Source organism: Streptomyces sp. NPDC044033, assembly GCF_056434425.1.
In genome coordinates this window covers 1-56,820 of sequence record NZ_JBWKFF010000034.1, presented here as the reverse complement: position 1 = coordinate 56,820, position 56,820 = coordinate 1, and the positions used below count along the sequence as shown (strand labels likewise).

Below are 56,820 nucleotides of genomic sequence, written 5' to 3'. Positions count from 1 at the left end.
CGCCCCCCGATGCGGCCGACGCCGTGCGGCAGGGCGCCGGACTCCAGAAGGACGGTGCCAAATGACCTGGTCCGAGATGCAGCCCCTGCTGTCCGTCGCCTGTCTCGACACCCTCTTCATGGTCCTGTGGGCCACCGTGTGGACCGTCGTCGTCGGGCTGCCGCTCGGCGTCCTGCTGGTCCTCACCGGCCGCGGCGGCCTGTTGCAGAACGTGGTGGCGAACAAGGTCATCGGCGCCGTCGTGAACGTCGGGCGCTCGATACCGTTCATCATCCTGATGGTCGTGCTGATCCCCTTCACCCGCCTCCTCGTCGGCACCTCCATCGGCCCCAGCGCCGCGGTCGTCGCCCTCGCCATCGGCGGCATCCCCTTCTTCGCCCGGCTCGTGGAGACCGCTGTCCGCGAGGTCGACCACGGCCTGATCGAGGCCGTGCAGTCGATGGGCGGCGGCACCGGGACGCTGGTCCTCAAGGTCCTGCTGCCGCAGGCGCTGCCCTCGATCATCGCGGGGCTCACCACCACCGTCATCGCGCTCATCGGCTACTCCGCGATCGCCGGCGCGATCGGCGCGGGCGGCCTCGGCAACCTGGCCATCGTCTACGGCTACCAGCGCTTCGAGACCGGCCTGATGATCGTCACCGTCATCGTGCTGATCGTCATCGTCACCCTCGTGCAGCTCATCGGCGACCTCGTCGCGCGGCAGCTGGCCCCGCGCGGCAGCTCCCGCGCCCAGTCGCCCGTACGGATCCGGCTGCCGTGGCCGGGCCGGACCGCCCAGGAGGCCACGATCTCCAAGTCCTGACCCGTGCGGGCGCCGTCCCGCACCCACGAGCCCGGACCCTTCGCCGGGCGCACCAACTCGTGAGATGAGAAAGAGGCACTCTTCGTGCGCAACACCATCAAGATCTCCGCAGCCGTCGCCGTCGCCGCGGCACTGACCATCGGCCTCAGCGCGTGCAGCGCGCCCTCCGACACCGACTCCGGCGGCAAGAAGGGCGACGCCGACGCGAAGCTCATCGTGGCCGCCAGCCCCACCCCGCACGCCGTCATCCTCGACTACGTCAAGGAGAAGCTGGCGAAGAAGGCCGGGCTCAACCTGGAGGTCAAGGAGTTCAACGACTACAACCTCCCCAACACGTCCACCGAGAACGGCGACGTCGACGCCAACTTCTTCCAGCACAAGCCGTTCCTGGACGAGTTCAACAAGAAGAACAAGACGCACATCGTGCCCGTCGTCAACGTCGAGATCGAGCCGCTGGGCCTCTACTCCAAGAAGGCCGGCAAGCTCTCCGACATCAAGCCCGGCAACAAGATCGCCGTGCCCAACGACGCCACCAACGAGGGCCGCGCCCTCAAGCTGCTCGCCGACCACAAGCTGATCGACCTCAAGGCCGGTGTCGGAGCCAACGCCAAGCTGTCCGACATCACCGACAAGAAGGGCCTGAGCTTCACCGAGCTGGAGGCTCCTCAGATCCCGACCCGGCTCAAGGACGTCGACGCCGCGGTGATCAACGGCAACTTCGCCATCGGCGCGCACCTCAAGCCCTCGAAGGACGCCCTCGCCCTGGAGCAGGCCAAGGACAACCCGTACGCCAACTTCCTCGCCGTGAAGAAGGGCAACGAGCACGACCCGCGCATCGAGAAGCTCGCGAAGCTCCTCAACTCCGACGAGGTCAAGAAGTTCATCGAGAGCAAGTACACCGACGGCTCCGTGCTGCCGGCCTTCGGCCCCGTCAAGAGCTGACACCGGCTCCGGCGCCGCGGCCCCCGCGCCCGTACCGGCGTCCGTACGGACCCGGGCCCCGCACACGCGACCGGCGTGCGCGGGGCCCACGCGCTTGGCACGCCAGTGGGCCCATGCTGCATGCTTGTGCACTCAAGACGGTCCAGATCACCCCGGTCCCCGGCGTTGGAGCAGAGCATGACATCCACCTTTCCGGACATCTCCATCAGCACGGACCGGCTGGTGATGCGCCCGTTCGAGGAAGCGGACGTCCCCGCGCTCACCGAGATGATGAACGACGAACTCATCACGGCCTGGACCGCCGCGCCCCACCCCTACACCACCGCCGACGCCCGCGACTGGGCCGCGCGGCGCGCCCCCGCCGAGCGCACCAGCGGGCGAGGAATCGTCTTTGCGGTCACCGAGTTCCTCACCCAGCGCCTCGTCGGCACCGTCCGGCTGCGCAACACCGACTGGCCGATGCTCGCCACCGAGGTCTCCTACGCCACCGCCCCCTGGGCCCGCGGCGAGGGGTACGCCTGCGAGTCGGTGCTCGCCGTCGCCCAGTGGCTCTTCCGCGACCAGCGCTTCGAGCGCGTCGAACTGCGCACCGCCGCCGACAACGCCGCCGGTCAGCAGGTCGCCCAGAAGATCGGCTGCATCAGCGAAGGCGTGCTCCGCAACGCCTGGATAGCCCGCACCCGCACCGAGGACGGCGGCTGGGCCCGCATCCGCACCGACCTCCTCGTGTGGAGCCTGCTCCCCGAAGACCTCGACGGCGGCCACGACGAGGCGGCCGACGACTCCGGATACGCGGCGGCCTACCCCGACTGGAGCTGACGACGGGCCGGGGGAACGGGCGGAGGCCGCCGGCATCGGTCGCGGCCCGGTCTGGACCAGTCGCGATACGCTCACCGGGTTCGCGCCCCGTGCACGGGCCCGCGCCGCCGCGGGCCCGTCCAGACCTGTCCGCCGATCCACCCGCCGATAGACCTGTCGACCTGCCCGACCCGCGATAAGCCCAGGAGACTGACGACGATGGCCGACCGGGTCACGGTGATCGGTTGGGACGGCTCCCCGCTGACGGATGCGGCCCGTTCCGCCATGGAAGCGGCCACCCTCGTGGCCGGCGCCGCCCACCACCTGGCACTGCCCGAAATCCCGCCCGCCGCCGAACGGATCAGACTCGGCAGCCTGGACCTCGCCGCCCGGCGCATCGCGCAGCACCGCGGCAGCGCCGTCGTCCTCGCCGACGGCGACCCCGGCTTCTTCGGCGTCGTACGCACCCTGCGCGCCCCCGAACACGGGCTGGAGGTCGAGGTGGTACCGGCGGTCTCCGCGGTCGCCGCCGCCTTCGCACGGGCCGGCATGCCCTGGGACGACGCCCAGGTCGTCGTCGCGCACAGCCGCGACCTGCGCCGCGCCGTCAACGTCTGCCGGGCGCACACCAAGGTCGCCGTCCTCACCTCGCCGGGCGCCGGCCCCGCCGAGCTCGCCCTCCTGCTCGGGCCGGTGCACCGTACGTTCGTCATCTGCGAGGAACTGGGCACCGGGCGCGAACAGGTCACCGTCCTGACCTCCGACAAGGTCGCCGACCACTCCTGGCGCGACCCCAACGTCGTCATCGTCATCGGCGGCGCCGGCACCGCCGCCGTACAGGGCAGCGGCTGGCTCGCGGGCCACGAGCCCGGCTACCCGCCGCCCGTACGGGGCTGGGCGCTGCCCTCCGGCGCGTACGGGACCGTCCTGGGCGAGGGCGAGTCCATGGAGCTGCGCGCCGCGCAACTGGCCCGCCTCGGGCCGCGCGTCGGCGACCTCGTCTGGGACATCGGCTCGGGCAGCGGCGCGGCGGCCGTCGAGGCCGCCCGGTTCGGCGCGGCCGTCATAGCCGTCGACCGCGACGCGGAAGCCTGCGGGCGCGCCGCCACCGTCGCCCGCCGCTTCGGCGTGCAGCTCGACGTCGTGCACGGCACCGCGCCCCAGGTGCTCGAAGACCTCCCCGAACCCGACGTCATCCGCGTCGGGGGCGGCGGCGCGGCCGTCGTCGAGGCGTGCGCGGCCCGCCGGCCCGAGCGGATCGTGACGCACGCCTCGACCCGCGACGGGGCCGAAGCCGTGGGCCGGGTCCTCGCGGCGGCGGGGTACGGAGTGGAGTGCGTACTGCTCCAGGCGATGGAGCTGGACACCCGCGTATGGGCGGAGCGCGAGCGCGCCGTGGCCTTCCTGCTGAGCGGCCACCGCGCCCATCCGTGAGCCCGCTCCCGAGCCTGCTCACCAGCCCACCCATGCCCCCGCCGAGCACGGCAAAGGGTAGGCTGGCCGACTGTTGTACCGCCGTCCGGTGTTCGACTTCCCAGTCGCCAATGTCCGGAAAGCACCACCGGCTCGGTGGCGCACGAGGCAGGGTGGTACGGGCGGCATACCGCGTGCAACGTGCCGCGAGGCACGGACGCTCGTTCTTGTCTCAAGGGCGGGAGCGGTTCGAAGGAGCACTACCGATGGGCGAGGGGTACGCATGACCGACACCGGCCAGATCCCGGGCGAGGGACAGCCGGGGAACGCAGGCGCACAGCCCGGACGGCCGCTCCCCGCGGACGCCGCAGCCCCTGCCGACACCGGCTCCACCGACCGGCCGGGCCGCCATGCCCCGGGCCCGTCGACGAACGCCTTCCTCGACGCCCCGAAGGCCGTCGACGGCGACAGCGTCGTCGGCGACCTGGACGGCAGCCTCGACGGCGGGGCCGACGAGGACGATCTGCTGCTGATGCCGGGCGCGCAGGGCGCCTGGGTGGAGCAGCCCCTGACCGGCGTCGGGGCCGTCGGACCGCGCGGCGGCACGCACGAGAGCGGCGGGCGCGACACCGGGTCGGTCGAGTACGGGGGCGTGCGTGACCCGCGGCCCGCGGCCGCCGCGCACCCGGGGCCGCCGCCCGCGGCCGCCACTCCCGCTCCCGCACCGCCTGCCGCTTCCGCGGCGCCCGCCCCGCCGCGGCGCCCGCTGCACATGGGGCCGCCCGTGCCGGACACCTCCGGCGGGGTCGTACGCTCCCTCGCCGACCGCGGCCCCGCCGCGGGCGTCCCGCAGAGCTCGCCGCCCGTACGGCACGCCGGCCCGCCGACCGCGGGCCCCGAGTACCTCGATGTGCCGCGCGACGACACGGAGATGCTCGCGGGGCCGCAGCTCGGCGAGATCCCGCCGCAGGTGGGGACGTGGGACGCACAGCCGCAGGCAGCGGCCGGGCCTGCCGTGCAGGATGCGCCGGGCGGTGCCGTGGCGGATGCCCCGGCTGCCGCGCCGGCTCCTGCCCCTGACACCGCTCCCGCGCCGGTTCCCGAGCCCGCGCCCGTAGCCGCTGAGGCTGTGCCGGAGGCCGCCGAGCCGGAGGCCGAGCCGCAGCCGGAGTCGGAGTCGGAGTCGGAGCCTGAGGAAGCCGTGGCCGCTCAGGCTGTCGAAAGCGCTCCCGAGGCCGCTGCTGCTCCTGCGGCCGAGGTCGCCGAACCGCAGCCGGAGGCCCCCGCTGTCGCTGAGGCTCCCGAGGAGGCCACGGCGGGCGAGGCCGGCCCCGTCGAGGCGGGTCCCGTGGAGCCGGGTCCCGTAGAGCCGGAGGGTGCCGAGCAGGCCGGTGCGCCGGAGCCCGTGGCCGAGGCCGAGGCCGAGGGTACGGCCGCGGGGGAGCCGGAGGCCCCTGCCGCGGAGCCGCCGGCCGCCGCCGAACCGCAGCCGGAGGCCCCTGCCGCCGAACCGCAGCCGGAGGCCGAGCCCGAGGTTTCGGCCGTCGTCGAGCCGACCGTCGTCGAGCCGGCTGCCGCCGATGGCGCCGGAGCGGTGGCTGAGACGGTTGCCGAGGCACAGCCCGAGGCCGTGGCCGTCGCCCCGGACGCACCCGAGCCCGTGTCCGTCGCCCCGGACCCGGCCGTCGAGCCCGCGCCCGAGCCCCCGGCGGCGGAGGTTCCCGCGGCGGCCGAGGCCGCCGACGCCGGGAGCGAGGCTGCCGCCGAAGCGGTCGCGCAGACGCCCGCCGAACCGGTCGATGAAGCGCGACCCGAGGCCGTCGCCGCCGAGAGCGACAGCGAGGCTCCGGCCGAGGAAGCGCCTGCCGAGCTGCCGGCCGCCGAGCCGGAAGCCGCCGAAGCCGCCGAAGCCGCCGCCCCCGAGGCCGCCGCCGAGACCGACGGGCCGGCTGCGGAGCCGGCCGATGAGCCCGAGGCCGCGGCCGCGGCCGCCGCCGAAGGCGACGGGACCGAGGAGCCGGTCGCCGGGGCCGACAGCCCGGAGGCGGCCGACAGCCGGCCCGAGGCCGCCGCCCCGCACGCCGAGGCCCGGGAGGACGCGACCGTGCCGTCGCTGTCCGCGCCCGTATCCGTCGGCAGCGACGGCGTCGCGCACCTCGCCGAGGAGGCCGAGCCCGGCCCGGCACCGGTCGCCCCGGGGCACTCGATAGTCGCCGACGCGGCAGCCGAGACCGCCGTACCGCAGGACGATGCCGCCGCCGACCAGCCCGCGCCCGACGCGGAGGCGGCAGAGGCAGAGACCGCGGCAGCCGACGGCACCGCGGAGGCCCTCGACAGCGCGGAGGCCGACGACGCCGCGGAGACCGCGCGACCGGCTGCCGACGTCCCCGGCACCGCCCCCGCCGCCGGTTACGACGACGCCGAGCGCGCCGCCGTCCACCGCGTGATGCGCGAGCGCCGCGACATCCGCAACGGCTTCCGTACCGACCCGGTCCCGCACGACGTGCTCCTGCGCGTCCTGGAGGCCGCCCACACCGCGCCGAGCGTCGGGCACTCCCAGCCCTGGGACTTCGTCGTCATCCGCTCCGCGGAGACCCGCCGCACCATGCACGACCTGGCCGCGCGCCAACGCGAGGCGTACGCCAAGTCGCTGCCGAAGGCCCGGGCCAAGCAGTTCAAGGAACTGAAGATCGAGGCGATCCTCGACACCCCGGTCAACATCGTCGTCACCGCCGACCCGACCCGCGGCGGCCGCCACACCCTCGGCCGGCACACCCAGCCGCAGATGGCCCCGTACTCCTCCGCGCTCGCCGTCGAGAACCTGTGGCTCGCCGCCCGGGCAGAGGGCCTCGGCGTGGGCTGGGTCAGCTTCTTCGACGAGCGCGAGATGGTCCGCGAACTCGGCCTCCCCGAGCACCTGGAGGTCGTCGCCTACCTGTGCGTCGGGTACGTCGACGAGTTCCCGGAAGACCCGGAGCTGATGCAGGCCGGCTGGTCCAAGCGCCGCCCGCTGTCCTGGGTCGTGCACGAGGAGACGTACGGGCGACGCGCGCTGCCCGGCGAGGAGCCGCACGACCTGCTCACCGAGACCCTCCAGGGCATCCGCCCGCTCGACGCCAAGGCGCTCGGCGAGGCGTGGGAGCGGCAGAAGCGGATGACGAAGCCGTCCGGCGCGCTCGGCATGCTGGAGATCATCTCCGCGCAGCTGAGCGGGCTGTCCCGGCAGTGCCCGCCGCCGATCCCCGAGCCCGCGGCCGTCGCGGTCTTCGCCGGCGACCACGGGGTGCACGCCCAGGGCGTCACGGCCTGGCCGCAGGAGGTGACCATGCAGATGGTCGCCAACTTCCTCGGCGGCGGCGCCGTCTGCAACGCCTTCGCCAACCAGGTCGGCGCCGAGGTGTGCGTGGTCGACGTGGGCGTCGCCGGCGACCTGCCGAACACACCGGGGCTGCTGCCGCGCAAGGTACGGGCCGGGACCGGCGACTTCACGGTCGGACCCGCCATGTCCCGCGAGGAGGCGCTGCGCGCCATCGAGGTCGGCATCGAGACCGCCCGCGACCTGGTCGCGGCCGGCAACAAGGCGCTGCTGACCGGTGAGATGGGCATCGCGAACACGACCGTGTCCGCCGCGCTCATCTCCGTGTACACCGGCACCGACCCGGCCGAGATCACCGGCCGCGGCACCGGCATCAACGACGAGATGCACGCGCGCAAGGTGGACGTCGTACGACGCGCCCTTGAGCTGCACCAGCCGGACCCGGCCGACCCGGTGGGCGTACTGGCCGCGGTCGGCGGGCTGGAGCACGCCGCGCTGGTCGGGCTGCTGCTGGGCGGCGCCTCGCTGCGTACGCCGGTCATCCTCGACGGGGTGAGCGCCGGGGCCGCCGCCCTGGTGGCGCGGGCGATCGCGCCGGAGGCGCTGGCGGCCTGCATCGCGGGGCACCGGAGCGCGGAGCCCGGGCATGTGGCGGCGCTGACGAAGCTGGGGCTGCGGCCCCTGGTCGACCTCGACCTGCGGCTGGGGGAGGGCACGGGGGCGCTGCTGGCGCTGCCCGTGGTGCAGAGCGCCGCCCGGGCCATGCACGAAGTGGCCACGTTCGACGCGGCCGGGGTCACCGAGAAGGCGTGAGCCGTGGCTGCGGGCGGTGCCGAGAGGTTCCGCCCGCGGCCGGTCGTGAGCGGTGCCGAGAGGTTCCGCCCGCAGCCGGCCGTGAGCGGTGCCGACGGGCTCGGTCCGTCCTCCGCGCTCATGCGGTAGCCGTGGGTCCCGGCGTGGCACCGTAAAGTGTTCGCCGGGGGCCGACGCCCCCGTTGACCTGCCGCTCCAGCGCCGAAGCGGCGCCCCGTCGCCGCACCAAGGAGCCGCGAAGACCATGCCCGAGCACGACGAGCACGCCGTGAGCGCTGCCTACCCCGTCGGACTGCGCCTCGCCGGACGCCGCGTCGTCGTGCTCGGCGCCGGGCAGGTCGCTCAGCGGCGGCTGCCCGCGCTGATCGCGGCCGGCGCGGACGTGCTGCTCGTATCGCCGTCGGCCACGCCCTCCGTGGAGGCCATGGCGGAGGCGGGCGAGCTGCGCTGGGAGCGGCGCGGGTACCGGGACGGGGACTTCGCCGACGCCTGGTACGCGCTGATCAGCACCGACGATCCCGAGGTCAACGCCGCCGCGTCGGCGGAGGCCGAGGCGCGCCGGGTGTGGTGTGTGCGCAGCGACGACGCCGAGGCGGCGTCGGCGTGGACGCCCGCCACCGGGCGCAGCGAGGGCGTGACCGTCGCGGTGCTGACCGGCCGGGACCCGCGCCGTTCCGCCGCCGTGCGGGACGCGATCATCGAGGGGCTGCGGGACGGCACGCTGCCCGCGCCGCACCACCGGGCCCGTACGACCGGTGTCGCCCTCGTCGGCGGCGGACCCGGCGACCCGGACCTGATCACCGTGCGCGGGCGGCGGCTGCTGGCCGAGGCCGATGTCGTCATCGCGGACCGGCTCGGCCCGCGCGACCTGCTCGACGAGCTGCCGCCGCACGTCGAGGTGGTCGACGCGGCCAAGATCCCGTACGGCCGTTTCATGGCCCAGGAGGCCATCAACAACGCGCTCATCGAACACGCGAAGGCCGGCAAGGCCGTCGTCCGCCTCAAGGGCGGCGACCCCTTCGTCTTCGGGCGCGGCATGGAGGAGGCCGCGGCGCTGGCGGAGCACGGGATACCGTGCACCGTCGTACCCGGCATCTCCAGCTCCATCAGCGTGCCCGGCGCCGCCGGCATCCCGGTGACGCACCGCGGCGTCGCCCAGGAGTTCACGGTCGTCAGCGGCCATGTCGCGCCCGAGGACGAGCGGTCCACGGTCGACTGGGCCGCGCTCGCCAAGCTGCGCGGCACCCTCGTGGTCCTCATGGGCGTCGAGAACAGCGGTGCCATCGCCGCGGCCCTCGTCCGGCACGGCCGGGGCGCGGACACCCCCGCCGCCGTCGTCCAGGAAGGCACGACCGCGGCCCAGCGCCGGGTGGACGCGACGCTGGGGACGCTGGGGGAGACGGTCAGGGCCGAGGGCGTACGGCCGCCGGCGGTCATCGTCATCGGCGACGTCGTGGCCATCGGCACGGGTACCAGCCGGTAACCATTCACGTCGTCCACATTGGCACCGCAACCACGACAAGGCAGTATCACCCTGTGGCTGATCTCATCACCGTCGACGACCCCGACGACCCCCGCCTGCGCGACTACACCGGGCTCACCGACGTGGAGCTGCGCCGCAGGCGCGAGCCCGCCGAGGGGCTGTTCATCGCCGAGGGCGAGAAGGTCATCAGACGGGCCGGGCACGCCGGTTACGAGATGCGGTCGATGCTGCTGTCGGCCAAGTGGGTCGACGTCATGCGCGATGTCATCGACGAGGTACCGGCCCCCGTCTACGCCGTCGCCCCCGAACTCGCCGAGCGGGTGACCGGCTACCACGTGCACCGCGGCGCGCTCGCCTCCATGCAGCGCAAACCGCTGCCGACCGCGGGCGAACTGCTGGGCAGCGCGCGGCGGATCGTGGTCATGGAGTCCGTGAACGACCATACGAACATCGGCGCCATATTCCGCAGCGCCGCCGCCCTGGGCATGGACGCCGTGCTGCTCTCCCCGGACTGCGCCGACCCGCTCTACCGCCGGTCGGTGAAGGTGTCGATGGGAGCGGTCTTCTCGGTGCCGTACGCGCGGCTGGAGACCTGGCCCCGCGACCTTGAGACGGTCCGCGACGCCGGCTTCAAGCTGCTGGCGCTCACCCCGGACGAGAAGGCCACGGCCATCGCCGAGGCCGCCCCGCACCGCCTCGACCGCGCCGCGCTCATGCTGGGCGCGGAGGGCGACGGCCTCTCCGCGCGGGCCCTGATGGCCGCCGACGAGTGGGTGCGCATCCCCATGGCGCACGGCGTCGACTCGCTCAACGTGGGCGCCGCCGCGGCCGTCGCGTTCTACGCGGTGGCCTCCGGACGCCCCCAGGACTGACCGGAAGATTCCCCGGCCCTGGCGCGGCGGGCCGCTCAGGTCGCCGCCGTGCCCGCCTCGGCCGACTCCACCGGCGTCCGGTGGAGCTCGCCCATGCTGTGCGCGGGGCCCTGGCAGCCCTGTGCCGCGGCGATGCCCAGCGCCACCAGCAGCGTCACGACCACGAAGACGATCAGCCGCTGCCGCAGCAGCCGGCGGTCCGGACCCGGCGACCGCCGGCCCGTGCCGGTCGTACGGGCCGGGGGACGCGAACCGCTCCGCCCGGTACCGCGCCCGCCGCCGGTGCGCCCGCCGTTGGTCGTCCGCCCGCTGCCGCCCGTACGAGGCGCCGACGCCCGTCCGCTCTCCGCGGCGCGGGGCTGCTGCGGGCGCGGCGCGGGGGTGCCGCCCGGCCGCTGCTCGGTGTGCTGCTGCGCGTACTCCTCGGCCCGGCGGCCCGTCGGGCGCTCCGGCTCCCGGCGCTGGGCGGGCGGCGACGGCCGGTTCTCCGCGATGCCGTGCGCCTCGCGCGCCGCGATCTCCTTGAGCCGCAGCGACAGCTGGAGCGTGCTCGGCCGCTCCTCGGGGTCCTTCGCCAGGCACGCGTGGAGCAGCGGCGCCAGCGCGTCCGGTACGCCCATGAGTTGCGGCTCCTCGTGCACGACGCGGTAGAGCATGACCTCCGAACTGCCGTGTCCGAACGGCGAGTCGGCCGTGGAGGCGTACGCGAGCGTCGCGCCCAGCGCGAAGACGTCCGTCGCCGGGGTCACCGCCGCGCCCCGCACCTGCTCGGGCGCCAGAAAGCCGGGCGAGCCCACGGCCGTGCCGACGTGCGTCAGCGTGCTGGCCCCGGTGGCCCAGGCGATGCCGAAGTCGATGATCCGGGGGCCCTTGGGGGAGAGCAGGATGTTCGACGGCTTGAGGTCGCGGTGCACGACGCCCGCGTCGTGCACGGCCAGCAGGCCCTCGGCCAACGCCGCACCGACGGCGGCGACCTGAGCGGCCGACAGCGGCCCCTCCTCGTTCACCTTGTCGTGCAGGGACGGGCCGGGCACGTACTGCGTGGCGAACCAGGGCCGGTCCGCTTCGAGATCGGCGGCCACCAGCCGCGCCGTACAGCCGCCGCGGATCCGCCGCGCCGCCGACACCTCGCGGGCGAACCGGGAGCGGAACTCCTGATCCTCCGCCAGGTCCGGCCGGATCACCTTGAGGGCCACCCGCTGGCCTCGCCGGTCGGAACCGAGGTAGACCACGCCCATCCCGCCCGCGCCGAGCCGCCGGTGCAGCCGGAACGAGCCGACGACACGCGGGTCCTCGCGCCGGAGCCGCATCATCGCCATGTCCGTCCCCTACCTCCGGTGGGGAGGCCCCACTCCGCTGCCCATCCGTCTTGACGAGGCACAGCTTACGGATTGACGGCCCGGCGCGCTGATAGGCCGCGCATGCGTCGTCAACTGGATTGTCAGTGCCGGGTGGGACCCTGGAAGGGAGGACGGGGACCGCCGCGCCCCGGTTCCAGAACTGGGGGCGGGGTCTCAAGGGGATTGCGGAGAAGGGGGATTGGGCCGGTGAAGGGTGACCGCGTGGAGATAGTGGTGGACGCCGGGGACGCGACGCGGACGTACGACATGGTGGCGAGCAGGGCGGGGCGCAGGGTCGAGACGGCAGTGCGTCGCGGGGTGGTGGAAGTGAGTGAAGTCACCCGCAGCGGCTCGGTGGTACGGACCGCGCGCTTCATGGCCAGCCGGGTGCTGGCCCTGGTCGAGTACCCGGTGCCGCGGGTCGATGACACGGAGCGTCCCCTCCGGGAAGACCCCAAGACGTGAAGGCCGTTCTCCACCCAGGGGAGTAGCCGGGCTGAGCCGCCGTCATCCTCCGGGAGGCCCGCCAATCGATACGAGGGCATGACGCCGGGGGTGCGGCGCGCACCTAATGTTGAGGTCAAGCGGCGGGCGTAGCACTCGTCCCCCGAGGTCAGACGCCCGCCGCTCCGGTAACGACAGGAGAAGGACGATGGCGGACACCGTAGGACGCGCGATGATCCGGGCCCGTGGGCGCCGGGCCGTCGATGCCTTCGGCGCCTTCGGCGTCCGGCGGACCGGCCGTACTCGCCACCCGCTGATCGCGGCGGCGATGGTCCTGCCGCTGGCGGTTCTCCTGGCCGTGGCCTTCGGCGGCTGGGACGCCGTCGTCATCCAAGCGTCGTCCGTGGCCGGAACGCTGGGGCGCTGAGCGCCCCAAGGCCCGGGAGAGCGGCCCGGGCCGGGGAATCCGGCCTTTAACCCCGTGGGGACGGGGGTGCGGCGGGCGGCACGAGTGGCCGGGTACCTGGGGAGGTACCCGGCCATCGCGCGTTCTCAAGGACTGCTCCGTGCGCGCGAGGCGGGTTCGCCGTCGTCGGACGGCCCGCCGGGGCACGGGCGGATGTACGGGCAAACGCCAGCGGCCGGACCCTTTTTCGGGGTCCGGCCGCTGTGGTGTGTGGACGATACTGGGATTGAACCAGTGACCTCTTCCGTGTCAGGGAAGCGCTCTCCCGCTGAGCTAATCGTCCTCGGTGCCGCGGGTGCTGCTGTCGCGTGCGCGATACTGGGATTGAACCAGTGACCTCTTCCGTGTCAGGGAAGCGCTCTCCCGCTGAGCTAATCGCGCGGGGGGACCTTTGAGGGTCCCGGTGGACGATACTGGGATTGAACCAGTGACCTCTTCCGTGTCAGGGAAGCGCTCTCCCGCTGAGCTAATCGTCCTTGGAGGTGGAGACGGGATTTGAACCCGTGTAGACGGCTTTGCAGGCCGTTGCCTCGCCTCTCGGCCACTCCACCCGGAGTGCGGGGTTCGGGAAGATCCCCACTTCGAGCGGACGACGAGACTCGAACTCGCGACATCCACCTTGGCAAGGTGGTGCTCTACCAACTGAGCTACGTCCGCAGGTGTCGTTGTGCCCGGGGCGCTTCCGCGTCCCGGCGACGTGTTGAACTCTAGCGGATTCCCGCGCCAGCTCAAATTCCGTTTGCCCAGCTTGCCGCGGTGTTCACTTGCCCCCGGGCGGTCCGGCGGGCCCCGGCCATAGACTCGCGGGCGTGTCCCACCTCGCCCCACTGGCCCGCTTCGGCGGACTTCTCGCCCTTGACCTGCGCGACGTCACCAGCGACCCGGCAGCCCTGGACTCCTCGGGCTGGTGGGCGGTGACGGCCGATTTCGAGGGCGGACTGGTGTGCGCGCGCTTCGGGGACGTACGCCCCGCGCCGGTGCCCGCGCCGGGGCGCTGGCGCGGCCCCGCGCTCCGGGACTGGACCAGCTCCCTGGACCGGGACGCGTACACAGCGGGCGTACGGCGTATACGCGAACACATCGCGGCGGGCGACGTCTATCAGGCGAATCTCTGCCGAATTCTCTCGGCGCCGCTGCCGGACCCGGACTCCGCCGACGTGGACGCGCTGACCGCGCTGCTGGCCCGCGGCAACCCGGCCCCCCATGCCGGAACGATTCGGCTGCCCGCCCACGGCGTGGAGGTGGCGACCGCCTCGCCCGAGCTCTACGTGCGCCGGACCGGCCGCACCGTCGTGTCCGGGCCGATCAAGGGCACCGGCCGGACTGCCGCCGACCTGCTGGAGAAGGACCACGCCGAGAACGTGATGATCGTCGACCTGGTCCGCAACGACCTCGGCCGGGTCTGCGCGAGCGGCTCGGTGACCGTGCCGGGACTCTGCGAGATCGAGCCGCACCCCGGCCTCGTCCACCTCGTCTCCACGGTGCGCGGCGAACTGCGCTCCGAGGCGACCTGGGCGGACCTGCTCGCCGCGACCTTCCCGCCCGGCTCCGTGACCGGCGCGCCCAAGTCCAGCGCGCTGCGGATCATCGAGGAGCTGGAGACCGCGCCGCGCGCCCCGTACTGCGGCGGCATCGGCTGGGTGGACGCCGACCGCGGCACGGCCGAGCTGGCCGTCGGCATCCGCACCTTCTGGATCGACCGGGCGGCGGCCGGCGGGCCCGTGCTGAGGTTCGGCACCGGCGCCGGGATCACCTGGGGCTCCGACCCGCTGCGGGAGTGGGAGGAGACCGAACTGAAGGCGGCCCGGCTGCTCGGAGTAGCGTCGGGAGCCGGCGAGGCGAGCGGAGGGATTCCACGGTGAAGCGACAGTCGAACGGGGCACCGGCCCCGGCATCCCGGATATGGCTCGACGGGGCCCTGAGGGACGCGGACAGCGCCCGCGTCTCGGTCTTCGATCATGGGCTGACCGTCGGCGACGGCGTCTTCGAGACGCTCAAGGCGACGGACGGCAGCGCTTTCGCGCTCACCCGGCATCTGCGCCGGCTGGCGGTGTCCGCGCGGGGCCTGGGGCTGCCCGAACCCGACCTCGACGAGGCGCGCGACGCCTGCGCGGCCGTCCTGGCGGTCAACCCGATGGCGCACGGCCGGCTGCGGATCACCTACACCGGCGGGCTCTCCCCGCTCAGCTCCGACCGCGGCGACGCCGGCCCCACCCTGGTCGTCGCGCTCGGCGAGGCCACCCCGGCGCCCGGCAGCACCGCCGTCATCACCGTCCCCTGGACCCGCAACGAGCGCGGCGCCCTCGCCGGGCTCAAGACCACCTCGTACGCGGAGAACGTGGTCGCCCTGGCCCGCGCGCACGAACACGGCGCGACCGAGGCGCTGTTCGCCAACACCGTCGGCGCGCTCTGCGAGGGCACCGGCTCCAACGTCTTCGTCGTCCTCGGCGGCGAGCTGCACACCCCGCCCCTCGCCTCCGGCTGCCTCGCGGGCATCACGCGCGCGCTGACGATCGAGTGGACGGGCGCCACGGAGACCGAGCTCCCGTACGACGTGCTGGACCGCGCCGAGGAGATCTTCCTGACCTCCAGTCTCCGCGATGTACAGGCCGTGCACCGGGTCCGCGGCGAGGGCGGGGAGCGCCTGCTGCCGGGCGCGCCGGGCCCGGTGACCGCGAAGGCGGTGCGCGTGTTCGAGGAGCGGTCGGCGGCCGAACCGAATCCATAAACCCCGTGACGTACGGTCGTGGGGCAGGTACAACATCACCGTGACCACCACCCTGCGGCCCACCGCAGCAGAACAGCGCACCGAGCACGGCGGACGCTCCCGTCCGTATGAGGTCTGCGTCAACAGCCGTGCCGTGGGCGTCATCCAGTTGGCGATGGACGACCGCTTCGGCTCGTCCGTGGGACGGATCGTCCGGCTCCGTATAGACGAGGCCGACCGGCACCGCGGCCGCGGCACGGTCGCCGCGCTCGCCGCCGAAGAAGTACTGCGCGGCTGGGGGTGCAGCCGGGCGGAGCTGAGCATCCCGGCCGCCGCGGGGCCCGCCCTCTCGCTCGCCGCCGCGCTCGGCTACACCGAGCGCAGCCGCGGCATGGCCAAGGCGCTCACCGCGGCCCCGGCGCTGCCCCCGGGGAGCGTGGCCCGCGCGATCGGCCCCGCGGAGTTCCCGGCCTGGGCGGCGTCGGCGAAGGAGGGGTACGTCCAGAGCCTGGTGGAGCGGGGGATGGCCCATGCCGAGGCCCGGGCCAAGTCCGAGGCCGATCACGCGTCGGCGCTCCCGGACGGCGCGGAGACCGCCCATACGGTGCTCCGCCTCCTGTCCCACGACGGCGCGGACGTCGGCGCCCTCTGGGTCCGGCTGCGCAACCCGAACGGGCCGGGCGGCTTCGTCTTCGACGTCGAGGTGGACCCCGGCCATCGCGGACACGGGCACGGCCGCACCCTGATGCTGGTGGCCGAGCGCGAGTGCCTGGCGGCCGGGGTCGACCGGATCGAGCTCAACGTGTTCGCGGACAACACCCCGGCGCTGCGGCTGTACGAGTCGCTGGGCTACGAAGCGGCCGAAATCTACCTCTACAAGCCGCTGTTGTAACCGGCGGGCGCGGGTGCTCAGCCCTGGTCGCCCTCGGCGAGCAGGCGGTCGGCGATCTCCTCGATCCGCTCCCGCAGCCCCTCCTGGCTCTTGCCGCCGTCGAGCAGCTCCCCGCCGATCGCATAGGTCGGGGTGCCCGTCACGCCGATGGCCTTGCCCTCGGCCTGGTCGGCGTCGACGATCAGCAGGTGCCGGCCGTCGACGAGCGCCGTGTCGAGCTCCTCGGCGTCCAGGCCGAGCTCGGCGGCCGCCTCCAGCAGGACCGGCCGCCCCCGGGCGCCGAGCTCTTCGGTCCGGGCCAGCACGGCCTCCACGTACGGCCGGCTCTGCCCCTGCGCGGCGGCCTCCTCGGCGGCCTGCGCGGCCTCGTAGGCGTGCTGGTGCTTCTCCAGCGGGAAGTGGCGCAGCCGGATCTCCAGCCGGTCGCCGTAGCGGGCGCGCAGCGCGTGGAGGTCGCCGAGGGCCCGGTGGCAGTCGGGGCACTGCAGCTCGCACCAGACGTCGAGCACGGGGCGGGCGGGGTGGCTGGGGGTGGAGTGGCTCATGGAGCCAGTCTTCCAGTCGATGCGGCCCACCTGGAACCAGGACCTGGGGAGGAGCCCTGCCCTTAGATCACCCCGAGATATGCCCCCGCCCACCTCGGATCGTGGCACTCCGGGGGCGGCTCGGTGCAGGATAGGAGACGAGACCCCATCGGCAGGAGGACCTGATGCTGACCTCGACCATATGCGCCGCGGTGTCCGCGGCGGGCCTGGGTATCGCCCTGCTGACGGCGTACCGCAAGCGCTTTCTCGCCGCGGCCCGGATCGCGGCCTATGCCCTGGTCCCCGTCGGCCTGGTGATGACGGGCGTCATCGACTGGGTCAAGGACCTGGTCTTCAAGCCGAGCGTCTGGCTGGGCTTCGGTGTGCTCGCGCTCTCGGCCGTGCTCTTCATGGTGACCAGGGCCGTCGAGCGCCGGGGCGGCGGCACCCGCAAGGAGCGGCGGGCGGCGGCGGCGCAGCAGCGCGAGGCGATGGCCCCGGCGGCCTCGGCCCCCTCGCTCGGCCAGGCCCCCGAGGCGGCCCGGCCCACCGCGGCGGTGGCCAAGCCGAAGGGCAAGGCGGCCGGCGGGGAGGACTTCTCCGATATCGAGGCAATCCTGAAAAAGCACGGGATCTGACGGATCCGGAAAAGCACGGGATCTGACGAACTCGCCGATGGTACGGGCGTGTTGATCTCCGCCCGGGGTGCGGCTGCGTCATCATCTGGCCTAGATGAACGACGAACAGGCCGAGATGGCCGAGGAACCGCGCGGTTGCCTCTTCGCCCTTTCCCAGCCGCCGCTGATGTTCTTCCTGGCATTCATCGCCACGCTGATCCTGCTCACAGCGGCGCATGACCTCTACCCGTGGTGAGGCCGCGGACCGCGGCGGACCGGCCGCCCGCGGCGGCGCGGTGCGCGGGGCTCAGCCGGCGGTCTCCCGGCGGCGCGCGCGGTAGGCGGCGACGTGCAGCCGGTTCCCGCAGGTGCGGCTGGAGCAGTACCGGCGCGAGCGGTTGCGCGAGACATCGACGAAGGCGCGCCCGCAGCCCGGGGCCTCGCACCTGCGCAGCCGCTCCCGCTCACCGGCCACCACCAGGAACGCGAGGGCCATGCCGCCGTCGGCGGCCAGGTGGTCGGCGAGCGAGGCGCCGGGCGCGAAGTAGTGCACATGCCAGTCGTAGCCGTCGTGGTCGGTCAGCCGGGGCGTGGTACCCGCCTCGGCGACCATCGTGTTGAGCAGCGCGGCCGCGCTCGTGGTGTCCGGGGCGGCGAAGACCTGGGCGAACCGCTCCCGTACGGACCGTACGGCCGCCACGTCCGCGGTGCCGAGCGGGCCGACGTCGCTGAAGTCGCAGCTCGCCACGTACCGGCGGAGCCCGGCCGGGTCGGCGAGGTCGTCGTGGTCGCCGCCCTGGGGGGCGGTGTTCACCAGATTGACGACGGCGTCGAGTGCGCACCGGGCGTCGTGGTTGATCAGCACGGTTCGCTCCCTGGCCGACTGGGACGGGCGGCTGGCTTTCGAGGGAGCAGACTCTAGCGGCTCCACGACACGACGGCGCCGTCGCGCGCGGTGGTTCCGCGGCGACGGCGCCGTTGTCCGTCATGTGCGCTGGTCGGGCTGCCGTCCCCCCGAGTTAGGACGGCCGCTTCTGGTCTCGGTGCTCTCGTCGGCTCCCGTCCGGCCTCAGCTCTCGGCCAGGATGTGGGAGAGCTCGGTGTCGAGGTCGAAGTGACGGTGTTCGGTGCCGGGTGGCACCGCGGCGTCGGTCCGCTTCAGGAACGACTCCAGGGCCCGCGCCGGGGCCTCCAGCAGGGCTTCGCCCTCCGGAGAGCTCAGCGCGATGCAGACGACGCCCTGACCGTGGCTGCGGGACGGCCAGACACGGACGTCGCCGGTGCCCGTGGGCCGGTGCAGGCCCTCGGCGAGCAGGTCGCGGGCGAAGACCCACTCGACCGTCTCTTCGGCTCCGGTGTGGAAGGTGGCGTGCACGGCATACGGATCGGCCGTGTCGTACCGCAGACCTGCGGGTACAGGGAGTGAGGACTCGCTCGACACGACGAGGCGCAGGTGCAGCTCGCAGCTGACCGTGGTGTTCATAAGCGCCAGGGCCTTTCGCTCAGTGTGCGCTCGGGGATTCGCACGTCGGCGAAATCGACATGCCACCTACGGTGTCGTTGTAAACCCCTCTGCCCGCTTTGCGGGGCTTCGGGTAGCTCGGACGGCCGTACTCACCCCGCTTGTATACCGCCGTTTCGGTGAACATCGCGCTACGTCATGTTGACGCGGCGTCGACGCGGTATTGACGTGGTGGCGACGTGGCCGACGGTGGAGAGTGATCCCGCGGTGCCGGTGAGCGGTGGGCCCCGCCGCCGGGGACCGCCCCGGCCATGGTCACGGCCACTGTCCGGCATACGGTAATGTTTGCCCTGCGCAGGGGGCGATTAGCTCAGTGGGAGAGCGCTTCGTTCACACCGAAGAGGTCACTGGTTCGAACCCAGTATCGCCCACCCCCGACCGGAAGTCCGTGAGGCTCACCCCTTGCGGACTTCCGGCTTTTTGTGTGCGCTGGCGGGCATGATCCGACCTTGGGCCGCAGCCCTGCACCGCTACCGGTTCCGCAGCGACTGGCCCGTGGCCGCGGCGCCCGACGCCGTCTACGCGCTCCTGGCCCGCGCGGAGGAGTATCCCCGCTGGTGGCCCCAGGTGCGGGAGGTCCGCCCCGCCGGCGAGCGCAGCGGTACCGTCCGCTTCCGGTCCTTCCTCCCGTACGACCTGGTCATCACCGCCCGCGAGCGGCGGAGCGATCCCGCCGCCCGGGTACTGGAGATCGGGATGAGCGGCGACCTGTGCGGCTGGGCGCGCTGGACGGTGACCGCGCGCGGCGCCGGCTCGCGCGTGCGCTTCGAACAGGAGGTCCAGGTGTCCAAGCCGCTGATGCGCCGGCTCGCGATCCCGGGCCGGCCCGTATTCCGCGCCAACCACGCCTGGATGATGCGCTGCGGGCGGCGCGGGCTGCGGGCGGCGCTGGCCGCGGTCCCGGGGGAAGGCTGAGAACGGCCCCGGGAATTTGAAGTACGGCGGCCGCGGCCTGTATTGTTCAGGGCGTTCCGCGAGGGGAGACCCCGCCGGACGATCGGGCGATTAGCTCAGTGGGAGAGCGCTTCGTTCACACCGAAGAGGTCACTGGTTCGAAACCAGTATCGCCCACCCCGAACAGGCCGGTCCGTCAACAGACGGACCGGCCTTCGTCGTTGACCCGGGCGCCGCCCGTGATCGCAGGGGTGTAGCGAGGTACACCATGGGACGGGTGCGTTCCCCATTCTCCGGGCCCACCGCCCGCGCCTAACGTTCGAGGAGTTCGAGAACGGCCGCACGGCCGCCTGACTCCGGAGGGCGAAAGACATGAACGCAGCGATGAGGGCCACGCTCTGGACGGTGTTCACCGCCTGCCTCGCCGTCAATGTGGCGGCGAGCCTGTTGATGGGCGACGGCGCGCTTCAGCTGACTCTCAGCGTGATGGCGGGGCTCTGTGCGCTGGGGGCGGGCGTCGGCCTGTGGACCACCCGCCGCGTCCGCTGAGCGCGCCCTCAGGCGGCGGCCGGCAGCTCGGGGCGCAGCGGCCACGCCGGGTCGCAGGTCTCCTGCGCCCCCTGGGTCGCGAACCACGTCTGGAGGCCGCGCGCCTGGGCCGCGTGCCACAGGGCCTGCCGGGCGTGCAGCTCGGCCGGGCTCAGCCGCCCCAGCCGGGTCGCGAAGCGGCGGCCCACGGCCCGTACGACCTCCAGTGAGGCGAGGGCGTCGGCCGCGGCCTCATGGGCGCCGGTCAACTCGACGCCGTACAGCGCGCACAGGTCCGTCAGTGTGCGGCGGCCCTTGCGGTAGCGGTCGAGGTGCTTGTCGAGGACCCGCGGGTCCAGCACGCACAGCGAGAACGTGCCCAGATAGTCCGAAAGCGTCGCGGACCGGTGCCGCCGCAGCTCCCGGTCCAGCAGCGTCAGGTCGAAGGGGGCGTTCATCACCACCAGCGGCGTGCCGCGCGCCGACACCGCGGCCAGCGCCCGTGCCACCTCCTCCAGCACCGGTGCCGGCCACCGGCCGTGGTGCTGGAGATAGGCCCAGGTCAGGCCGTGTATCTCCGTCGCGCCGACGGGGACGGGCACCCCGGGATCGATGAGCCACCGCCTGACCGCGGGCGTACTGCCCGGATGGGGCTGCACCACGAGGGCGGCCGAGACTATGCGGTCTCTCTCGACGTCAACCCCGGTGGTCTCGGTGTCGAAGGCGGCGAGCGGCCCCTCGTACCAGCACGGCTTGTCCACAACTCCTCGCATTCACCTCGCAGTTGACCGACTCCCCGCCCCACCGGGTGATACCCGAGGAACGGCGTGTCCGAACCGCCCCTGTTTGGCGGTTAGTTCGCGAGGAGACAACACAGGTGTACGGACCCGATGGATCGGTGAAGCCCGGAGGTCAATTCGGCCATGGTGCTCACGCAGCCCGACCCGGGCGGGCTGTCGCCCGGGCGGCTCGCACCGCCGCGCGGCTCGCTCGCCACCACCGCCTGCATGGAGACCCTGCAAGTCGGCTATCTGCACGCCGTGACCGCCGCCGCGGGCTGCTCGCTGGCCCAGCCCTTCCCGGACAGTGGCATCGACTGGCACGTCAGCCACAGCGCGCCCGGCCACGCCGTCGACGACGAGGCGACCATCAAGGTGCAGCTCAAATGCACGTACCAGATACCGCCCCGGCCCAGCGGTCCCGCCTTCTCCTTCACCCTCGACAACGGCCACCTCGCCAAGCTCGCGCGCACCCCGGTCGCCGTCCACAAGATCCTCGTCGTGATGCTCGTACCGCGTACCCAGGACGCGTGGCTGCGGGCCTGCCACGACCGCCTCGAACTGCGGCACTGCTGCTACTGGACCAACCTGGCCGGACACCCGGTGACGGGCAGACGCAGGACCACCGTGCGGATTCCGACCACGCGCGTCTTCGACGACCGCGCGCTCTGCGAGATCATGACGCGGGTCGGGGAGGGAGGAACCCCTTGATGCACCGGCCGACCGACCAGTCCGCCCACCCCACACGCCCCCTGACCCCCGAGGACGTCGACCCCGCCGTCCTCGGGGCGCTGCTCGCCCGGCACGGCTGGCGGCGGCGCGGGGGAGCGGCCGGGCGCTACAGCCACTGGGCCCCGCCCGGCGGGTCCGGCAACGGCACCAGCCTGCTCGTCCCCGACGACCGCCGCTTCCCGGACGCGGTCGACCTGCTCGCCGAGGCGCTGACCGCGCTGGAGCGCAGCGCCGCGCCCTCCGCCCGGGAGGTGCTCGTCGCCCTGGCCACGCCGAGCGACGAGATCCACTGGCGGCGCGAGGTGCCCGAGCCCGCCGGGGGCGCGGCCGCCTGGAGCGCCCAGGAGCGGCTGCGCGACGGCGCCCGCGCCATGCTGCTCGCCGGGGCGCTCGCCGCCCGCGGCCGCGCCGGCTACTACGGCGCACGGCACCGGCGGGCCGCGGAGACCGCCCTCGACCGGCTCCTGGTGGGCCCCGCGCCCGGCGGCCGGGAACTGACCGTGTACGTACCGGTCGCGGACGGCCGCCCGACCGTCGCGACCCTGCTGCGCGCCCTGCACGCCGCCCGCGACGCCACCGACTACCAGCGCGCCACCGGCGGCATGGAGGCGTTCGACGCGGCGGTCGAGGCCGGGGTGTGCCAGGAGCTGACCGAGGCGCTCGTGCTGCTCGTCCGCGGCTCCGAAGGCGTCCGGATCGCCCTGGACTGGTCGCCGGCCAAGGGCCCGCACGACGGTTTCGCGGCCCGGCCCGAGCCGGTGGAGTTCACCCCCGGAGACCTCCCCGCCCTGCGCGAGGCCGGCGCCCGGTACGTACGCGACGAGCCCTCCGTGCCCGTACGGCTGACCGGCGCCGTGGTGCGGCTGCGCCGGGAGGGCCCGGCCGGGCCCGGGAGCGTACGGCTGCGGGTGCTCTCCGGGGCCGACGTGGCGCAGGTGCGGGTCGCGCTCGACGAGGACGACTACCGCCTCGCGGGCCACGCCCACCTGGTGGGGCTGCCGATCCGGGTCAGCGGCCGGCTGGAGAGCCGCGGCGGCTTCCGGCGGGTCACCGGAGCCGGCGGGGTCACCCCGGTGCGGGTCGACGAGGCGGAGCGCGACCGGCTGCTGAAGTCGGCGCACGAGAACCTGGACTTCTTCGAGGGGGCGTGCGGCGGCGAGTAGGGGCTTCGGCTCGGGACGGGCGGGGGAGCGGGCCTCGGCGTGACGCGGGCGGGAGGGCGCTGGCCAAACCGTTTCGCGATGCGGTCGCACGGCTCGGTACGATTCACCGTGCGCAGTGTCCGCTGCCGCACGACCCATGTGTCAGGAGCTACCGGTGTCAGACGTCCGTGTGATCATCAAACGCGATTCCGCCGAGCCGGAAGAGCGAGTGGTCACGACGGGCACGACGGCCGCCGCGCTCTTCGAGGGCGAGCGCACGGTCGTCGCCGCCCGCGTGGCCGGGGAGCTCAAGGACCTCGCGTACGAGCTCGCCGACGGTGACGAGGCCGAGCCCGTCGAGCTCGCCAGTGAGGACGGCCTGAACATCCTGCGCCACTCGGCGGCGCACGTCATGGCGCAGGCCGTGCAGGACCTCTTCCCGGACGCCAAGCTGGGCATCGGCCCGCCCATCAAGGACGGCTTCTACTACGACTTCGACGTCGAGACCCCGTTCACCCCGGACGACCTCAAGCGCATCGAGAAGAAGATGCAGGAGATCCAGAAGCGCGGCCAGCGCTTCTCGCGCCGGGTGACCACCGACGAGGACGCGCGCGCGGAGCTCGCCGACGAGCCGTACAAGCTGGAGCTGATCGGCCTCAAGGGCTCGGCCGCCGCGGTCGACTCGGCCGACGGCGCCAATGTGGAGGTCGGCGCCGGCGAGCTGACGATCTACGACAACCTCGACGCCAAGACCGGCGAGCTGTGCTGGAAGGACCTCTGCCGCGGCCCGCACCTGCCGACGACCCGGAACATCCCGGCGTTCAAGCTGATGCGCAGCGCCGCCGCCTACTGGCGGGGCAGCGAGAAGAACAAGCAGCTCCAGCGGATCTACGGCACCGCCTGGCCGACGAAGGACGAGCTGAAGGCGCACCTCGAATTCCTCGCCGAGGCCGAGAAGCGCGACCACCGCAAGCTCGGCTCCGAGCTGGACCTCTTCTCCATCCCGGACGAGATCGGCTCCGGCCTCGCCGTCTTCCACCCCAAGGGCGGCATCATCCGCCGCACGATGGAGGACTACAGCCGCAAGCGGCACGAAGAGGCGGACTACGAGTTCGTCTACACCCCGCACGCGACGAAGGGGAAGCTCTTCGAGAAGAGCGGCCACCTGGACTGGTACGCCGACGGCATGTACCCGCCCATGCAGCTCGACGAGGGCACGGACTACTACCTCAAGCCCATGAACTGCCCGATGCACAACCTGATCTTCGACGCGCGGGGGCGGTCGTACCGCGAGCTGCCGCTGCGGCTGTTCGAGTTCGGGACCGTGTACCGGTACGAGAAGTCCGGCGTCGTGCACGGGCTGACCCGGGCCCGCGGCTTCACCCAGGACGACGCGCACATCTACTGCACCAAGGAGCAGATGGCGGACGAGCTCGACTCGCTGCTCACCTTCGTGCTGAACCTGCTGCGCGACTACGGCCTGGAGGACTTCTACCTGGAGCTGTCCACCCAGGACCCGGAGAAGTCCATCGGCTCGGACGAGAACTGGGCGGAGGCCACCGAGACGCTGCGCAAGGCCGCCGGCAAGCAGGGCCTGGAGCTCGTCATGGACCCGGGCGGCGCGGCCTTCTACGGCCCGAAGATCTCGGTACAGGCGCGCGACGCCATCGGCCGTACATGGCAGATGTCGACCATCCAGGTCGACTTCAACCTGCCCGAGCGCTTCGACCTGGAGTACACCTCGCCGGACGGGACCAAGCAGCGGCCGGTCATGATCCACCGTGCGCTGTTCGGCTCGATCGAGCGGTTCTTCGCGGTGCTGCTGGAGCACTACGCGGGCGCCTTCCCGGCGTGGCTGGCCCCCGTGCAGGCCACCGGCATCCCGATCGGCGACGCGCACGTGCCCTACCTCCAGGAGTTCGCCGCCAAGGCGAAGGCCAAGGGGCTGCGCGTCGAGGTGGACGCCTCGTCGGACCGGATGCAGAAGAAGATCAGGAACGCCCAGAAGAGCAAGGTGCCGTTCATGATCATCGCTGGGGACGAGGACGTGGCGAACGGAGCGGTCTCCTTCCGCTACCGCGACGGCTCGCAGAAGAACGGCGTGCCCGTCGACGAGGCCCTCGCGGAGATCGTCAAGGCAGTCGAGGACCGCGTGCAGGTCTGACCGTACGGACCGGCAGCGGTCGCACGTCGCCCCGAGGTGGTTCAGGACCGCCCCGGGGCGACGTCCCGTTCGGGCGAAGTCATATGCTGCACACCATGACGAGCGAGCCGGAACAGCAGATCGGAGTGGGGACGCAGGACGCCTTCCAGCGACTGTGGACGCCCCACCGGATGGCGTACATCCAGGGCGAGAACAAGCCGACCGGCCCCGGGGCCGAGGACGGCTGTCCGTTCTGTACGATTCCGTCGAAATCCGATGAGGACGGGCTCGTCATCGCGCGGGGCACCCACGTCTACGCGGTGCTCAACCTCTACCCGTACAACGGCGGCCACCTCATGGTCGTCCCGTTCCGCCACGTCGCCGACTACACGGAGCTGGACGCGGCCGAGACCGCCGAGCTGGCGGAGTTCACCAAGCGGGCGATGACCGCGCTGCGGGCCGCCTCCGGCGCGCACGGGTTCAACATCGGCATGAACCAGGGCACGACCGCCGGGGCCGGCATCGCCGCCCATCTCCACCAGCACGTCGTGCCGCGCTGGGGCGGCGACACCAACTTCATGCCGGTCGTCGGCCGGACCAAGGTGCTGCCCCAACTCCTCGCGGACACCCGCCAGATGCTCGCGGACGCCTGGCCGCTCGGCTAGATCCCCTCCTCGCCTGCCGGCCCCGGATCAGGGGCGGTGCGGGGAAGACGGCTGCCCCGTGACACTCGGCGGGGTGTCGTGGTGCGCCACCGCTTGAGGCGGTCGAGGAAGCGTCCCGCGATGCCGCGCCGCCCGCGGCCCGGTCGGCGGCGGCCTCACCATCACGGGCCGGAACCCCGAGGACCGCGCCCGGCGCGCGGGCCGCGTCGGCCGATCGGGCTGACGGGGCGTCATGCGGGTGCGGCTGAACGGATGGACTCCGCCGACGCGGAGCGCAGATGCGCTCACCCGCGCCGTCGCCGTGGGTAATTGGTTCTGCCGTCGACGTGGCCGCGCCCGTGCTCTCGCCCGTACAACCCCATGCCCCGCTTCCCGTCACCGGGCCGGGGACGGGGCGCGGGAGCGTGCCCCGGGCAGCCCACGCCGTCCTCGGACCGCTGCCCCGAAGGAGGACCACCGCCATGAGCGAGACCGCCGTGACCAGTGCGTCGATCGCGGACCTGCTGGCTGTCGCGCCCCCGGAGCGCGACAAGAAGTGGCTGCGGGAGTGCCTCCAGGTCGCCGTCGCGCTGGAGCTCGCCACCATCCCGCCGTACCTCTACGCGTACTGGTCCGTCCGGGACCCCTCCTCCGAGCTGGCGGACGCCCTGCTGGGGATCGCCTGGCAGGAGATGCTGCACATGGGGCTGGCGTGCAACATGCTCACCGCCGCGGAGGGGCGGCCGTCCATCGCCGCGGCCGCGCTCGCCTACCCGAGCGAGCTGCCCGGCGGCGTCCGCGCGGGCCTCGTCGTTCCGCTGAAGGGGGTGGCGAGCGGCATCGCCGACCCCGGGGACGCGCTGAAGGGGTTCATGGACATCGAGGAACCGGAGAAGCCGGTCACGCCGTTCGCCGAGGGCCCCACGATCGGCCAGTTCTACAAGGAGATCGAGAAGGAGCTGCCCGCGATCGCCGACAAGTACGGCTTCGGAGGCGGGGTCCAGGTCAGCGGGCACATCGGCGGGGACATGCTGCGGCGCGCCGACACGAAGGAGAGCGCCCTCGCCGCCATGCGCACCATCCGGGAACAGGGCGAGGGCACCAGCGTGTCCCCCAACGGGAGCACCGACCCCGCCGACCGCGCGCACTACTACCGCTTCGCCGAGCACTGGAAGGGCAGGCGGCTGCGGCAGCTGCCCCCGCCCCACCAGAACAAGTGGGACTTCACCGGCGAGGCCGTCGCACGGCCGGCCCTGTACCCGCTGGGCGAGGTGCCCGCGGGCGGCTGGGGAGCCGCCGACGGCCTGCGCGCCGCTCTGGACGACTGCAACGCGGCCTACGGGGGGCTCCTCGCGGACCTCGAAGCCCTGTGGAGCGGCCCGGCAGAGGAGAAGAACGTCACGGAGGCGATGAGAGCGATGGGCGCGGTGGCCGAGACCGCGGCCCGCCTCATCGGGCTGCAGAAGGACTCCGCCGGCGAGATCCGCGGACCGGAGTTCCGGCCCGTACACCGCGCCTGAACCACTCCCCGGCGCCCGCACCCCCGGTCGAGACCCGGCCTCCGGTCCGCTCAAGACCCCGAGCCCGTACGCCCCTACTCCGCGCCCCCAGCCTCCGCGGCGCGCCCTCCGGCCCCCGCCGCGCCGACCGTCCGGCGTACGGGCCCGGCGCGCCCGGCCGCACGTCCGAGCCCGTACCGCTCCGTCACCGGGAGAGCCATGACCAGCCTCGACCTCAAGGACATCCACTCCGTGCGCGTCCACCCGGGCATCGGTTTCGCCCGGGTCGGCAACAGCCCGGACGGCTATTTCACCGGGCCCGAGATCCCGGGGGCCGCCCCCGCGCCGGACGGCGGCCTGTTCAAGGACGACGAAGGGCGCGTCAAGCGCCAGGCGGCCCGGTTCCGCTGCTACGGCTTCAACGAGGCCGGGGACCGGTGGGTCGAGCTGACCCACCGCGACGGCGTCAGCGTCGAGTGGACCGTGAGCCTCGTGAACAAGAAGGCGTGCGCCCAGGGGTTCGGGAGCGAGGGCTACCGCAACAAGAAGCGGGAGCCCGAGAAGCCGCACGACGAGGCGGGCCGCAAGGCCCTGACGATCGCTCCCGGGCCGATGCGGATCAGCGGACCCGGGCAGCACGGGCCCAGCGCGGTCGGCGAGATCACGCTGGAGGGCGTGACAGAGCGGGTGGCCCTCGGGGAGCTGCGCACCGACGAGGAGGGCCGCCTCCTGGTCCTGGGCGGCGACGGACGCGCCGGCTCACCCCTCCACCGCCCGCTGGACGAATCATTCAACAATGACGGCTGGTGGGACAGCACCTCCGACGGCCCGGTCGACGCCGTCGTGCGCGTCGACTGCGCGGGCGAGTCGCGGGAGTTCAGGGCCGTACGGGCGTGGGCGGTCGTCACGCCGCCCAAGTACGCCCCGCACCTGGACACCGTCGTCACCCTGTGGGACCGGCTGGAGGACCTCTACCGCCCGCCGGCCGATGACGAGGTCCCCTCGTACACCTTCGACATCCAGCCGGTGCTGGCCCGCGCCCGGCACATGCAGGCGGTCTTCGAGGCGGCGGCGGGCCAGCACATCTCCTGGCCGGAGCCCCTGTACGGCTATTACGCCCGCCGCAAGATCGACAGCTGGCTCAGCAAGGACGGCAACCCGGACGGAACGATGCCCCGCCTCAGCGGCGACGACTCGCGGTTGACAGGACGTCAGCTCGCCGTGCTGCAGAAATGGCGCGACGGGAACTTCCTGCGGGACTGGCGGGCCGACGCACCGAGAGCCGTCACCCCCGGCGGACTCGACCGGGCGGCCCTGGAGGCATGCGTCGGCAAGGCGTTCTTCCCGGGCATCGAGGCGGGGGCGTTCTTCCTCGAACCCGGCCACTGGTCCGGCGGGGACATCGCGAGCCTGCGCTTCGCGCACACGGTGGAGCCAGGCGACGTCACCAGCCGGATGGCCCTGCCCTGGCAGGCCGACTTCCAAGCCTGCGGCAGGGAGTGGTGGCCGATCCCCCGGCCGAACGAGGCGATCCCCAGGGGCCAGAGCGGCTACCAGGACTGGACACGTGAGTGGGCCGAGAACGCGGACGCCATGGCGGACAACTGGCACCGCCTCGGCTTCGTCGTGCCCGACGAGGCGGGGGACTACCGGGAGACGGAGCGCACGGCCTGGACGGAGAGCCCCCAGCTGCCGCCGCCCGAGGGCCAGTGGAGCACCCCGGCCGCGCCGGCCGCCACGACCGCCGCCTGGCAGCCGGTCAGCCGGCTCACGGGCCAGGACCTGGCCCTCTACGGCCGGGGCGAGCTCACCGCGGACACCGAGCACACCTGGCGCTTCAGGCTCACCGAGGAGGACCGCGCCATCGAGATCACCGTGCGCGCGCCCGTCCCGCAGGACCTCGACGTACGCCTCGCGAGCCCCCTCGGCCCCCTCGCCGAGGACGACCCCCGCCGCACCGGAATCCGCTACGACGACGCCCTCGTCCTGCGCGTCGCGCTGCCCGTCGAAGCCCTGCCCCGGCGCTACGCCGACGCCGGCCTGTGGCGGCTGAGCGTCAGCGCGCCGCGCGGCGCCGGCTCCGTGGCCTACCAGGTCGCCGTCGCCGTCGACTCCCGCGTCCACCTGGGCGGCGCCTCCGCCACACGGGCCCCGGACGGCGCGCTCACCGTCGCCACCGGCCTGGACGGGCGTCCGCCGCGCGAGGCGGTCCTCGTGACGGCCGACGGCGACGAGCTGCCGCTGGCGGGGGGCGGCGCCCCCGGCGCGTACACCCTGGCGAGCGGCGACGGGCCCCCGCCGGCGGGGGCCCGCGACCCGGGCGCGCACACCGCCGCGGGCGGCGACGGCGCGGCCGGCCCCCTGCGCCTGCGGATCACCGGAAGCTCCCGCCTGGGCCACCCCTACGCCCGCGACCGCTTCCTGCCCGTCGGCGACGGGCGATGAGCCCGCCCGCCGGCCGGTCCCGGCGGCGCGGATGACCCGGGCGGACGTGGCCGTGGTCGGCGGCGGCCCGGCCGGGTCCGCGGTGGCCTGCCACCTCGCCGCCGCGGGCGCCCGCGTCGTCCTCGTCGACGACGGCCGGGGCCCGTGGCGCCCGGTGGGACAGCAGCTGTCCCCGGCAGCCCTGCCTCTGCTGCGCGACCTCGGCGTCGCCGACCGGCTGACGGCCCCGGCCGCCGCCCCCGTCCACGAGGCCCGCAGCGTCTGGTCCCACGAGAGCGCCGTGGATCTGCGGCCCGCCCTGTTCAGCGCGTACGGCCCGCCGCTGGCCGTCGACCGCGCCGCCCTGGACGCCCTCCTGCGCGACGCCGCCCGCCGCGCGGGCGTCCGAACGCTGCGGGCACACGTCAAGGCGGCGGGCGGGCCCGGCGGATGGCACCTGACGGCCGTGTCGCCGGCCGGACGCCCGGAGCCGGTGGCGGGCCCCGCGGCCGTACTGGTCGACGCCACCGGCGCGGCCCGGGCCCTCGCCCGGCGGCTGCACTGGCACTCGGCCGACCGGCTGCGCTGCACCGTCTGGCGCGCCCGCCCCGCCGACGCCGGACGCCAGTCGTGGTCCCTGGTCGAGGCGGTGGCCGACGGCTGGTGGTACAGCGCGCCGACGCCCGGCGGCGGCCTGACGCTGATGCGCGTCCAGGACCGCACAGCCGTACGCGCCGCCCCGACGCCGCCGCCCCGCACCGCCCAGCGCCTGGCGGACCTCCCCCTGCCGCCCCCGGCCGCCGTCCGGGCCGTCCCCGTCGGCTGCGCGGACCCGCCCTGGGCCGACGGCCTGGTCGCGGCGGGCGACGCCGCGCTGGCCCTCGACCCGCTCTCCTCCGCCGGCCTGCACCACGCCCTCGACCTCGCCCGGCCCGCGGCCGCCGCCGCCCTCGGCCTCCTGCGCCGCGACCCGCGCACGGCGACCGCCTACGCCCGCCTCGTCCGGGAGGCGCTCGCCCGGCACCTGGCCCTCCGGCGCGCCGTCCACGCCGCCGCCGCGCCCCGCTACACCGCCGAGCCCTTCTGGCGGCGCCGGGCGTCGGGCGGATAGGCGCCGCCCTCCGGGGAGCCCGCCCCGCCCCGCCCCGCCCCGCCCCGCTCCGTTCCGGCCGGCGGCGATCCGCGACACCGGCCGCAGGAGACGGCGCGCCCCACCGGCCCGTACGGCCGTATGGCCGTACCTCCCCGAGCGGGTCCGGGCAGACGTTATCCGGCCGGGATTCACCCGAAATCCGGATCAGCGCGCGCATCCGGGGCAGAGGCGGTCTGATGGTTCGGTGACCTTCCTCCACCGCCGAGGCGTGCTGCGCGCCGCCGTACGGACCACCGCCGCCGGGGCCGCCGCGGCGCTGCTGCCGGGCTGCGCGCGGGACCACACCGCCGCCGACGCCCGGCACGCGCCGTCGGCCGCCCGGGCCCCGGCGCCCACGCCCGTACCGGCGGCACCGACCTCGACGGCGCCGCGCACGCTGCCCGCGGGCCTCCCGGCCCAGATCGCGCACGGGCCGCGCGCCGGGACCGCGGTGGCCCTCACCTTCCACGGCCGCGGCGATCCGAAGCTCGCGACCGCGCTGCTCACCGAGGCCGAGCGGGCCGGGGCCCGGCTGACCGTGCTGGCCGTCGGCGAATGGCTCGACGAAGCGCCGCGGATGGCCCGCCGGGTGCTGGACGGCGGGCACGAGCTGGGCAACCACACCATGCGCCACCTCGACATCTCCACCATGTCCGACGCCGCCGCGTACGCCGAGATCACCGAGTGCGCCGACCGGCTGCGCCGGCTCACGGGCGGCATCGGCCGCTGGTTCCGGCCCTCCCGCACGCAGTACGCCACCGAGCGGGTCACCCGGCTGGCCGCCAGAGCGGGCTACCCGCACGTCCTGGCGTACGACGTGGACTCCCTCGACTTCACCGACCCGGGCGGCGAGACCGTGCGCCGGACCGTCCTGGCCGCTGTGCGGCCCGGCTCGGTGGTGTCCCTGCACTTCGGGCACGCCGGTACCCTCACCGCGCTGCCCGGCATCCTCGACGGTCTGCACCGGCGCGGGCTCCGCGCCGTGACCACTACGGAGCTGCTGACCTCATGACCGGGCCCACTCCTCGCACCGTCCGCCGGACCGCCCTGCTGGCCGTCGCCGGCGCCCTGCTCGCGGCGGGCTGCGGAGGCGGCGGCTCCTCGAACGAGGCCGCCGACCGCGGCCCGCGGCCGCCCGCCTCCAGCCACCCCCCGAGCGGCGGGCTGCCGGGCATGCCCCCGCTGCTCGACCCGCACGACCTGTACGCGGCGGACCGGCCGAACGCCCTGTCCCCGGTGGTCAAGGACTTCCCGTCCCGGGTGTACGTGCCGAACACCAACTCCAACACGGTGAGCGTCATCGACCCGAAGACGTACAAGGTCATCGAGACGATCCCGGTGGGGAGGCAGCCGCAGCACGTCGTGCCGTCCTGGGACCTGAAGACGCTGTGGGTCAACAACGACCTGGGGCATTCGCTCACGCCGCTGAACCCGGCCACCGGGAAGACCGGCAAGCCGGTCGAGGTCCACGACCCGTACAACCTCTACTTCACGCCGGACGGCAAATACGCCGTGGTCATGGCCTCCATGGACCGCGAACTGGTCTTCCGGGACCCGCACACCATGGCGGTGAGGAAGACCGTCCCGGTGAGCTGCAACGGCGTCAACCATGCCGACTTCTCACCCGACGGCCGGTACTTCATCGTCTCCTGCGAGTTCTCCGGCGAGCTGCTGAAGGTGGACACCGCGGCGATGCGCGTGACCGGCCACCGGAAACTGCCGTTCAAGGGCGCGATGCCGCAGGACGTGAAGATCTCCTCGGACGGCAGGACCTGGTACATCGCCGACATGATGGCCGACGGGGTATGGGTCCTGGACGGCGACAAGTTCACCGAACCGCGCCTGATGCGCACCGGCAAGGGCGCGCACGGGCTCTATGTCTCCCGCGACTCGAAGTCGATGTACATCTCGAACCGCGGCGAGGGCACGATCTCCGTCCTGGACCTGCCCAGCCGCAAACTGGTGAAGAAGTGGAAGCTGCCGGACGGCGGCAGCCCCGACATGGGCGGGGTGTCGGCGGACGGCAAGGTGCTCTGGCTCTCGGGCCGGTACAACTCCGAGGTGTACGCGATCGACACCGGCAGCGGCCGCCAGCTCGCCCGTATCCCCGTCGGCAGCGGCCCGCACGGACTGGCGGTCTACCCGCAGCCCGGCCGCTACTCGCTCGGGCACACGGGGATCTTCCGCTGACGGCGGCGGCGGGGGCGCCGGCCGCCGTCAGCGGCGGGGCGCTGTGGACGACCGGTGCACGGCCGACAGCGGGGCGACGGCGAGGGGTGCGGATCGGGCACTCAGCCCGCGTAGTCGTCCGCCTTGCGCGGCGAGGGGTCCTGGACCGCGCCGCTCAGGAACGCCGCCCGGTTGCCGAACTTCGTGATGTCCACGCCGTGATCCGCCAGCACGTGCAGCGCCGCCTCGTGCACCACCCGCAGCACGGGGGTGGCCGCGCGCATCGCGTCGTCCGCCATGAACCGGTGCCGCCAGGGCTTGTCCGCCCAGGCGTGCCGCAGGCCGAAGGGCTCGGGGAGCTTGAGCTTGCCGCCCCAGTACTCCAGCAGCGGGGGGTACCAGGTGAAGGGGGCGCGCGCCGTCAGCCGGGCGATCTCGCGGGCGTGCACGATCGGCAGCGTCTTGTGGGTCGGCGCCCAGAACTTGAGCCCCTTGATCTCCTTCGTACGGGCCTTGGGCTTGTTCGAGAACATCGGATGCACGGGGCCCAGCGCGTGCCCGGTGATCTCGATGCGCAGGGTCTTGTGCAGGACCGTGACCGTGATCAGCAGGGTGATCACCAGCTGGCCGTCCCACAGCACGAACTGAACGCCCAGGTAGTGCCGGTTGCCGCTGCCGAACTGCTGCTCGTTGCAGATCTTCTGGAGCTCCGAGCCGCGTATCTCGTACGACCCCTTGTCGCCGCCGCCGGGGCGCGAGACCTCCGAGGCGCCCTCGCCGATGGGGGAGACCACCCAGTGCTCCACGAACGGCGGGGTGAAGCCGCCGGTGTGCAGCGGGCTGCGCTCCAGGAGCTGGAGCTGGTCGTGCATCGCCCGCACGACGTCCCAGCTGCGGAAGGGGTGGATCTCCTTGTCCGGATCCCGCGGGATCAGGTCCTCGGCGAGCTGCCAGCTGCCCCAGCGGGTGCCCATGCCGAGTATGCCCTTGGGGCCGGCGTAGTAGACGACGTTGCTGCGCTGTTCCGCGCTGATGTGGGCCAGGCTCTGGCGGAGGCGCTCGGCCGCGCTCTCGCCGGGGTTCTTCGGCACCGCTTCGGGGATCTTCGCGCCCACCCCGCCGCCCGCGAGGAGGCCGCTCCAGCGGTCGCGGAGGTCCTTCGCGGTGCGCTCGCAGACGGATTTCGCCCAGACTCCGCCGATGAGCGGCGCGATGAGCATGGCGCGCAGATAGATGCCCCAGAAGCCGTTGAACGGCAGCCGGATCATGAAGATCACGCCGAGGACGGCGAGTGCGAGGAGCAGCGCCGTGCCCAGCACGCCGGCCCGCTTGTTCTGGGCCCCGGCGATCAGCCGGCGGAGCTGGAAGCCGCCGAGCCACAGCAGCATGCCGGGGAGGAAGAGCAGCCCGAAGACGAGCATGATCACGGTCAGCCGGGTGTCGCGCTGCTTGCGGATGCGCAGCGCGGCCAGGCAGTGCTCGACGACGGTCTGCGGTTCGATGCCGAAGGACTGGATGAGCGGCTTGCGCCCGGCGTCGATCATGCGCTTCTGCACGGCGCGGGAGAACGCCTCGCCCAGGTTGGGTTCGAGCAGCGCGAACCGGGGCTTCTGCACCTCGGAGGTGGCCGTGTCGGAGTTGGCCTTGAGCAGCTCCTCCATCGGGCCGTCCCGGTACGCCGCGGAGGCGATCGCCTGCGTCGCCGCCGTCTGCCCGGCCGCGCCCGAAAGCGGAACCTGTGCCCCCGGGCTGAAGTCGAACGCGTCCCCTATTGTCACTACCGCCCCCAACGCCGCGCACACCTGGTGATGCGGTCTGTTCCCGACTCCTGCCCACGCCACACCTTGTGAGCTGCCGCACCAGCGTATCGGCGGTGTCCACCCCGTGTCGCCGGAGACCGGGAAGCCGCCCGCCGCACATGAGTTGAGGCGGGCGACTTGCGAACTATCGACCGTTCTCGGCCTGTTCCCGGATGCGGTCGGAGAGCTGCGGCGGCATCGGCTCGTGGCGCGCGTACGAACGGCTGAACCGCCCGGTGCCGTGCGAGAGGGACCGCAGGTCCACCGCGTACCGGCCGATCTCGATCTCCGGGATCTCGGCCCGTACGAGCGTCCGCTCCGCCCCCGACTGCTCGGTGCCCACCACCCGGCCGCGCCGCCCGGAGAGGTCGCTCATCACGGCCCCCACATACGCGTCGCCGACCAGCACCCGGACCTCGGCGACCGGCTCCAGCAGGTGGATACGGGCGTCGGCCGCGGCCTCGCGCAGCGCGAGGCCGCCGGCGGTCTGGAAGGCCGCGTCCGAGGAGTCCACCGAGTGGGCCTTGCCGTCGAGCAGGGTGACCCGCACGTCGACGAGGGGGTACCCGGCGGCGAGGCCGCGCGCGGCCTGGGCGCGCACGCCCTTCTCCACGGAGGGGATGAACTGCCGGGGCACGGCGCCGCCCACCACCTTGTCGACGAAGTCGATGCCGGAGCCGGGCGGCAGCGGTTCGACCTCGATCTCGCAGATCGCGTACTGGCCGTGGCCGCCGGACTGCTTGACGTGCCGCCCGCGCCCCGCGGCCTTCCCGCCGAACGTCTCCCGCAGCGAGACCTTGTGCGGTACGGCGTCGACCTGCACGCCGTACCGGGCGCGCAGCCGCTCCAGGGCGACGTCCATATGGGCCTCGCCCAGACACCACAGGACCACCTGATGGGTGTCGGGGTTCTGTTCGAGCCGCATGGTGGGGTCCTCGGCGACCAGGCGGCCGAGCCCTTGCGAGAGCTTGTCCTCGTCGGCCTTGCTGTGCGCCTCGATGGCCACGGGCAGCAGCGGGTCCGGCATCACCCAGGGCTCCATGAGGAGCGGTTCGTCCTTGGCGGAGAGGGTGTCGCCGGTCTCCGCGCGGCTCAGCTTCGCCACACAGGCCAGGTCGCCCGCGATGGCCTCCGGGACGGAGCGCTGCACCTTGCCGAACGGCGAGGACAGGGCGCCGACCCGCTCGTCGACGTCGTGGTCCTCGTGGCCGCGGTCCTGGAGGCCGTGCCCCGAGACATGCACGGTCTCGTCCGGGCGCAGGGTCCCGGAGAACACCCTGACCAGCGAGATCCGGCCGACGTACGGGTCGGAGGAGGTCTTGACGACCTCCGCGGCCAGCGGGCCCGCCGGATCGCAGGCCAGCGGGGCCCGCCGGGCGCCGCTCGGATGCGTGACGGCGGGCGCCTCGCGCTCCAGCGGGGTGGGGAACCCGCCGGTGATCAGGTCCAGCAGCTCGACGGTGCCCAGGCCCTGCCGGGCGCCCTCGGCGGCGGGGGCGGCGGCCAGGACGGGGTGGAACCGGCCGCGCGCCACGGCGCGTTCGAGGTCTTCCACGAGCGTTTTGACGTCGACTTCCGCGCCGCTGAGGTAGCGGTCCATGAGGGTCTCGTCCTCGCTCTCGGCGATGATCCCCTCGATGAGCCGGTTGCGCGCCTCCTCGATCAGCGGCAGGTGCTCCGCGTCCGGCGGGTTGTCGGTCCGTACGCCCGTGGAGTAGTCGAAGACCCGCTGGGAGAGCAGCCCGATGAGCCCGGTGACGGCCGGGTGGCCGTCGGCGCTCTGGATGCCGCGCAGCGGCAGATACAAGGGCAGCACGGAGTCGGGGGAGTCGCCGCCGAGGGCCCGCCGGCAGACCGCCGTCATCTCCTCGAAGTCGGCGCGCGCGGCCTCCAGATGGGTCACGACCAGGGCGCGCGGCATGTTCACCGCGGCGCACTCGTCCCACACCATGCGGGTGGCGCCGTCCACGCCGTCGGCGGCCGAAACGATGAAGAGGGCCGCGTCCGCGGCTCGCAGACCGGCCCTCAGCTCCCCGACGAAGTCGGCGTAGCCGGGTGTGTCCAGCAGGTTGATCTTGATGCCGCCCCACTCCACGGGGACCAGCGACAGCTGTACCGAGCGCTGCTGGCGGTGTTCGATCTCGTCGTAGTCGGAGGCACAGCCGCCGTCCTCGACCCGTCCGGCCCTGTTCACCGCGCCGGTCGCCAGCGCCAGGGCCTCCACCAGGGTCGTCTTCCCGGACCCGCTGTGGCCGACCAGCACCACATTTCTCACGGAGCTGGGCCGGTCGGCCGCCACTGCCCTGCCGGCGGCCCCTGGGTGCGTACTCGTCTTGTCGCCCATGTGTCTCGCCTCCCGGTCGACACTGCGGTAGGTCGAGCTTTCCACCGGGGACATGGTGCGTCCATACATCGCACACGCGGCCGTAACGGGACCGGTCGGACGAAGATCAAGTCATCGGCTGGTAATGGACCTTCGGGGCGTGGCCGGAAGGCGGTGGCTGTTCCCGTAGTCCGCCGCCGTCCGCTGTCGCCCCGCCGGTTCCTCAGGTGGGCCCGTGCCGCCGTCAGCGCGAGCAGATCGGGCCCGTGCCGCCGTCAGCGCGAGCCGACCGCGCCCGTGTCCCAGGCCCAGGCCGCGATCTCGACGCGATTGCGCACCCCGAGCTTCGCCTGGACGCTCGCCAGGTGCGTCTTGACCGTGGACAGGGAGAGGGACAGCTCCCGGCAGATCTCGTGGTTGGTCCGCCCGACCGCGACCAGCCGCACCACGTCCGACTCCCGCCCGGTGAGCGGCGCGGGCTCCGCCGCCGCGGGCTTCCGCCGCTGCTCGCCGAGGCGCGCCAGCAGCCGGACGGTCACGGCCGGGGAGACCAGCGCGTCACCGCGCGCCGCCGCCCGTACCGCCTCGATGAGCAGCCCCGGCCCCGCGTCCTTGAGGAGGAAGCCGCACGCCCCGTGCCGCATGGCGGTGTAGAGGTAGTCGTCCTGGTCGAAGGTGGTGACGATGACCACCCGCAGCGGGTCGGCGGCGTCCGGGCCCGCGAGCACCCGGGTCACCTCCAGGCCGTCGAGTCTCGGCATCCGTACGTCCACCAGGCACACGTCGGGGCGCAGCCGGCGGGCGGCCTCGACGCACTCGGCGCCGTCGGCGGCCTCGCCGATCACCGTGATGCTGGGCTGTGCGTCGAGGATCAGCCGGAAGCCGGTACGGACCATCTCCTGGTCGTCGGCGATGAGTACGGTCGTCGTGGAGCTGCTCACGCGGGTGCTCCTGCCACGGGCCCCGCGCCGGCCGGAGCGGGGAAGGCGGCGGCGACCAGCCAGCCGCCGTCGGATGTCGGCTCGGCCCGCAGCTCGCCGTCGACGGCCTCCACCCGCTCCCGCAGCCCGAGCAGGCCGAAGCCGCCGCGCCCGCCGAGGGGCGCGAACCGGCGCTCGGCCGAGGGGGCGTTGCGGACCTGGACGGTGAGCCTCCTCCCGTCCGCGTCGACGCGGACGCCGGCCGTGGGGGCGGCGGGTGCGTGACGGCGCACATTGGTCAGCGCCTCCCGCACCACCCGCTGCACGGACGTCTCCACCTCGGGCCCCAGCCGGGCCCGCCGTGCCGCGTCGGTGACCTCCAGGGCGACCGGCGGTCCGCCATTGCGGGTGAACTCGTCCACGAGGGAAGGGAGTTCGGCCAGCATGTCGCCGGGCCGCAGAGGGGCGCCCTCCTCCTCGCGCAGCACGCGCACCAGCCGCCGCATCGAGTCCAGCGTCTCCGTCCCCGCCCACTCGATGCTGCTCAGCAGCGGGTCGACCTGCTCGGGCGCGGTGTCCCGGATGGTGCGGGCGGCCTGCGCCTGGATGACGATCCCGGTGACGTGGTGGGCGACGAAGTCGTGGAGGTCGCGGGCGAGTTCGCGCCGTTCGCCGTCGCGCACGGCGCTGATGGCGCGGACGCGGCGGCCGTCGAGTACGCGCAGATAGCTGCCGAGCCCGAGGGCGCCGCCGACGAAGAACGTCAGCAGGAAGGAGAAGAAGACCATCAGGTGCAACTCGGCCATGCGCAGCGGCACCACGATGACCGCGAGGCCCAGTGCGGCGCTCAGCGCGACGGCGGCGGCGGGCGGCCCCTCCTTCCGCGCGACGCGCGTCAGGGCCAGCAGCAGGCAGGCGGTCTCCAGGAGTTCCCAGGCGCCGTTCACGATGCGCTCGCCGGGCAGCAGCAGGACGCCGGTCAGCAGCCAGGACAGTACGACAGCGGCGGCGGTCCGCCACGTCAGGCGGCGCGGCCGGCTCTCGGGCAGCAGCACCAGCGCGGCGATCAGCGGCCCGGCCACGGGGAGCAGCCAGGCCCGGGGGCCGGCGCCGGCGTGGCCCGCCCTCGCGGAGGACAGGTCGGCCGCCCACAGCAGGCCGAGGGCCGCGTACAGCGCGCAGACGGCCAGGCGCTGGGCGAGAGGGCGGGGGAGCGGTGTGCGATCTTCCACGTCCCTCAGGCTATGCGGCGACGATCGGCGGAGGGGTCGGCCGATCGGCCGATACGGGCGCGGAGCCCTCGGCCGCCCGGCCGGTCTTCGGGGCGGGATCGCGGGCACGGCGGGCATGGCGGCATGGCGGGATCGCGCCGGGTGGGGAGTTGTCCGTACAGGCGGGGGTCGGAGTCTGCTCGTACGGGCCGGGGCCGGGGTCTGCCCGTACGGGATCGCCCCGCGCGGCGGTCCGTCCGTGCGGGCCGGGGCCGGGGCCGGGACCGGGACCGGGACCGGGGTTTGTCCGTACGGGCCGGGGCGCGGTCTGTCCGTACGGCCGGGGCCGGGGCGGCGGCGCGGGCGCGGCCCGGACGTGAGGCGCCCCGGCCGGGCGCGGCCCGGACATGGGGCACCCCGGCCGGGTGCGGACGCCCCCGGCTGGACGGCCCGGACGGGCGGGGGAACGCACGGGTGTGCGGCGTGTGCCACCGGCGCCCCGCTCCCCGGCGGACCGTGACGAGCGCCATGGTCGCCGGACGCGATGCGTTCGCGGTGTGCGCGTGTCGCGTGACTACGATGGGCCAGCCGGTGGCCCCTTCGCCATTCGGCCCGATTCGACCTCCGGGAAGGCCATGCTGAACAAGTACGCGCGTGCTTTCTTCACGCGTGTTCTCACGCCGTTCGCCGCTCTGCTCATCCGGCTCGGTGTCAGCCCCGACGCGGTGACCCTCATCGGGACCGGCGGTGTCATGGCGGGCGCGCTGGTCTTCTACCCCCAGGGGGAGTTCTTCTGGGGCACCGTCGTCATCACCCTGTTCGTCTTCTCGGACCTGATCGACGGCAACATGGCGCGCCAGCTCGGCCGCTCCAGCCGCTGGGGCGCGTTCCTCGACTCCACGCTGGACCGGGTCGCCGACGCCGCGATCTTCGGCGGCCTCGCGCTCTGGTACGCGGGCGGCGGCGACAGCCTCACGCTCTGCGCGGTGACGCTCTTCTGCCTCGCCAGCGGCCAGGTGGTCTCATACACCAAGGCGCGCGGCGAGGCGATCGGCCTGCCGGTGAACGTCAACGGGCTCGTCGAGCGCGCCGAGCGGCTGGTCATCTCGCTGGTCGCCTGCGGCTTCTCCGGGCTGCACAAGTTCGGCGTGCCCGGCATCCAGGTGCTGCTGCCGATCGCCCTGTGGGCCGTGGCCGCCGGCAGCCTCGTCACGCTGGTGCAGCGGGTGGTGACCGTACGCCGAGAAGCCGCCGAGGCGGATGCGCAGGGGGGCGGAGCCGCGTGAAGGACCAGCTGACCGACGCGCTGTACGGGCTCGGCTGGAGCACCGTCAAGAAGCTGCCCGAATCCGTGGCCGTACGGCTCGGGCAGCGGATCGCCGACACCGCCTGGAAGCGGCGCGGCAAGAGCGTGCTGCGCCTGGAGTCGAACCTCGCCCGGGTGGTCCCCGACGCCACCCCGGCGCGCCTCGCCGAGCTGTCGCGGGCCGGCATGCGCTCGTATCTGCGCTACTGGATGGAGTCCTTCCGGCTGCCGGCCTGGAGCGAGGACCGCATCCGGGACGGCTTCGAGGTGCTGGACGTCCACCACCTGGAGGACGGCCTGGCCAGCGGCCGGGGCGTCGTCCTCGCCCTGCCGCACCTGGGCAACTGGGACCTCGCGGGGGCCTGGGTCACCACCACGCTCGGCGTGCCGTTCACCACGGTCGCCGAGCGGCTGAAGCCGGAGACGCTGTACGACCGGTTCGTCGCCTACCGCGAGGGGCTGGGCATGGAGGTCCTGCCGCACACCGGCGGCAGCGCGTTCGGCACGCTGGCCCGGCGGCTGCGCGCGGGCGGCCTGGTCTGCCTGGTGGCCGACCGGGACCTGTCCGCCTCGGGCGTCGAGGTGAAGTTCTTCGGCGAGACCGCGCGGATGCCCGCGGGCCCTGCCATGCTGGCGCGGCAGACCGGTGCCCTGCTGCTGCCGGTCACGCTCTGGTACGACGGGACACCGGTCATGCGCGGCCGGGTACACCCGGAGGTCGAGGTCCCGGAGACCGGGACCCGCACCGAGCAGGTCGCCGCCATGACGCAGCAGTTGGCCGACGCGTTCGCCTCGGGCATCGCCGAGCACCCGGAGGACTGGCACATGCTCCAGCGGCTGTGGCTCGCCGACCTCGAACCGCGGGCGGAGGGCGGCGGCCCCGAGCCCCGCCCCGGCACCCGCCCCAGACCTGAGCCCCACTCCGATGACAGCTCCGGAACGGAGAAGCCTTGAGGATCGGGATCGTCTGCCCGTACTCGTGGGACGTCCCCGGCGGCGTCCAGTTCCACATCCGCGACCTCGCCGAGCACCTCATCCGGCTGGGCCACGAGGTGTCCGTACTGGCCCCGGCGGATGACGAGACACCGCTGCCGCCGTATGTGGTCTCCGCCGGACGTGCTGTACCGGTGCCCTACAACGGTTCGGTCGCGAGGCTCAATTTCGGTTTCCTGTCGGCCGCCCGCGTGCGCCGCTGGCTGCACGACGGCGCCTTCGACGTGATCCACATCCATGAGCCCGGCACGCCGTCCGTCGGCCTGCTCGCCTGCTGGGCGGCGCAGGGCCCGATCGTGGCGACCTTCCACACCTCCAACCCGCGCTCCCGCTTCATGATCGCCGCGTACCCGATCCTCCAGCCCGCCCTGGAGAAGATCAGCGCGCGCATCGCGGTGAGCGAGTACGCGCGCCGGACCCTGGTCGAACACCTCGGCGGGGACGCCGTCGTCATCCCCAACGGCGTGGACGTCGGCTTCTTCGCCGACGCCGAGCCCAAGGAGGAGTGGCAGGGCTCCACCATCGGCTTCATCGGCCGCATCGACGAGCCGCGCAAGGGCCTGCCGGTCCTGATGCGGGCGCTGCCGGCGATCCTCGCGGAGCGCCCGGAGACCAGGCTGCTGGTCGCCGGGCGCGGTGACGAGGAGGAGGCGGTGGCGAGCCTGCCCGAGGAGATGCGCGGGCGCGTCGAGTTCCTCGGCATGGTCAGCGACGAGGACAAGGCGCGGCTGCTGCGCAGCGTCGATGTGTACGTCGCCCCCAACACCGGCGGCGAGTCCTTCGGGATCATCCTGGTCGAGGCGATGTCGGCGGGGGCGCCGGTGCTCGCCAGCGACCTCGAAGCCTTCGCGCAGGTCCTCGACCAGGGGACGGCGGGCGAGCTGTTCGCCAACGAGGACGCCGACGCGCTCGCGGCGGCGGCGGTGCGGCTGCTCGGCGACCCGAAGCGGCGCACCGAGCTGAGCGAGCACGGCAGCCGGCACGTCCGCCGCTTCGACTGGTCGACGGTGGGCGCGGAGATCCTCTCCGTCTACGAGATGGTCACGGCGGGCGCGGCCTCGGTGGCGGCGGACGAGCGGGTGGGACTGCGGGCGAGGTTCGGGCTGGCCCGGGACTGAGAGGCGAGGGCCGGCCGCCACGAGAGGTGGAGGCCGGCCGCCTGGCGCCGGCGCCCGGCCGGCGTCCGCCGACGGCCGGGCCGGACCGCTCAGGCCCCGCTCGCGACCGGCTCCGGCGCGGGGCTCCGGCGGGAGCCGATCAGGGACATGCCGTGGCGGGCGTGGAAGCGCCGCCCGTAGAAGAGGGTCACGGCCGCCAGCAGCCCGAGCAGCACCAGACTCTGCACCCGTTCGATCGCCGGTACGGCGTCGACCGGCAGCGTCAGGGCGGTGATCGTGCTGAGGGACGCGTCGACGAGCAGGGCACCGCCCCACAGCACCGTCACCCGCCGCAGCGCGCGCCGGAATTCGGCGGACTCCGTCCAGAACCGGTCGCGCTCCGCCCTGGCGGCTTCGGCGTGCCACTGTCGGGCGAACTGGAAGACGAACGGCCGCGGCGCGTACAGCGTGCCCAGGATCCACGCCGCCAGCCCCAGCGACAGGGCCACGTTCTTGAGCAGCAGCACCCGTGGCTCGCCGCTGATCAGCGCGGTGCCCGCGGAGAGAGTGAGCATGCCGACGACGAACACGTCGAAGCCATCGACACGGCGGCGAGTGGCCAGCGTGTAGACGGCGCGTGCGGCCGGCGCGGCGCCGCTGAGCAGCAACGCCAGCCACTGCGCGGCGCCTTGGGCGCGGAGCAGGTAGTAGACGCCGAGCGGGAAGACGACGTTCACGGCGATCGAGACGGCCAGCGTGCGTCGTGCCTGCCGATCCATGGGTGCCTCCTTTGTCGCGGTCCGTTCGGTCGATCGGCCTGGTCCGCCTGGTCCGCCTGGTCTGCCTGGTCGGTCGGTCCGGTCGATCGGCCTGGTCGGACGGTCCGGCCGGTCAGCGCGACCGGGCCGATGTCCTTGTCGGAAACGTTAGGAACCGGGGCGCCCGCGCGGATCGGAGCCAGGGTCGGTCCTCGGCGGTGTTTCTCCACCCGTGCGCCTCCACCCGCGTCTCCACCGTGGGGTGGGCCGCGGCGGCCGGTACTGTGGCCCGGCGTGACCACTTTCATCTGGATCGCGGCGGCCCTGGTCGTCATCGGCGTCTACCTGAGCTGGACCGCGGGGCGCCTGGACCGGCTGCACAGCCGCATCGACGCGGCGAAGGCCGCGCTCGACGCGCAGCTCCTGCGGCGCGCGTCGGTGGCGCAGGAACTCGGCACCTCGGGGGTCCTGGACCCGGCGGCCTCCATCGTGCTCTACCAGGCGGCGCACGCCGCCCGGCAGGCCGAGGAGGAGCACCGGGAGGTCGCCGAGAGCGAGCTGAGCCAGGCGCTGCGCGCGGTGTTCGCCGAGCCGGCGCAGGTCGACGCGGTGCGGGCGGCGCCGGGCGGCGAGGAGTCGGTGCGGGAGCTGATGGCGGCCGTGCGCCGGGTGCCGATGGCGCGGCGCTTCCACAACGACTCGGTGCGGGCCGCGCGGGCCGTGCGCGAGCACCGGGTGGTGCGCTGGTTCCGGCTGGCCGGCCACGCTCCGTTCCCGCTGGCCTTCGAGATGGACGACGAGCCGCCGGCCGCGCTGGCCGAGCACACGGGCCGCTGACGGCGCGTACGGGCCACAGGCGCCCGTACGGCCGGCGTGCTCAGGCCACCGGCCTCGGATTGGCTCTTTCCGCAGGTCGTACGCGTGCGGTTTCGTGGGCCGTGCAGCATCTCAGCCCTTGATAGCGAGGTCATCACGTGTCCACCACCCCCGCGGGAAGCCCCGAGACCGGCACTGCGCGCGTCAAGCGCGGCATGGCCGAGCAGCTGAAGGGCGGCGTGATCATGGATGTGGTCACGCCCGAGGAAGCGAAGATCGCCGAGGACGCGGGCGCCGTCGCGGTCATGGCCCTGGAGCGGGTCCCGGCCGACATCCGCAAGGACGGCGGCGTGGCCCGGATGTCCGACCCGGACATGATCGACGGCATCATCGGGGCCGTCTCCATCCCGGTCATGGCCAAGTCCCGCATCGGCCACCTGGTCGAGGCCCAGATCCTCCAGTCGCTCGGCGTCGACTACATCGACGAGTCCGAGGTGCTCACCCCGGCCGACGAGGTCAACCACAGCGACAAGTGGGCGTTCACCACCCCCTTCGTCTGCGGCGCCACCAACCTCGGCGAGGCGCTGCGCCGGATCGCCGAGGGCGCGGCCATGATCCGCTCCAAGGGCGAGGCCGGCACCGGCAACGTGGTCGAGGCCGTCCGCCACATGCGGCAGATCAAGGGCGAGATCGGCCGGCTGCGCGCCCTCGACTCCAACGAGCTGTTCGCCGCGGCCAAGGAGCTGCGCGCCCCGTACGAGCTGGTCAAGGAGGTCGCCGAGCTCGGCAAGCTGCCGGTCGTGCTGTTCTCCGCGGGCGGCGTCGCCACCCCGGCCGACGCGGCGCTGATGCGCCAGCTCGGCGCGGAGGGGGTCTTCGTGGGCTCCGGCATCTTCAAGTCCGGCGACCCGGCCAAGCGGGCCGCGGCGATCGTGAAGGCCACCACCTTCTACGACGACCCCAAGATCATCGCGGACGCGTCCCGTGACCTCGGCGAGGCCATGGTCGGCATCAACTGCGACACCCTCCCCGAGGCCGAGCGCTACGCCAACCGCGGCTGGTAGACCGCGCCGCCCGGTGGGCGGCCCGCCCGATCCCGGGCCCGGCGGCCCGGGGTCCCGCGGCCTGCGCGGCTCGGAGTCCCGCGGCCTCCGCGGCCCGGGGTCCTACGGCCCACGCCGTCCGAGGCCCGTGGCCCGCGCTGCCCCGGACTCCGTGGCCCGCGCTGCCTCGGGGCCCCATGGTCCACGCTGCCCGGGGCCGCCGCCCACCGGGCACCGACACGCTGAGAGGTATCCACTCCGTGCCCCACCCCGCGTCCGACCCCGTGATCGGGGTGCTCGCCCTCCAGGGCGACGTCCGCGAACACCTCGCCGCGCTCGCCGAGGCCGGCGCCCTGGCCCGCCCGGTCCGCCGGCCCGAGGAGCTGGCCGAGGCCGACGGCCTGGTGATCCCCGGCGGCGAGTCCACCACCATCTCCAAGCTCGCCGTCGCCTTCGGGATGCTCGAACCGCTGCGCGCGCGGGTACGGGCCGGGATGCCCGTATACGGCTCCTGCGCCGGCATGATCATGGTCGCGGACAAGCTGCTCGACGGCCGGGAGGACCAGGAGACGCTGGGCGGCATCGACATGATCGTGCGCCGCAACGCGTTCGGCCGGCAGAACGAGTCGTTCGAGGCGGCCGTCGAGGTCGCCGGGGTAGCCGGCGGGCCGGTCGAGGGCGTCTTCATCCGCGCGCCCTGGGTCGAGTCGACGGGCGCCGGCGTCGAGGTGCTGGCCGTCCACGACGGTCACACGGTCGCCGTCCGGCAGGGCCGGGTCCTGGCCACGTCCTTCCACCCCGAACTCACCGGCGATCACCGGGTGCACGCCCTCTTCGTCGACATGGTGCGCGCCACCCTGTGAGCTCACCCCGGTAGGATCTCAGGCGTTCATTCAAGAATTGGTTACGCGAAGGAGACACGCGGATGTCCGGCCACTCTAAATGGGCTACGACGAAGCACAAGAAGGCCGTGATCGATGCCAAGCGCGGCAAACTCTTCGCGAAGCTGATCAAGAACATCGAGGTCGCGGCCCGCACGGGCGGCGCCGATGTCGAGGGCAACCCGACCCTCTTCGACGCCATCCAGAAGGCGAAGAAGAGCTCGGTGCCGAACAAGAACATCGACTCCGCGGTCAAGCGCGGCGCCGGCCTTGAGGCCGGCGGCGCCGACTACGAGACGATCATGTACGAGGGGTACGGCCCGAACGGCGTCGCGGTGCTCATCGAGTGCCTCACCGACAACCGCAACCGCGCCGCCTCGGACGTACGCGTGGCGATGACCCGCAACGGCGGCTCGATGGCCGACCCGGGCTCGGTCTCCTACCTCTTCAACCGCAAGGGCGTCGTCATCGTCCCCAAGGCCGAGCTGTCCGAGGACGACGTGCTCGGCGCGGTCCTGGACGCGGGCGCCGAAGAGGTCAACGACCTCGGCGACTCCTTCGAGGTGCTCAGCGAGGCCACCGACCTGGTCGCGGTCCGCACCGCCCTCCAGGAGGCCGGCATCGACTACGACTCGGCCGACGCCAACTTCGTGCCCACCATGCAGGTGGAGCTGGAGGAGGACGGCGCGCGCAAGATCTTCAAGCTGATCGACGCGCTGGAGGACAGCGACGACGTGCAGAACGTCTTCGCCAACTTCGACGTCTCCGACGACGTCATGTCCAAGGTGGACGCCTGAGTCGCTGACCGCGTACGGGCGGGTCGACGGGATGCTCCGTCGACCCGTTCGTCTTGTCCACCCGCCCACCGGTCTGCCCCGCCTTGCCCACTTGCCCACTTGCCCACTCGCCCGCTTGTGTACGGGCTGGTCCGGGACGCGCGGGCGGCCGGGCCGACGCCAGGCGGCCGCCCCGGGCCCGCGGGCGTGCCCGTATCCGGTCGTTGTCAGCGGCAGCCGGTAACCTGCACGAACAGTCGGCCAGTCGGCCAAGGAAGGTGGGGGCACCGTGCGCGTACTCGGCGTGGACCCGGGTCTGACCCGGTGCGGGATCGGTGTGGTGGAAGGCGTGGCGGGGCGCCCCCTGCGGATGGCCGGGGTCGGCGTCGTACGGACCGCGGCCGACGCCCCCGTCGCCGAGCGGCTCGTCCTCATCGAGCGCGGCATCGAGCAGTGGCTGGACGAGCACCGGCCCGAGTGCGTCGCCGTGGAGCGCGTCTTCAGCCAGCACAACGTCAGCACGGTGATGGGCACCGCGCAGGCCAGCGCCGTCGCCATGCTCTGCGCCGCCCGCCGCGGACTGCCCGTCGCGCTGCACACTCCCAGCGAGGTCAAGGCCGCCGTCACCGGCTCCGGCCGGGCCGACAAGGCCCAGGTCGGCGCCATGGTCACCCGGCTGCTGCGGCTGGACGCGCCGCCGAAACCGGCGGACGCCGCCGACGCCCTCGCCCTGGCCATCTGCCACATCTGGCGCGCTCCGGCGACCAACCGCCTCCAGGAAGCCGTCGCGGCCCACCGCCGCACCCTCGCCCCCGCACGTCTCCCGAAAGGCACCCGATGATCGCCTTCGTCTCCGGCCCGGTCGCGGCCCTCGCCCCGGACACCGCAGTCGTCGAGGTCGGCGGCGTCGGCATGGCGCTCCAGTGCACCCCCGGCACCCTCGCCGCCCTGCGCATCGGACAGCCCGCCAAACTCGCCACCTCCCTCGTCGTCCGCGAGGACTCGTTGACCCTCTACGGCTTCGCCGACGAGGACGAGCGCCAGGTCTTCGAGCTGCTCCAGACCGCGAGCGGCGTCGGCCCCCGCCTCGCCCAGGCCATGCTCGCCGTGCACGCCCCCGACGCCCTGCGGCGCGCCGTCGCCACCGGCGACGAGAAGGCCCTGATGGCCGTGCCCGGCATCGGCAAGAAGGGCGCCCAGCGCCTGCTGCTCGAACTGAAGGACCGCCTCGGCGACCCGATCGGGCCCGGTGCGGGCACGGGCGTCGGCAGCGCCGCCGGCCCCGGCTGGCGCGAACAGCTGACCGCCGCCCTGATCGGCCTCGGCTACGCCACCCGGGAGGCCGACGAGGCGGTCGCGGCCGTCGCCCCCCAGGCGGAGGCGGCCATGGCCGAGGGCGCCCAGCCCGCCGTGCCGCAGCTGCTGCGCGCCGCGCTGCAGACCCTCAACCGGGCCCGCTGACGGCCGGGCCCGCACGCCACCGCCTACCCGAGAGACCGACCATGAACTGGGACGAGCCCGCAGCGGCCACACCCGACGCCGACCTCGACGGCCCCGCGGGTCCCGGCGGGCGGCTGGTGGACGCCGTCGCCGGAGCCGACGGCGACGACCAGGCGATCGAGGCCGCCCTGCGGCCCAAGGACCTCGACGAGTTCGTCGGACAGGAGCGCGTCCGCGAACAGCTCGACCTGGTGCTGCGCGCGGCCCGCCAGCGCGGCGCCACCGCCGACCACGTCCTGCTCTCCGGCGCGCCCGGCCTCGGCAAGACCACCCTCTCGATGATCATCGCCGCCGAGATGGGCGCCCCCATCCGGATCACCTCCGGTCCCGCCATCCAGCACGCCGGCGACCTCGCGGCGATCCTCTCCTCCCTCGCCGAGGGGGAGGTCCTCTTCCTCGACGAGATCCACCGCATGTCGCGGCCCGCCGAAGAGATGCTGTACATGGCCATGGAGGACTACCGGGTCGACGTTATTGTCGGAAAGGGCCCGGGCGCCACGGCCATCCCCCTGGAGCTGCCGCCCTTCACCCTCGTCGGCGCCACCACCCGCGCCGGGCTCCTGCCGCCGCCGCTGCGCGACCGCTTCGGCTTCACCGGCCACATGGAGTTCTACGCACCGGCCGAGCTGGAGCGCGTTATACACCGCTCGGCCCGCCTCCTCGACGTGGAGATCGAAGGCGAGGGGGCCGCCGAGATCGCCGGCCGCTCCCGCGGCACCCCCCGCATCGCCAACCGGCTGCTGCGCCGCGTCCGTGACTACGCGCAGGTCAAGGCGGACGGGCTGATCACCGCCGGGATCGCCTCGCAGGCCCTCGCCGTGTACGAGGTGGACGCCCGCGGTCTGGACCGGCTCGACCGCGCTGTCCTCACCGCTCTGCTGAAGCTGTTCAGCGGCGGGCCGGTCGGCCTGTCGACCCTCGCCGTGGCGGTGGGGGAGGAGCGTGAGACGGTCGAGGAGGTCGCCGAACCGTTCCTGGTCAGGGAGGGGCTGCTGGCCCGTACGCCCAGGGGCCGGGTCGCGACGCCCGCCGCCTGGGCGCACCTCGGACTCCTGCCGCCGCGGCAGGGCGCGGGCGGCCCCGGGCAGCCGGGACAGAGCGGCCTGTTCGGCGGCTGACGGCGCGGGGACTGGTCGCCTCAGGAACCCCGGTGCCATGCTGGGCGTTGTTCCATAGGCGCGGACTCGCTTAGACTCCGCCGATGCCGTCCGTCTCGGGGCGGCATACCACCCCCCGTAGTCCAGGCCGCTCACCGGCGGTCGTGTGAAGGAAACCCGTCCCGTGAATCTCGTGACTCTCCTCCCGTTCATCGTGCTCATCGGGGCCATGTTCCTGATGACCCGGTCGGCGAAGAACAAGCAGCGCCAGGCCTCCCAGATGCGGAACCAGATGCAGCCGGGCACCGGCGTGCGCACGATCGGGGGCATGTACGCCACCGTCAAGGAGCTCCACGACGACGCGGTCACCCTTGAGATCGCCCCCGGAGTGCACGCGATCTACGCGAAGAACTCGATCGGTGCCGTCCTGGAGGACGCGGAGTACAACCGCATCGTGCACGGGATCGAGGCCGAGGAGACCGAGGCTCCGGTCGTCCCGGACGACGCCTCCTCGCTGACCGAGGACATCGAGCCGGCCGCCGGCGAGAAGAAGATCGACCTCGGCAAGGGCGAGCCGGAGGAGACGGGTGCGTCGGCGGACGACGCGGAGCCCGAGGACGTCAAGAAGGACGCCAAGAAGGACGGCAAGCGCGACGGCGACACCGACGCGAAGTAAGCCCCGTACGACGAACCGCGGAGCGCCCATCGAGCGGTGCGCCGCGGTTCCCTGACGGTCTAGGCTCCGGCGGGGGCACGTCCCCACAACACTTCGTGGCCGCCCGGCGAACACCCGACGCCGGACGGTTGGACAGGGAGATACGACAAGGTGGCAGCACCGAAGAAGGGCCGTAGGTCCCCGGGCGGCCAGGGCAGGCCGGGGCGGATTCTCGCCCTGATCCTGATCGCCATGGTGGCGCTCGTGGGGGGAATGTTCACCTCCGGGCACACCGCGCCGCGGTTGGGGATCGACCTCGCCGGTGGTACGAGCTTCACGCTGGAGGCCAAGAACCAGCCGGGCAAGCCCAACGCCATCAACACGACCAATATGAACACCGCCGTGAGCATCATCAACCGGCGTGTCAACGGTCTGGGCGTCACCGAGGCCGAGGTTCAGACGCAGGGCGCCAATCACATCATCGTGAACATCCCCAAGGGGACGAACGCGAAGCAGGCCCGCCAGCAGGTCGGCACCACCGCCCAGCTGGGCTTCCGCCCGGTGCTGAGCACCACGCCCGTCAACAAGTCTCCCGAGCCGTCGACGAGCCCTTCCTCCAGCGCGAAGGGCAAGGACGGTAAGGACAGCAAGGACGGTAAGGACGCCAAGGACGCCAAGGACGGTAAGGACGCTAAGGACAAGGTCAACCCGTCCGGCAGCGCCACGCCGACCGGCACCCCGACGTCCAAGACGCAGGGCCGGGCCGTCACCGACGCCCTGAAGGCCGACTCGACCCCCGACCCCAAGACCACGGGCAAGGGCAAGGACGGCAAGGACGGCAAGGACCCGAAGCCCTCCCAGACGCCCTCCGGTTCCCCGGACGCCGCCGCCCTCCAGAAGCAGCTCGCCGAACTGGACTGCACCACCAAGGAGGGCATGGCCAAGGCGCGGGAGAAGGCCGCCGGCGCGACGCCCAAGGACATGGTCGTGGCGTGCAAGAAGGACGGCTCCGCCAAGGAGATCCTCGGCCCGGTCGCCGTGGAGGGCACCGACGTCAACGGCGCCTCCGCCGTCTTCGACAGCCAGCGCGGCCAGGGCTGGATCGTCCAGCTGAAGTTCACCTCCGGCGGCTCCAAGAAGTTCGCCGACGTCACGGGCAAGCTGGCGGGCCAGCAGCCGCCGCAGAACCAGTTCGCGATCGTCCTGGACGGCGAGGTCGTCTCCGACCCGTCGGTCAGCCAGTCCATCGCGGGCGGCGAGGCCGAGATCTCCGGCAGCTTCACCCAGCAGAGCGCCCAGGACCTCGCCAACGTGCTGTCCTTCGGCGCGCTGCCGCTCTCCTTCGACGTCGTCACCGAGACCACCGTGACCGCGGCGCTCGGCGGCGAACAGCTCGAAGCCGGCCTGCTCGCGGGCGCCATCGGCCTCGCACTGGTGATCATCTATCTGGTCGCCTACTACCGCGGGCTCGCGCTCGTCGCCCTGGCCAGCCTCGGGGTCTCCGCGGTCCTCACCTACACGATCATGACCCTGCTCGGCCCGGCCATCGGCTTCGCGCTGAACCTGCCGGCCGTCTGCGGTGCCATCGTGGCCATCGGCATCACCGCCGACTCCTTCATCGTGTACTTCGAACGCATCCGGGACGAGATCCGCGACGGCAGGTCCCTGCGACCGGCCGTCGAGCGCGGCTGGCCGCGCGCCCGGCGCACCATCCTGGTCTCCGACTTCGTGTCCTTCCTCGCCGCCGCGGTGCTCTTCGTCGTCACCGTCGGCAAGGTGCAGGGCTTCGCGTTCACGCTCGGCCTGACCACGCTGCTCGACGTCGTGGTGGTCTTCCTCTTCACCAAGCCGCTGATGACGATCCTGGCCCGCCACAAGTTCTTCGCCGGCGGCCACCCGTGGTCGGGGCTGGACCCCAAGCGCCTCGGAGTGAAACCGCCGCTACGGGCCTCCCGCCGCGGCTCCTCCGCCCCCGTCGACCCCAAGGAGGCGTGAGATGTCCAAACTCGGCAGCATCGGCGCCAGGCTCTACCGCGGCGAGGTCGGCTACGACTTCGTGGCCAAGCGGAAGATCTGGTACGGCATCTCGATCCTCATCACCATCACGGCCATCGTCGGCCTGGCGGTGCGCGGCCTGAACATGGGCATCGACTTCTCCGGCGGAGCCGTCTTCACCACCCCGACGACCTCCGTCTCGGCCGAGCAGGCCGAAGAGACCGCCAAGAGCGCCTCCGGCCACACCGCGATCGTCCAGAAGCTCGGCAACAAGTCCCTGCGCATCCAGGTCAGCGAGCTCAGCACGGGGGACTCCCGCTCGACGCAGGAGGCGCTCGCCAAGAAGCTGGACGTACCGACCGACAAGATCAACACGGACATCATCGGCCCGAGCTGGGGCGACCAGATCGCCAACAAGGCGTGGATGGGCCTGGGGATCTTCATGGTCCTGGTGGTGATCTACCTCGCCATCGCCTTCGAGTGGCGCATGGCCGTCGCCGCCCTGATCGCGCTGGTCCACGACCTCTCCATCACCGTCGGCGTCTACGCCCTCGTCGGGTTCGAGGTCACACCCGGCACCGTGATCGGTCTGCTGACGATTCTCGGTTACTCCCTCTACGACACCGTCGTCGTCTTCGACGGACTCAAGGAGAGCGCCCGGGGCATCACCAAGCAGAGCCGCCAGACCTACAGCGAAATCGCCAACCGCAGCCTCAACGGCACCCTGGTGCGCTCCATCAACACCACGATCGTGGCGCTGCTGCCGGTCGGCGCCCTGCTCTTCATCGGCGGCGGCTTCCTCGGCGCGGGCATGCTCAACGACATCTCGCTCGCCCTGTTCGTCGGCCTCGCGGCCGGCGCGTACTCCTCGATCTTCATCGCCACCCCGCTCGTCGCCGACCTCAAGGAACGCGAACCGCAGATGAAGGCCCTGGCCAAGCGGGTGCGCGCGAAGCGCGCCACCGCCGCCGCCAAGGCCGAATCGGGCGTCGAGACGGACGAGCGGGACGCGGCGGACTTCGACGACAGCGATGTCGATGACGACGGCTCGGCCGCGGCCGGCGTCGTCGGACCGCGCGGCCGGCCCGCCGCCCGCAACCGCGGTCGCGGGCGTCCGTCGGGCAAGCGCCGGTGAACGACGCCGAGGGACTGCGCTCCCTGCTGCTCAGCCGCATCGCGGACGTACCGGACTACCCGAAGCCGGGCGTGGTGTTCAAGGACATCACGCCGCTGCTCGCCGACGCCAAGGCGTTCGGCGCGCTCACCGAAGCGCTCGCGGAGCTCTGCGAGCGGTACGGCGCGGACAAGGTCGTCGGTCTGGAGGCGCGCGGCTTCATCCTGGCGGCCCCCGTAGCCGTCCGCACAGGGCTCGGCTTCGTGCCCGTACGCAAGGCCGGCAAGCTCCCCGGAGCGACGCTCGCCCAGTCGTACGACCTGGAGTACGGCAGCGCCGAGATCGAGATACACGCCGATGCGCTACGGCCCGGGGACCGGGTCCTGGTCATCGACGACGTCCTGGCCACCGGCGGCACCGCCGAGGCGTCCCTCCGGCTCATTCGCCGTACGGGCGCCGAGGTCGCGGGCGTGGCCGTCCTGCTGGAGCTGGGCTTCCTGGCCGGCCGGAAGCGGCTGGAGCAGGCGCTGGCCGGCGCACCGCTGGAGACGCTGATCACGGTCTGAGCGGCGACGCGGCCGAGCCGCACGCAGCGGAGGCGGGCACCGGGGAAGACCCCGGTGCCCGCCTCCCGTTATCCACAGGGCGGCCGCCTGCGGGAGAGCGAGGTGGCCGGGATCGTTACCATGGCAGTCCGGACCTGATCGGGGGCCGGACCCGCATGAGGAGAGTGCTCTTGCCAGACGAGGCCCAGCCGCTCACCGCCGCGCAGCCGCAGAAGCCCACGCCCGAGGCCGCGGTGGCCGCGAACACGCCCCGGGACCGAGGCGACGCCGCGGCGCGGCCCACGGCGGAGCCCGAGGCGAAGGCCGGGCCCGAGCCCGCACCGCAGCCCATGCCGCGGACCGCGCCGAAGACGGCGGCCGAGGCCGTGCCGACGCCCCCGGCGGACCGGCCGAAGCCCCCCGCCGAGCAGCAGCCGGCCCCTCCGGCGGACCGCCCCGCCCCCGGCGCCACCCCCGCCCGCCCGGCCCCCGGCCCCACCGCCCGCTCCGGCTCCTCCAACCGTGTCCGGGCCCGCCTCGCCCGACTGGGCGTACAGCGCTCCAGCCCGTACAACCCGGTCCTCGAACCGCTGCTGCGCATCGTCCGCGGCAACGACCCCAAGGCCGACGCCGCGACGCTGCGCCAGATCGAGAAGGCGTACCAGGTCGCCGAGCGCTGGCACCGCGGCCAGAAGCGCAAGAGCGGCGATCCCTACATCACCCACCCGCTGGCCGTCACCACCATCCTCGCCGAGCTGGGCATGGATCCGGCGACGCTGATGGCGGGACTGCTGCACGACACCGTCGAGGACACCGAGTACGGGCTCGACACCCTGCGCCGCGACTTCGGCGACCAGGTCGCCCTCCTCGTCGACGGCGTCACCAAGCTCGACAAGGTCAAGTTCGGCGAGGCCGCCCAGGCCGAGACCGTGCGCAAGATGGTCGTCGCCATGGCCAAGGACCCCCGCGTCCTGGTCATCAAGCTCGCCGACCGGCTGCACAACATGCGCACCATGCGCTACCTCAAGCGGGAGAAGCAGGAGAAGAAGGCCCGCGAGACCCTGGAGATCTACGCCCCGCTGGCGCACCGGCTGGGCATGAACACCATCAAGTGGGAGCTGGAGGACCTCGCCTTCGCGATCCTCTACCCCAAGATGTACGACGAGATCGTGCGGCTCGTCGCCGAGCGGGCCCCCAAGCGCGACGAATACCTCGCGATCGTCACCGACGAGGTCCAGACCGACCTGCGCGCCGCCCGCATCAAGGCCACCGTCACCGGACGGCCCAAGCACTACTACAGCGTCTACCAGAAGATGATCGTGCGCGGCCGCGACTTCGCCGAGATCTACGACCTGGTGGGCATCCGCGTCCTCGTCGACACCGTCCGCGACTGCTACGCGGCGCTCGGCACCGTGCACGCCCGGTGGAACCCGGTGCCGGGGCGGTTCAAGGACTACATCGCGATGCCCAAGTTCAACATGTACCAGTCGCTGCACACGACGGTCATCGGGCCCAGCGGCAAGCCGGTCGAACTCCAGATCCGCACCTTCGACATGCACCGCCGTGCCGAGTACGGCATCGCCGCGCACTGGAAATACAAGCAGGAAGCCGTCGCCGGCGCCTCCAAGGTCCGTACCGACGTGCCCAAGAACGCGGGCAAGGGCCAGGACACCGTCAACGACATGGCGTGGCTGCGCCAACTGCTCGACTGGCAGAAGGAGACCGAGGACCCCGGCGAGTTCCTCGAATCGCTGCGCTTCGACCTCTCCCGCAACGAGGTCTTCGTCTTCACGCCCAAGGGCGACGTCATAGCGCTCCCGGCCGGCGCCACCCCGGTCGACTTCGCGTACGCGGTCCACACCGAGGTCGGCCACCGCACCATAGGCGCCCGCGTCAACGGACGGCTCGTACCGCTCGAATCGACCCTGGACAACGGCGACTTGGTGGAGGTCTTCACCTCCAAGGCGGCCGGCGCCGCGCCGTCCCGCGACTGGCTCGGCTTCGTCAAGTCCCCGCGCGCCCGCAACAAGATCCGCGCCTGGTTCTCCAAGGAGCGCCGGGAGGAGGCGATCGAGCAGGGCAAGGACGCCATAGCGCGGGCGATGCGCAAGCAGAACCTGCCCATTCAGCGCATCCTGACCGGCGACTCGCTCGTCACCCTCGCCCACGAGATGCGCTACCCCGACATCTCCTCCCTCTACGCGGCCATCGGCGAGGGACACGTCGCCGCGCAGGGCGTCGTGCAGAAGCTCGTCCAGGCGCTCGGCGGCGAGGAGGCGGCCAACGAGGACATCGACGAGTCCACGCCGATCCGGGGCCGCTCCAAGCGCCGTGCCAACGCGGACCCCGGCGTCGTCGTCAAGGGCGTCGACGACGTGTGGGTCAAGCTCGCGCGCTGCTGTACGCCCGTGCCCGGAGACCCCATCATCGGCTTCGTCACCCGGGGCAACGGCATCTCGGTGCACCGCGCCGACTGCGTCAACGTCGACTCGCTCTCGCAGCAGCCGGAGCGGATCATCGAGGTCGAGTGGGCGCCCACCCAGTCCTCGGTCTTCCTCGTCGCCATCCAGGTGGAGGCCCTCGACCGCTCCCGGCTCCTCTCGGACGTCACGCGGGTCCTCTCCGACCAGCACGTCAACATCCTCTCGGCCGCCGTCCAGACCTCCCGCGACCGGGTCGCCACCTCGCGCTTCACCTTCGAGATGGGCGACCCCAAGCACCTCGGCCATGTGCTCAAGGCGGTCCGCACGGTGGAGGGCGTGTACGACGTCTACCGCGTGACCTCGGCCCGCAGGCCCTGAGCCCGAAGAGGCGCGGAGCGGTGAGATAAGGGGGCGGGGGGGGGGGGGGGGGCCCCCCCCCCACCCCCCAACACAAAAGGGGGAAAGCAGATAAAAAAACAACCCAAAAAACCTTCGAGCGGGGGCACCACACGCCCCCCGGCCACCAAGCAC

The 56,820-nt window shown here is 73.1% G+C and carries 51 protein-coding genes and 7 tRNA genes (1 of these 58 only partly in view); 43 read left to right on the top strand and 15 right to left on the bottom strand.

Going from position 1 to position 56,820, the window contains the following annotated elements:
- The 8 genes from AC07AB_RS37345 to AC07AB_RS37310 all read left to right on the top strand — a co-directional run.
- On the top strand, positions 1–65 hold the 3' portion of the coding sequence (locus AC07AB_RS37345; protein ID WP_478576501.1) for a methionine ABC transporter ATP-binding protein. 1,069 nt of this gene lie to the left of the window's left edge; the window shows 65 of its 1,134 coding nt (coding positions 1,070–1,134); its start codon lies beyond the left edge, outside the window; the stop codon is at positions 63–65.
- Entirely contained in the window at positions 62–802 is a 741-nt protein-coding gene (locus AC07AB_RS37340) for a methionine ABC transporter permease (RefSeq protein ID WP_478576500.1), read from the top strand. The genes AC07AB_RS37345 and AC07AB_RS37340 overlap by 4 nt, the downstream gene beginning before the upstream one ends.
- An 84-nt stretch (positions 803–886) precedes the next feature.
- Positions 887–1,744 carry a MetQ/NlpA family ABC transporter substrate-binding protein gene (locus AC07AB_RS37335; protein ID WP_478576498.1) on the top strand — a complete coding sequence of 286 codons (858 nt, stop codon included), beginning with the start codon at positions 887–889 and terminating at the stop codon, positions 1,742–1,744.
- Positions 1,745–1,921: 177 nt separating this feature from the next.
- Positions 1,922–2,563 carry a GNAT family N-acetyltransferase gene (locus AC07AB_RS37330; protein WP_478576496.1) on the top strand — a complete coding sequence of 214 codons (642 nt, stop codon included), beginning with the start codon at positions 1,922–1,924 and terminating at the stop codon, positions 2,561–2,563.
- 198 nt (positions 2,564–2,761) lie between these two features.
- Entirely contained in the window at positions 2,762–3,976 is a 1,215-nt protein-coding gene (gene cbiE, locus AC07AB_RS37325) for a precorrin-6y C5,15-methyltransferase (decarboxylating) subunit CbiE (RefSeq protein ID WP_478576494.1), read from the top strand.
- A 262-nt stretch (positions 3,977–4,238) separates the two neighbouring features.
- Positions 4,239–8,084, top strand: a complete 3,846-nt coding sequence (cobT, locus tag AC07AB_RS37320) for a nicotinate-nucleotide--dimethylbenzimidazole phosphoribosyltransferase (RefSeq protein WP_478576492.1) — start codon at positions 4,239–4,241, stop codon at positions 8,082–8,084.
- Between the two features lie 244 nt (positions 8,085–8,328).
- The gene (gene cobA / locus AC07AB_RS37315; RefSeq protein WP_478576490.1) at positions 8,329–9,567 is read left to right on the top strand and encodes a uroporphyrinogen-III C-methyltransferase; all 1,239 of its coding nucleotides are present in this window, start codon (positions 8,329–8,331) and stop codon (positions 9,565–9,567) included.
- Between the two features lie 53 nt (positions 9,568–9,620).
- Positions 9,621–10,439 (top strand): TrmH family RNA methyltransferase, encoded by an 819-nt coding sequence (locus AC07AB_RS37310; protein WP_478576488.1) that lies wholly within the window; start codon positions 9,621–9,623, stop codon positions 10,437–10,439.
- 35 nt (positions 10,440–10,474) lie between these two features.
- On the opposite strand, the gene AC07AB_RS37305 is transcribed toward AC07AB_RS37310, so the two are convergent.
- Positions 10,475–11,758 carry a serine/threonine-protein kinase gene (locus tag AC07AB_RS37305; RefSeq protein WP_478576486.1) on the bottom strand — a complete coding sequence of 428 codons (1,284 nt, stop codon included), beginning with the start codon at positions 11,756–11,758 and terminating at the stop codon, positions 10,475–10,477.
- A 228-nt stretch (positions 11,759–11,986) separates the two neighbouring features.
- Between AC07AB_RS37305 and AC07AB_RS37300 the strand changes: the two genes are divergently transcribed.
- Together AC07AB_RS37300 and AC07AB_RS37295 are read left to right on the top strand one after the other, a co-directional pair.
- A complete protein-coding gene (locus tag AC07AB_RS37300) occupies positions 11,987–12,244 on the top strand; it encodes a hypothetical protein (protein WP_478576485.1) in 258 nt (85 codons plus the stop codon).
- Between the two features lie 187 nt (positions 12,245–12,431).
- Entirely contained in the window at positions 12,432–12,650 is a 219-nt protein-coding gene (locus AC07AB_RS37295; protein ID WP_478576484.1) for a hypothetical protein, read from the top strand.
- 250 nt (positions 12,651–12,900) lie between these two features.
- Here the strand turns inward: AC07AB_RS37295 and AC07AB_RS37290 are convergent.
- The 5 genes from AC07AB_RS37290 to AC07AB_RS37270 all read right to left on the bottom strand — a co-directional run bounded on the left by AC07AB_RS37290 (position 12,901) and on the right by AC07AB_RS37270 (position 13,346).
- Positions 12,901–12,972, bottom strand: a tRNA-Val gene (locus tag AC07AB_RS37290).
- Between the two features lie 26 nt (positions 12,973–12,998).
- A tRNA-Val gene (locus AC07AB_RS37285) sits at positions 12,999–13,070 on the bottom strand.
- Positions 13,071–13,093: 23 nt separating this feature from the next.
- Positions 13,094–13,165 (bottom strand) — tRNA-Val (locus AC07AB_RS37280).
- A 1-nt stretch (position 13,166) separates the two neighbouring features.
- Positions 13,167–13,240: transfer RNA gene (locus AC07AB_RS37275), tRNA-Cys, on the bottom strand.
- A 33-nt stretch (positions 13,241–13,273) separates the two neighbouring features.
- Positions 13,274–13,346 (bottom strand) — tRNA-Gly (locus tag AC07AB_RS37270).
- Positions 13,347–13,498: 152 nt separating this feature from the next.
- On the opposite strand from AC07AB_RS37270, the gene AC07AB_RS37265 reads away from it, so the two are divergent.
- From AC07AB_RS37265 to AC07AB_RS37255, 3 genes are read left to right on the top strand one after another with little or no spacing between them, the layout of a single operon-like run.
- Positions 13,499–14,551 (top strand): chorismate-binding protein, encoded by a 1,053-nt coding sequence (locus tag AC07AB_RS37265; protein ID WP_478576483.1) that lies wholly within the window; start codon positions 13,499–13,501, stop codon positions 14,549–14,551.
- Complete coding sequence (locus AC07AB_RS37260; RefSeq protein WP_478576481.1) at positions 14,548–15,417, top strand: aminotransferase class IV; 870 nt, start codon at positions 14,548–14,550, stop codon at positions 15,415–15,417. Before AC07AB_RS37265 ends, AC07AB_RS37260 begins: the two co-directional genes overlap by 4 nt.
- 40 nt (positions 15,418–15,457) lie before the next feature.
- Positions 15,458–16,288 carry a GNAT family N-acetyltransferase gene (locus AC07AB_RS37255; RefSeq protein ID WP_478576480.1) on the top strand — a complete coding sequence of 277 codons (831 nt, stop codon included), beginning with the start codon at positions 15,458–15,460 and terminating at the stop codon, positions 16,286–16,288.
- A gap of 17 nt (positions 16,289–16,305) precedes the next feature.
- Here the strand turns inward: AC07AB_RS37255 and AC07AB_RS37250 are convergent, their stop codons facing one another.
- Positions 16,306–16,833 (bottom strand): DsbA family protein, encoded by a 528-nt coding sequence (locus AC07AB_RS37250; protein ID WP_478576478.1) that lies wholly within the window; start codon positions 16,831–16,833, stop codon positions 16,306–16,308.
- Between the two features lie 164 nt (positions 16,834–16,997).
- Here AC07AB_RS37250 and AC07AB_RS37245 point away from each other — a divergent pair, with 164 nt between their 5' ends.
- Positions 16,998–17,450 (top strand): hypothetical protein, encoded by a 453-nt coding sequence (locus AC07AB_RS37245; protein ID WP_478576476.1) that lies wholly within the window; start codon positions 16,998–17,000, stop codon positions 17,448–17,450.
- Positions 17,451–17,544: 94 nt separating this feature from the next.
- Positions 17,545–17,685 carry a hypothetical protein gene (locus AC07AB_RS37240; RefSeq protein ID WP_478576474.1) on the top strand — a complete coding sequence of 47 codons (141 nt, stop codon included), beginning with the start codon at positions 17,545–17,547 and terminating at the stop codon, positions 17,683–17,685.
- Positions 17,686–17,736: 51 nt separating this feature from the next.
- On the opposite strand, the gene AC07AB_RS37235 is transcribed toward AC07AB_RS37240, so the two are convergent.
- Both AC07AB_RS37235 and AC07AB_RS37230 read right to left on the bottom strand, forming a co-directional pair.
- On the bottom strand, positions 17,737–18,294 hold the full coding sequence (locus AC07AB_RS37235; RefSeq protein ID WP_478576473.1) for a CGNR zinc finger domain-containing protein: 558 nt from the start codon (positions 18,292–18,294) through the stop codon (positions 17,737–17,739).
- 204 nt (positions 18,295–18,498) lie between these two features.
- Positions 18,499–18,912, bottom strand: a complete 414-nt coding sequence (locus AC07AB_RS37230) for an SsgA family sporulation/cell division regulator (protein WP_003959770.1) — start codon at positions 18,910–18,912, stop codon at positions 18,499–18,501.
- 338 nt (positions 18,913–19,250) lie between these two features.
- Between AC07AB_RS37230 and AC07AB_RS37225 the strand changes: the two genes are divergently transcribed.
- The 4 genes from AC07AB_RS37225 to AC07AB_RS37210 all read left to right on the top strand — a co-directional run bounded on the left by AC07AB_RS37225 (position 19,251) and on the right by AC07AB_RS37210 (position 20,394).
- A tRNA-Val gene (locus AC07AB_RS37225) sits at positions 19,251–19,322 on the top strand.
- 67 nt (positions 19,323–19,389) lie between these two features.
- The gene (locus AC07AB_RS37220) at positions 19,390–19,866 is read left to right on the top strand and encodes an SRPBCC family protein (protein WP_478576472.1); all 477 of its coding nucleotides are present in this window, start codon (positions 19,390–19,392) and stop codon (positions 19,864–19,866) included.
- 84 nt (positions 19,867–19,950) lie between these two features.
- Positions 19,951–20,022, top strand: a tRNA-Val gene (locus AC07AB_RS37215).
- A 195-nt stretch (positions 20,023–20,217) separates the two neighbouring features.
- Positions 20,218–20,394, top strand: a complete 177-nt coding sequence (locus tag AC07AB_RS37210; RefSeq protein WP_478576470.1) for a hypothetical protein — start codon at positions 20,218–20,220, stop codon at positions 20,392–20,394.
- Between the two features lie 8 nt (positions 20,395–20,402).
- On the opposite strand, the gene AC07AB_RS37205 is transcribed toward AC07AB_RS37210, so the two are convergent.
- On the bottom strand, positions 20,403–21,134 hold the full coding sequence (locus AC07AB_RS37205) for an exonuclease domain-containing protein (RefSeq protein ID WP_478576468.1): 732 nt from the start codon (positions 21,132–21,134) through the stop codon (positions 20,403–20,405).
- A 162-nt stretch (positions 21,135–21,296) separates the two neighbouring features.
- Between AC07AB_RS37205 and AC07AB_RS37200 the strand changes: the two genes are divergently transcribed.
- The 9 genes from AC07AB_RS37200 to AC07AB_RS37160 all read left to right on the top strand — a co-directional run bounded on the left by AC07AB_RS37200 (position 21,297) and on the right by AC07AB_RS37160 (position 33,058).
- Complete coding sequence (locus tag AC07AB_RS37200) at positions 21,297–21,863, top strand: DUF4365 domain-containing protein (protein ID WP_478576466.1); 567 nt, start codon at positions 21,297–21,299, stop codon at positions 21,861–21,863.
- Entirely contained in the window at positions 21,863–23,047 is a 1,185-nt protein-coding gene (locus AC07AB_RS37195; protein WP_478576465.1) for a hypothetical protein, read from the top strand. The genes AC07AB_RS37200 and AC07AB_RS37195 overlap by 1 nt, the downstream gene beginning before the upstream one ends.
- Before the next feature lie 154 nt (positions 23,048–23,201).
- The gene (gene thrS / locus AC07AB_RS37190) at positions 23,202–25,190 is read left to right on the top strand and encodes a threonine--tRNA ligase (RefSeq protein ID WP_478576463.1); all 1,989 of its coding nucleotides are present in this window, start codon (positions 23,202–23,204) and stop codon (positions 25,188–25,190) included.
- An 83-nt stretch (positions 25,191–25,273) separates the two neighbouring features.
- Positions 25,274–25,834: an HIT family protein gene (locus tag AC07AB_RS37185; protein ID WP_478576461.1), complete on the top strand. Its 561-nt coding sequence runs from the start codon at positions 25,274–25,276 to the stop codon at positions 25,832–25,834.
- Between the two features lie 461 nt (positions 25,835–26,295).
- The gene (locus tag AC07AB_RS37180; RefSeq protein ID WP_478576459.1) at positions 26,296–27,333 is read left to right on the top strand and encodes a ferritin-like domain-containing protein; all 1,038 of its coding nucleotides are present in this window, start codon (positions 26,296–26,298) and stop codon (positions 27,331–27,333) included.
- Positions 27,334–27,531: 198 nt separating this feature from the next.
- Positions 27,532–29,757 (top strand): LodA/GoxA family CTQ-dependent oxidase, encoded by a 2,226-nt coding sequence (locus tag AC07AB_RS37175; RefSeq protein ID WP_478576458.1) that lies wholly within the window; start codon positions 27,532–27,534, stop codon positions 29,755–29,757.
- Positions 29,758–29,788: 31 nt separating this feature from the next.
- Entirely contained in the window at positions 29,789–30,847 is a 1,059-nt protein-coding gene (locus AC07AB_RS37170) for an NAD(P)/FAD-dependent oxidoreductase (protein WP_478576456.1), read from the top strand.
- 226 nt (positions 30,848–31,073) lie between these two features.
- Positions 31,074–31,880 (top strand): polysaccharide deacetylase family protein, encoded by an 807-nt coding sequence (locus tag AC07AB_RS37165; protein ID WP_478576455.1) that lies wholly within the window; start codon positions 31,074–31,076, stop codon positions 31,878–31,880.
- A complete protein-coding gene (locus AC07AB_RS37160) occupies positions 31,877–33,058 on the top strand; it encodes a YncE family protein (protein ID WP_478576454.1) in 1,182 nt (393 codons plus the stop codon). Before AC07AB_RS37165 ends, AC07AB_RS37160 begins: the two co-directional genes overlap by 4 nt.
- A gap of 101 nt (positions 33,059–33,159) precedes the next feature.
- On the opposite strand, the gene AC07AB_RS37155 is transcribed toward AC07AB_RS37160, so the two are convergent.
- The 4 genes from AC07AB_RS37155 to AC07AB_RS37140 all read right to left on the bottom strand — a co-directional run bounded on the left by AC07AB_RS37155 (position 33,160) and on the right by AC07AB_RS37140 (position 39,311).
- Positions 33,160–34,809, bottom strand: a complete 1,650-nt coding sequence (locus AC07AB_RS37155) for a hypothetical protein (protein WP_478576529.1) — start codon at positions 34,807–34,809, stop codon at positions 33,160–33,162.
- Between the two features lie 172 nt (positions 34,810–34,981).
- Positions 34,982–37,180 (bottom strand): elongation factor G-like protein EF-G2, encoded by a 2,199-nt coding sequence (locus AC07AB_RS37150; RefSeq protein WP_478576527.1) that lies wholly within the window; start codon positions 37,178–37,180, stop codon positions 34,982–34,984.
- Between the two features lie 254 nt (positions 37,181–37,434).
- Positions 37,435–38,100: a response regulator gene (locus AC07AB_RS37145; RefSeq protein WP_478576452.1), complete on the bottom strand. Its 666-nt coding sequence runs from the start codon at positions 38,098–38,100 to the stop codon at positions 37,435–37,437.
- Positions 38,097–39,311 (bottom strand): sensor histidine kinase, encoded by a 1,215-nt coding sequence (locus AC07AB_RS37140; RefSeq protein WP_478576451.1) that lies wholly within the window; start codon positions 39,309–39,311, stop codon positions 38,097–38,099. Before AC07AB_RS37140 ends, AC07AB_RS37145 begins: the two co-directional genes overlap by 4 nt.
- 614 nt (positions 39,312–39,925) lie before the next feature.
- Between AC07AB_RS37140 and pgsA the strand changes: the two genes are divergently transcribed.
- From pgsA to AC07AB_RS37125, 3 genes are read left to right on the top strand one after another with little or no spacing between them, the layout of a single operon-like run.
- Positions 39,926–40,576: a phosphatidylinositol phosphate synthase gene (pgsA, locus tag AC07AB_RS37135; RefSeq protein ID WP_478576449.1), complete on the top strand. Its 651-nt coding sequence runs from the start codon at positions 39,926–39,928 to the stop codon at positions 40,574–40,576.
- Positions 40,573–41,550 (top strand): phosphatidylinositol mannoside acyltransferase, encoded by a 978-nt coding sequence (locus tag AC07AB_RS37130; RefSeq protein ID WP_478576447.1) that lies wholly within the window; start codon positions 40,573–40,575, stop codon positions 41,548–41,550. The genes pgsA and AC07AB_RS37130 overlap by 4 nt, the downstream gene beginning before the upstream one ends.
- The gene (locus AC07AB_RS37125) at positions 41,547–42,707 is read left to right on the top strand and encodes a glycosyltransferase family 4 protein (protein WP_478576446.1); all 1,161 of its coding nucleotides are present in this window, start codon (positions 41,547–41,549) and stop codon (positions 42,705–42,707) included. Before AC07AB_RS37130 ends, AC07AB_RS37125 begins: the two co-directional genes overlap by 4 nt.
- Before the next feature lie 89 nt (positions 42,708–42,796).
- On the opposite strand, the gene AC07AB_RS37120 is transcribed toward AC07AB_RS37125, so the two are convergent.
- Positions 42,797–43,465: a VC0807 family protein gene (locus AC07AB_RS37120; protein ID WP_478576444.1), complete on the bottom strand. Its 669-nt coding sequence runs from the start codon at positions 43,463–43,465 to the stop codon at positions 42,797–42,799.
- 273 nt (positions 43,466–43,738) lie between these two features.
- Between AC07AB_RS37120 and AC07AB_RS37115 the strand changes: the two genes are divergently transcribed.
- The 12 genes from AC07AB_RS37115 to AC07AB_RS37060 all read left to right on the top strand — a co-directional run bounded on the left by AC07AB_RS37115 (position 43,739) and on the right by AC07AB_RS37060 (position 56,667).
- Complete coding sequence (locus AC07AB_RS37115; protein WP_478576443.1) at positions 43,739–44,281, top strand: hypothetical protein; 543 nt, start codon at positions 43,739–43,741, stop codon at positions 44,279–44,281.
- Between the two features lie 137 nt (positions 44,282–44,418).
- Entirely contained in the window at positions 44,419–45,324 is a 906-nt protein-coding gene (gene pdxS / locus AC07AB_RS37110) for a pyridoxal 5'-phosphate synthase lyase subunit PdxS (protein WP_478576441.1), read from the top strand.
- Between the two features lie 239 nt (positions 45,325–45,563).
- Positions 45,564–46,166: a pyridoxal 5'-phosphate synthase glutaminase subunit PdxT gene (gene pdxT / locus AC07AB_RS37105; RefSeq protein WP_478576439.1), complete on the top strand. Its 603-nt coding sequence runs from the start codon at positions 45,564–45,566 to the stop codon at positions 46,164–46,166.
- A 62-nt stretch (positions 46,167–46,228) separates the two neighbouring features.
- The gene (locus AC07AB_RS37100) at positions 46,229–46,981 is read left to right on the top strand and encodes a YebC/PmpR family DNA-binding transcriptional regulator (protein WP_478576437.1); all 753 of its coding nucleotides are present in this window, start codon (positions 46,229–46,231) and stop codon (positions 46,979–46,981) included.
- Positions 46,982–47,249: 268 nt separating this feature from the next.
- Positions 47,250–47,801 (top strand): crossover junction endodeoxyribonuclease RuvC, encoded by a 552-nt coding sequence (gene ruvC, locus AC07AB_RS37095; protein ID WP_478576435.1) that lies wholly within the window; start codon positions 47,250–47,252, stop codon positions 47,799–47,801.
- Entirely contained in the window at positions 47,798–48,421 is a 624-nt protein-coding gene (gene ruvA / locus AC07AB_RS37090; protein ID WP_478576433.1) for a Holliday junction branch migration protein RuvA, read from the top strand. The genes ruvC and ruvA overlap by 4 nt, the downstream gene beginning before the upstream one ends.
- Positions 48,422–48,462: 41 nt before the next feature.
- The gene (gene ruvB, locus AC07AB_RS37085; protein WP_478576432.1) at positions 48,463–49,578 is read left to right on the top strand and encodes a Holliday junction branch migration DNA helicase RuvB; all 1,116 of its coding nucleotides are present in this window, start codon (positions 48,463–48,465) and stop codon (positions 49,576–49,578) included.
- Positions 49,579–49,741: 163 nt separating this feature from the next.
- The gene (gene yajC / locus AC07AB_RS37080) at positions 49,742–50,233 is read left to right on the top strand and encodes a preprotein translocase subunit YajC (RefSeq protein ID WP_478576430.1); all 492 of its coding nucleotides are present in this window, start codon (positions 49,742–49,744) and stop codon (positions 50,231–50,233) included.
- Positions 50,234–50,383: 150 nt separating this feature from the next.
- Positions 50,384–52,207, top strand: coding sequence for a protein translocase subunit SecD (gene secD / locus AC07AB_RS37075; RefSeq protein WP_478576429.1), 1,824 nt, complete (start codon positions 50,384–50,386; stop codon positions 52,205–52,207).
- Between the two features lies 1 nt (position 52,208).
- On the top strand, positions 52,209–53,342 hold the full coding sequence (gene secF, locus AC07AB_RS37070; protein ID WP_478576428.1) for a protein translocase subunit SecF: 1,134 nt from the start codon (positions 52,209–52,211) through the stop codon (positions 53,340–53,342).
- Entirely contained in the window at positions 53,339–53,887 is a 549-nt protein-coding gene (locus AC07AB_RS37065) for an adenine phosphoribosyltransferase (RefSeq protein WP_478576426.1), read from the top strand. Before secF ends, AC07AB_RS37065 begins: the two co-directional genes overlap by 4 nt.
- A 170-nt stretch (positions 53,888–54,057) precedes the next feature.
- Complete coding sequence (locus tag AC07AB_RS37060) at positions 54,058–56,667, top strand: RelA/SpoT family protein (RefSeq protein WP_478576424.1); 2,610 nt, start codon at positions 54,058–54,060, stop codon at positions 56,665–56,667.
- The last annotated feature ends 153 nt before the right edge of the window (positions 56,668–56,820 follow it).

Excerpts from the sequence above, each read along its gene's own strand:
- AC07AB_RS37330 (WP_478576496.1), top strand. The coding sequence starts at position 1,922 with ATGACATCCACCTTTCCGGACATCTCCATCAGCACGGACCGGCTGGTG.
- AC07AB_RS37170 (WP_478576456.1), top strand. The coding sequence starts at position 29,789 with ATGACCCGGGCGGACGTGGCCGTGGTCGGCGGCGGCCCGGCCGGGTCC.
- cbiE (WP_478576494.1), top strand. The coding sequence starts at position 2,762 with ATGGCCGACCGGGTCACGGTGATCGGTTGGGACGGCTCCCCGCTGACG.
- AC07AB_RS37295 (WP_478576484.1), top strand. The coding sequence starts at position 12,432 with ATGGCGGACACCGTAGGACGCGCGATGATCCGGGCCCGTGGGCGCCGG.
- AC07AB_RS37100 (WP_478576437.1), top strand. The coding sequence starts at position 46,229 with ATGTCCGGCCACTCTAAATGGGCTACGACGAAGCACAAGAAGGCCGTG.
- AC07AB_RS37120 (WP_478576444.1), bottom strand. The coding sequence starts at position 43,465 with ATGGATCGGCAGGCACGACGCACGCTGGCCGTCTCGATCGCCGTGAAC.
- AC07AB_RS37220 (WP_478576472.1), top strand. The coding sequence starts at position 19,390 with ATGATCCGACCTTGGGCCGCAGCCCTGCACCGCTACCGGTTCCGCAGC.
- cobT (WP_478576492.1), top strand. The coding sequence starts at position 4,239 with ATGACCGACACCGGCCAGATCCCGGGCGAGGGACAGCCGGGGAACGCA.
- AC07AB_RS37185 (WP_478576461.1), top strand. The coding sequence starts at position 25,274 with ATGCTGCACACCATGACGAGCGAGCCGGAACAGCAGATCGGAGTGGGG.
- cobA (WP_478576490.1), top strand. The coding sequence starts at position 8,329 with ATGCCCGAGCACGACGAGCACGCCGTGAGCGCTGCCTACCCCGTCGGA.
- AC07AB_RS37180 (WP_478576459.1), top strand. The coding sequence starts at position 26,296 with ATGAGCGAGACCGCCGTGACCAGTGCGTCGATCGCGGACCTGCTGGCT.
- AC07AB_RS37160 (WP_478576454.1), top strand. The coding sequence starts at position 31,877 with ATGACCGGGCCCACTCCTCGCACCGTCCGCCGGACCGCCCTGCTGGCC.
- AC07AB_RS37240 (WP_478576474.1), top strand. The coding sequence starts at position 17,545 with ATGAACGACGAACAGGCCGAGATGGCCGAGGAACCGCGCGGTTGCCTC.
- AC07AB_RS37195 (WP_478576465.1), top strand. The coding sequence starts at position 21,863 with ATGCACCGGCCGACCGACCAGTCCGCCCACCCCACACGCCCCCTGACC.
- AC07AB_RS37200 (WP_478576466.1), top strand. The coding sequence starts at position 21,297 with ATGGTGCTCACGCAGCCCGACCCGGGCGGGCTGTCGCCCGGGCGGCTC.
- ruvA (WP_478576433.1), top strand. The coding sequence starts at position 47,798 with ATGATCGCCTTCGTCTCCGGCCCGGTCGCGGCCCTCGCCCCGGACACC.
- AC07AB_RS37175 (WP_478576458.1), top strand. The coding sequence starts at position 27,532 with ATGACCAGCCTCGACCTCAAGGACATCCACTCCGTGCGCGTCCACCCG.
- AC07AB_RS37245 (WP_478576476.1), top strand. The coding sequence starts at position 16,998 with ATGCTGACCTCGACCATATGCGCCGCGGTGTCCGCGGCGGGCCTGGGT.
- pgsA (WP_478576449.1), top strand. The coding sequence starts at position 39,926 with ATGCTGAACAAGTACGCGCGTGCTTTCTTCACGCGTGTTCTCACGCCG.
- ruvB (WP_478576432.1), top strand. The coding sequence starts at position 48,463 with ATGAACTGGGACGAGCCCGCAGCGGCCACACCCGACGCCGACCTCGAC.
- AC07AB_RS37210 (WP_478576470.1), top strand. The coding sequence starts at position 20,218 with ATGAACGCAGCGATGAGGGCCACGCTCTGGACGGTGTTCACCGCCTGC.
- AC07AB_RS37340 (WP_478576500.1), top strand. The coding sequence starts at position 62 with ATGACCTGGTCCGAGATGCAGCCCCTGCTGTCCGTCGCCTGTCTCGAC.
- secF (WP_478576428.1), top strand. The coding sequence starts at position 52,209 with ATGTCCAAACTCGGCAGCATCGGCGCCAGGCTCTACCGCGGCGAGGTC.
- AC07AB_RS37305 (WP_478576486.1), bottom strand. The coding sequence starts at position 11,758 with ATGGCGATGATGCGGCTCCGGCGCGAGGACCCGCGTGTCGTCGGCTCG.
- AC07AB_RS37150 (WP_478576527.1), bottom strand. The coding sequence starts at position 37,180 with ATGGGCGACAAGACGAGTACGCACCCAGGGGCCGCCGGCAGGGCAGTG.
- AC07AB_RS37230 (WP_003959770.1), bottom strand. The coding sequence starts at position 18,912 with ATGAACACCACGGTCAGCTGCGAGCTGCACCTGCGCCTCGTCGTGTCG.
- AC07AB_RS37250 (WP_478576478.1), bottom strand. The coding sequence starts at position 16,833 with ATGAGCCACTCCACCCCCAGCCACCCCGCCCGCCCCGTGCTCGACGTC.